Raw genomic sequence first — 57,671 nt, forward strand, 5'->3', positions numbered from 1 at the left:
TAGTATGAAAAACCGCGCGATATTAATCTTGGCGGTTATTTTATTATTGCTTGTGGGGCTTGTGGGGAAATTATGCTATTTGCAAATAGTTCGACATGGCCACTATGTTGAAGCAGCCTCAGATCAACATGATGTAACCTATAATCTAAGCCCAGAGCGGGGGAAAATATATATTCAAGAAAATTATTTAACTTCAACTGAGCTTTATCCAATTGCAATTAATAAAGATTTCTTTTCTGTTTTTGCTATTCCCGAGGACATTACAGAACCAGAAGTTAATGCTGAAAAAATCTATTTATTTTTTCATGAAGAAAAAGTTAAACATGAAGTTGAAAAACGTCTTGAACGTGAACGAAAAGATCGTTTAATTAAAGCTTTTGAAGAAGTTAAGAATTTGTCGGAGGTGGAGAGACCAGCTGCCGAAGCTAAAGCAAAATCAGATCATGAAGCCTTACTACGTGATCCTGTTTTTTTGGATTTTGAAAATCAAAAAAGAGAAGAGTTAATTAAAGAGCAACGTGAGATGTTAATTAAAAAGTTCACTGAAGATTTTAGTAAAAGTGATGACACCTATGAGCTAATAGAAAAGAAAATTGAAGAAGATGCCTTGAAGAAGTTTTATTTGTTTATGCTTGATAAAACTGATATTACTCCGAATGATTTAGAAGTAAAAAATGGATCAGTAATTCTATTAAGCGACAATTTAGAAATTAAAGTTCCTGGTTTTAGTTATGCCTTAACTAATTTTCGATTCTACCCTGAAAAAAATATTGGTGCTAATCTGTTGGGCTTTACGAGTTATGAAGATCAATATCAGCACGGGAAGTATGGCCTTGAGGGGTTTTTTGATCAAGATTTATTTGGAAGCGTTGGCTCAGTTCGGTCGGAACGTGGTGCCGGCGGTTTAGTTATTGTTAATAATCGGCAATCTAATGACAAGGTAAATGGTGACAGTTTAGTATTAACGATCGATCGGGCTGCTCAATTTACTGCCTGTAGCAAGCTTGAAGAGTCAGTGAAAAAACATGGGGCTGATGGTGGTAGTGTAATTATTGTTGATCCAAAGACTGGAGCCATTCTTGCTATGTGTTCAATGCCTGATTTTGATCCCAATAATTATAATTTAGTTGATGATATTAGTGTTTATAATAATCCAGCAATTTTTGATCAATATGAACCAGGCTCGGTTTTCAAAGCTATTACCATGGCGGCCGCTTTGGATCAAGGCAAAGTAACTCCAGAAACAACCTATGTTGATAAAGGCCAAGTAATGATTAAAGGTTGGCCAAAACCAATTCGAAATTCTGACTTTGAATCATTTGGAGGTCACGGGACAACTAATATGGTTCAAGTATTAGAAAATTCTTTAAATACAGGGGCAATTTTTGCTATGGAATCGATTGGAGTCAAGAAATTTAGTGAATATGTTAGAGCTTTTGGTTTTGGTGAAAAAACGGGCATTGAATTGGAGGGTGAGGCTGCTGGAAATATTTCTAATATTGTTGGGGGTAATGTTAAAGAAGTGGAAGCAGCTACTGCTTCTTTTGGCCAAGGAATTACCACCACGCCATTGCAAATGGTAATGTCATATGCTGCTATTGCTAATGGGGGAGAACTGTTGAAACCATACATTGTTAAAGAAATAATAAAACCAAATGGTGAACGATCTGTAACCACACCTGCGCCAGCCCGACGAGTTATTTCCGAGCGAACCGCCTCTTTACTAACTGGTATGTTGATTAATGTTGTTGAAAAGGGACATTCTAAGCTTATGCAAGCCCCTGGCTATTATGTTGCTGGAAAGACAGGAACGGCCCAGGTTGCTTCTTCTGTCTCAAAAGGGTATAGTGGGGCCTATATTCATACTTTTATAGGTTATGCACCGGCACAGAGTTCAAGTTTTGTTATTTTAACTAAAATTAATAACCCAAAAGGAGCAAAGTATGCAGAATCAACAGCTGTGCCTTTGGCACGAGATATTTCTCAATTTTTATTAAATCATTGGCAGATCAAAAAAGATCGAACTGATAATATAAAAAAGTAATTCAATATTTAGAATAATACAGATCAGATGCTCAAAAAAATACTACAGAAAAAATTAAAGACACTTTCTTCTCAAATAATCAGGGCTCATAAGCCTGAAATTATTGGTATTACTGGCAGTGTGGGAAAAACAACAACCAAAGAAGCAGTGGCTAAAGTTTTGCAATCACGATTTACAACTCGCGCTTCATATAAAAATTATAATAATGAAATAGGTTTACCATTAACTATAATCGGTGCCGAGTCTCCAGGCCGGTCATTGAAAGGATGGATGTCAGTTTTTAAACAAGCAGAAAAAATAATTTCTGATCCAAAAGTAGCCTATCCAGAAATGTTAGTGTTAGAAATGGGAGTGGACCATCCAGGTGACATGGATTATTTAATTTCTATAGCTAAACCTTCTCGTGCTATTATCACGCGTCTTGGTCGTGCTCACGTAGAGTTTTTTTCTTCAGTTAATGAGTTGCATCAAGAAAAACTGAAATTAGCAAAAGCCTTATCTCTTGATGGTATTTTAATTTATAATTATGATGATGAAAATGTCCGTTCAGCTTGTTCAGATTTTAAAGTCAAGACTATTAGTTATGGATTAACCATTGGAGCTGATGTTAGAGCAACTAATGTCTCCTTACATATTTCTAAAGATAAAGCAGAAGTTGGTATGACGTTTAAACTTGAATATGATGGATCAGTTGTTCCCGTTTTTATTCCTGGGCTCATAAGTCGTCCTAGTTTGTTAGCCGGATTGGCGGCAGCAGCGGTTGGTTTTTCCTATGGTTTTAATGGTATTGAAGTTTCAGATGCTTTACATAATTTTCAGATTCCGCCCGGCAGAATGAATTTAATTGCTGGTATACAAAATACTTTGATTATTGATGATTCCTATAATTCATCACCTGAAGCTGCGAGTGAAAGCATTATGACTGTTTTAGATTTACCTCAAGATCAGTATAACCATTCCTGGGCCATTCTTGGGGATATGAGAGAGTTAGGAAAAGAAAGCCAATCGGCTCATAAACAAATTGGTATTCTTTGTGCAGAAAAGAAAATTGATTATTTAGTAACAGTTGGCGAAGAAGCAGGCTATATTAGTAAAAGTGCTCGGGAGGCAGGAATGAAAGTTAAACATATCCATCATTTTACTGATTCTATGACAGCTGCAGAATTTCTAGTGAATAATATTTCTGATAGAGATCTTATATTAATTAAGGGATCTCAGGCAGTACGTATGGAAAAAATTGTTAAAAAGCTTATGCAAAATCCCAATCAAGCTTCTGAATTATTAGTTAGGCAAGGTATTGAATGGAATTAATAAATAGTTTTGAAATTTTTATAATTTGTAATTTTTAATTTACTCTCATATGTGGAAAGAAGAAAATAATAAACTAGTGCGTGAGTTTACCTTCAAAGATTTCAAAGAGGCCTTTGCTTTTATGACAGCTGTGGCTGAAGTTGTTAATGAGATGGATCATCATCCAGAATGGTCAAATGTATACAATAAAGTGAGTATTTCATTATGTACTCATGACGCAGGGGATATTGTTACTGAGAAAGATCGTGAATTAGCTGCAAGGATTGATAAGATATATTTGAAATGAAAATATAATTTTAAAATCAATAAAGGAAAAAAATATATTGTTTTAATTTATGGTAGTCCCAAGGGGAATCGAACCCCTATTACCAGGATGAGAACCTGGCGTCCTAACCGTTAGACGATGGGACCAAAAAATGAGAAAAAAGTTTAAAAGTTCTTAAAGTTTTAAAGCTTCTTTTCAGGAAAGCTGTAATCTGAAATATAAAGTTATAAAGTTTGTCTGGTGTCACTATTCATAATTACCCCAAAACACTCCCAATAAATTCTTTATGTCCACGAATGAATTCTTCACTAGTCATTGGTTTTTTACCCTCAAGTTGCAATCGACGAACAAGCAGTGAATCTGTGCCACACTGAACAGCTAAACAACTATTATATAAAAAAGTTTTTCCTGGTTTTTGGCTATTTATTTCCACAACTTGTGCGTCAACTTCTAATATTTTTAGTTGTTTGCCTTGGATCCATGTCCAGGCCGAAGGCCAAGAAGTCATGGCTCTAATAAATCGTTCAATATTTTTTGCCGAAGATAGCCAATCAATTATACCATCTTTTTTTTCAAGACGACCAACATAATTTGCCAGGGTGTTGTCTTGCACTTGGGGAGTAATTGCTCCAGCGAGATAATCAGCGAGTGTATCTGGAAGGGTGCGTGCCCCAAGATCAGATAAAGCCACAGCTAAAGAGTCTGCTGTTTCTTCAGGTTTAATTCGATATTCTGCTTGACGGAGCATTGGACCAGTATCCAAGGTTTTATCCATAAGCATTATTGTTACTCCAGTTGTTGAATCACCATTAATCAAGGGAGCTTGTAAAACTGAAGCGCCCCGATATTTTGGTAATAACGATCCATGAACATTTACACAACCAAAGGCGGGGAGACTTAGAATTGATTCTGGAATAATTTGGGCATAGGCAACTACTACCATAACATCTGGTGCCAGCTCGCGAAGATCATCAATAATATGAGAAATTTTTGGTGGTTGAAAAATTTTTAGTCCATAACTACTAGCCACAACTTTAACTGGTGGTGGAGTTAATTCCATTGAGCGTCCAGAGGGCATATCTGGTTGTGATATAACGGCTACAACCTCAAAACGAGCATCTTCGATCAGTGCTTTAAGAGAGGGGACAGAAAATTTTGGTGTCCCAACAAATATGAGGCGTTGTTTTTTCATAATTTATTCTTGACGTATATCTTTAGCTTTATCAATGAATAATATTCCATCTAAATGATCAATCTCATGTTGAATTACTCGAGCCAATAGACCCTCAGCCTCTGCAACTTGTCTTTGCCCTTTTGTATCAAAAAATGAGCATTCAACAGTGCGATATCGTTTTACATTTCCAAACACACCGGGGATTGATAAACAACCCTCTTCACCCCATTCCTGGCGGATAGATTTTTTTACTATTTTTGGGTTAAACATCACTTGTGGTCCGGATTTTGTGCTAACTATAATTAATCTAATATTTTGACCAATTTGTGGAGCAGCCAGACCAATTCCTTTATCAACAATCATAGTTTCGGACATATCAGAAGCTAAGCTGACCAAGTCAGGAATGTTGTTTTGATCAATTTCTACTGAGAGTTCTCGGAGACGTTGATCAGGATGAAAAACTAAGGGTAGAATTTTAGACATAAACATCCTTAATATAGCCGAAAAATTAAGATAAATCAATGGGTGTAACTATTGCGCTCTTGCAAACTTTAGCACAATATACCACTATGAATAGCATATACTCTTTATTGTATAATCACTATGACAGACCAAGCCATTGCCTCATTTAAAGAGATTCTAGAAAATAAAAAAAAGACTCCTAAGCCACCTGCCTATGAATGGCAGGATTTAGCTTTGCGAGTCATACAAGAATTAGGAATTCCTGGCTTTAAAAGAAATTCAGTCTTCAAAGTTTGCCGAGACTTACCTAAGGAAAAAATTCTCCGTGCTTTATCAGATACCAAAGAACTTACCTCAGGAAGTGATCAATGGCGTTATTTTTTTAAAGTAATTGACGCGCAAAAGAAAAGTTAAAAGTTATATCCAATCACAGCATGGCCAACCCCAAACGGACTTTCATATGATAATAATCTTGCTGGCCAGTCAAAATCTTTAACTATTCCTAGTAGAACAGCGATCTGACCAAGATCTTCAACAGCTGCTTCTTCTAGAGTGCTCGCTGGGAGACTAAGCAGTTCTTTGGTCTTACCAGAAATTAAACTAGTAATAATTTTTTGATCTAATTTTTTTGCTTTGGCCAGGTACCCAATTGGAGATTTTTTGCTTAAACGATGTGAGAGATCAGCTGAAATAATTACGGCAATTTTTTTTTCTGAATCTAAAATACATTTTTGTAAATGGTGACCAAGTATGAAGTGGGATTTTAAATTTGAATTAGTAGTTATTAGTGGCAATATTGGTGTAGTCTCTGTCACCCCAGCCAAAGATAAAGAAATTGAAGCTGTATAATGTAGCTCATCATTGGATATAAGCTTGATTGTTTCTTCACTCTCGAGTTTTTCTCGAAATTGAGCAGCTAATTGTAGTTCACCTTTAAATTGCCAACGAGTAACTAAATCTCCAAAAGCACTTAAATCAGAATTAAATTTAGGGGATACATTGATTGCAAATGTATGTATCGGCTTTGTCTCGTCATTACTAATAATCATGACCACATCAGGTTGTGATGTTTGAAGTTGTGAAGCTATAGTTTTACAAGCTTCAAGAGTAGCAGGAAAAAGATCTTGGTTTTTTTTGCCAATATTTGGAACCAGAAGAGGGCTATGAGGAACAATGGCAGCAAAAACTAATGACATAGAAATTTATAGACTTACTGATACTATTGGACCATTATTATGTAGATCTAACATTTTTTGAGAAAAAGTCATTACGTTTTGCCATTTATAGCCAAGTTTTATAAAAGTTTCACCTGAATCAAAAGGTCGCTTAATTCCATTTTCAATAACATAGACTGCTGGTGAGGTTGTTGATTTAACTAAATCTCCATCGTTAAATCGGATTGGATCAACAGTTGGATATTTCTCTAACTCACTTTGAATAACAGGAGTAATTTTTTTATTTTTAAATCTTGTTTTTAAAAACATACTGTCCCAGATTGGTGCTTTAACTCCGGCATTAAGCCAATAAACACCACCTGTTTTTTTGTCTTGAAGTAGAGCACCGGTGGGGTAGGCAGAGGTTACAGAAATTACTTCACCCTCCTGATAACCATCAACGTCTGTTTGACCAGCAGTAATGATTTCTTCAGGGTTAAAGCCAAGTTTTCTAAATGCTTCCATATTAGAAAAACGTCGCTTAGTATTATCAACTAATAAATAGATTTGCCCGGTTGGAATGCGAACAATTGAGTATTGTGAAAAACGAATTGGTTGACCAACTGGATATTTATCAAGATCAGCTTTTGAAACAATTTGGACACGAGAGATGTCGTAACGTGAAGTTAGAGCTCCGCGGGTTAAAAAGGCTCTTTTCATTCCGTTTTCAATTAGCCAAACTCCTGTTTCTCCGCCTACTTGAAGGAGGGAACCATTCAGATAGTTTCTGGTAAAGTATCGTTGCCAAATTTTCCAAAAATTATAATTTCCATTATAAACATGAGGAGTGTAATTATAGAGAGCAGCTGTGGCTTGATTCATTAAAGTAACGGTAATGTCGCCTTTAAAAGTTGTTGAGTATGGGTTAGTAAACGTATAGGTTTGACCAGCTTTAAATCTATATAAATGGGGGTTGTCCATGTAATCACGGAATTGCAAAGAAGCACTATTAATTTGTTTCCAAAAACCACGCCAGCGATCATTACACCCACCACCATCTGGACAACCATAGCCTGTAGCCCAATCTAATCGTCCTTGGCTTGGTGAAGCATCTTCAATTAAGCCCTGTTCTTTCTGTAATAAAACAATAATAAACTTTGGATTTACGCGATTATTTATTGCTCTTTCATAAATAGCTTGCGCAGCTGACATGCTATTACCTGTGGCATCAACAACCTGGTAGGTAGCCAGAAAACTATTCTTTGCTTGAAGTAAAGCCTGTATATCCGCTAACGTCATTCCACTTGAGTCAAGAATCTCTTGATCACTAATAATATAGGCAGGATTAAAATTGCTATCTTGGGCAAGACTAGGGAAAGCAATCACTAGGCCGATAATTACGCTAATACTTGCAGTTATTATTTGTTTTATTTTCATGGTAATTATTTTGTATCTTAAAAGCTTAATTATACTATAATTTTACGCGTTGAACAAACTAATATTTTATCATTTCTTTGGGTTGACAATGGCAAGAAATTGTGGTAGCATTTTGGGTTATTTCTTTAACAATTTGTTTAATTAAAAACCCTTTAAATAAGGGAGAAAGGAGCAATAAAGTAATGAAGAAAGTAGTATTTTTTATAGTTTGGTTTTTGATTCTGATAGTTAGTAAAGAAATTCATGCTAGTTGGGGGACTATTCCAAGCCCAGTTAGTAAAAACTTGAAATCAATAAATTTTATCAACGCAATTGTGCCCTCTTTATATACTGTAGGTGACTCGGGCACAATAATGAAGAGTGATCATCCTCTTGGATTTAACTGGAGGTCATTGCCGTCGCCAACAAATCAAAATCTTATTGGCTTGGGTTCTTTTCAAAATACTCTCCCGATATTCGCTTTATCAAGCAAAGGAGTGGTTTTGAAATCAACTAATGGCGAAAACTGGTCTGTACTCTCAGAGATACAGATGAGCGATAGTCTGAATTTGGTTGGTATCTTCACAACCTCAGCCAAGCTTTATATTTACGGGAACGTAAATAGCCAATTTCATGGCTTTGAGCAATCTACTGTTCATCTATACATTATGAACAATGTAGATGGTTCATATACTGAGACTGTTATCCCTAATCAAACAGCAACATCAATGTTTGATTGGAATGGAGAAATAATAATAGCCGGCAGGGACATGAGCAATCCATTTACGAATGGAAGAGGGTTTCTTATGAATGTAGAAACAAGTGTTAGATACTCTCTCGAAAACTCTTGGCAAGACTATGAGATCGTTTCTGCGCCAAAGCAAGGAAGTGATCAGTACTTGGTGCTAAATTTGAGAACACCTTGTGGTGAATCTCAAAGAGTAGTGAGGTTAAACGGATTAGATAGCATAATCATTCTTTCCGATTTTTCAAAAGAGTATTACCATCGTGGGATGTGCGGTTACGCATACACGGAAGGTGTTAAGTGCTACTTAACACAAATTGGTAAAATTCAAAATTTCATTGGTATAGGAAATAGCCAAAATATAATAAGGTTTAGTCCGGACTCGGGATATAGTTCCATTGAGTATCAGGGGCTTGCTCCTTTGAGGAGTATGGTCCAGATATCCAACCACCATATTGTAATGGTTGGGGATAATGGATTAATAGTAGGAAAAATTGACATTCCGCTGCCCGTTGAACTCTCTTCTTTCACCTCAATGGTGAATGGAAATAATGTTCAACTAAACTGGACAACGTCTTCGGAGATCAATAATTCAGGCTTTAACATTGAGAGATCATCAGCTCCCGGACAATGGTTAAAGATAGGAAATGTAACAGGGAAGGGTACCATCAATTTATCGGTTGAGTATTCATACACTGATAAGAATCTTGCTACCGGGAAATATTCATACAGACTCAAACAAATTGACTACAATGGTAACTACGAATACTTCGATCTCAGCAATGAAGTAATCATCGGAGTTCCGGATAAGTTTATTCTCTCTCAAAACTATCCGAATCCTTTCAATCCCTCAACTACCATTAGCTACTCAATTCCAAGCCCCGGAATAGTCAAGATAAAAATCTTTGACCTATCAGGTAAAGAAGTGATGACGGCTGTTAATGAATACAAGCTAGCCGGCCATCATTCAGCAGTATTGAATGCAAGTAATCTTCCGAGTGGAGTGTATTACTACACACTCAATTCGCAGGGATTCACTGATACAAAAAAAATGGTGCTTATCAAATAAGACCATAAGTTCTTTTAGATTCTAGCTTTGCTCAAACCCCCTCGCAATTCATCGTGAGGCGGGTTTTTTATTTTATTTTTGTGATTTCTAATTTAGTCTGTCATTTTAATTATTTTTGTATGTTATCCCTGAATCTTCTCTGTCATCCCCGCTTGCCTGCCGGCAGGCAGGTGTATGCGGGGATCTGGCTAAAATTATTATCTTATATCATTCACGAGATCCCCGACCAAGTCGGGGATGACAGTGGAGAGTCGAGGATTTCAGAGGGTACTTGTATTGTATGTAACAAGCCTTAGAAAATGTACGTAACAGGTGAGTGAATTCAAGAATGTGGCCGAGCTTACTGTTTGACGAGTCCTCATTATAGTGAGGACGAGGAGTTTAAGCGAGGCTTCTTGAATGAACGATACCTGTAGTACATTTTCTCTAGGCTTGTTATTTTGGTGCCACCTTTTTTTAAAAGGTGGCATAGTTATATTAGAGAGGAATAATATTGATGAGGGTAGGAATAAACTTTATTGAGTAATCAGGGCTAGATCCCTGCCGAAGTTTATCCCGGGCTTGACCCGGGACCGGGATGACGTAGAAAAATAACAGGGATGACAGAGGAAGGTCGGGGATGATATAACCAATAAAAAAAACCGCCCAATCAAGGGCGATTTTTTTTATGAAAGAATATTACTTCACCTTCATCAATATTTCATTCTTTAAATCAAGCGTAATAGAAACCTTGTCACCAGTCTTAATTTTTCCAGCCACAATCTCAGAAGCTAACTCATTAAGAATAATTGTTTGAATGACTCGTTTCAAAGGACGGGCACCAAACGTTTTATCAAAACTTTTCTCTGCCAAAAGATGTTTAACCTCTTTACCAATCTTGAGTCTAATATCTTTATTACGCAAGCGCTCTTCAACTTTTGCCAATTCAAGATCAATAATTTTAACTAAGTCTTCTTTGCTCAAGCTCTTAAAGATAACAATTTCATCAATACGATTTAAAAATTCAAGTTTAAAATGCTGACGCAAAATTTTATCTATTTTTTCTTTCATTTCTTCTTGTTGAATTTTGTTGGCACTGGTTTCATCTGAGCTATCGGAAAATCCAATTGAATATTCACGAATAACTTCGTTACCTAAGTTTGAAGTCATTATGACGATGGTATTTTTGAAATTAACTGTTCGTCCTTTGGCATCTGTTAGTCGACCATCATCAAGAATTTGTAACAGTATATTAAATACTTCTGGGTGGGCTTTTTCAATTTCATCAAAGAGAATAACACTATATGGTTTTCGACGTACACGGTCAGTTAATTGACCACCTTCTTCATAGCCAACATAGCCAGGAGGGGAGCCAATCATTTTAGAAATACTGTGTTTTTCCATATATTCACTCATATCCAAACGAATAAGTGAGTTTTCGTCATTAAACATAAACTCAGCTAAACTTTTAGCTAGTTCGGTTTTTCCAACACCAGTTGGACCAACAAATAAGAAGGATCCCATTGGTTTTTTTTCTTCACTAATACCAACGCGTGAACGTCTAATTGCATTAGCAACGCTTGCGATAGCATCATCTTGACCAACAACCCGATTTGATAGTTCTGCTTCGGCTCGTGATAATTTTTTAACTTCTGATTCAAGCATCTTAGAAATTTGGATTCCAGTCCAGCGGGCGACAACCCGAGCAATATCTTCGGCATCAATCTCTTCTTTTAGAATTTTTTGACCAGAAGTTTCAAGACGAAGTAATTCAGCTTCTTCTTTTTTAATCTTCTTTTCTAACTCAGGTATTTCTGAATAGCGAATTTGAGCAACTTTTGTTAAGTCATCCCCCCGACGTTGAATTGTATCAGCTTCGGCTTTTAAATCATCAATTTGTTTTTTATAGGTTCTAATATTTCCAATAATATTTTTCTCATTATGCCAGCGAGTTTCTATTTGACGGGCTTTTTCTTGTAAATCTGACAATTCTTTATTAATATCTTTTAATTTAGTTTCCGCTTTTCTGTTTTTAGCGCCACCTGCCTTTGTGATTTCTAGTCTACGAATTTCTTTTTTTAACATATCTAACTCTTCTGGAGAAGAATCAATTTCCATGCGCAAAGAAGAGGTTGCTTCATCCATTAAATCAATAGCTTTGTCAGGTAGAAATCGATCGCTGATATAACGTGAAGATAATTTTACAGCCGCTACAACAGCCTCGTCTGTTATACGAACACCATGATGTAATTCATATTTATCTTTAATCCCTCTAAGAATACTGATTGCATCATCTTCGGTTGGTTCACTGACATATACTGGTTGAAAGCGACGTTCTAAGGCAGTGTCTTTTTCAATATACTTTTGGTATTCCTTAATTGTTGTAGCGCCAATAGCTCTCATTGAACCTCGGGCCAGTGCTGGTTTTAACATATTGGCAGCATCAGCCGAGCCATCAGCTGCGCCCATGCCAACAATGGTATGAAGTTCATCAATAAATAAAATTATTCGTCCTTCGTTAGATTCAATTTCTCTGATCAAGGCTTTGAGTCTATCTTCAAATTCACCTCGAAATTTTGCACCAGCAATTAATGATCCAAGATCAAGAGTAATTAATTCTTTATTCTTTAAACTTTCCGGAACATCTCCGGCAACAATGCGCTGGGCAAGGCCTTCAATAATTGCTGTTTTTCCAGTACCAGCTTCGCCAATTAAAACAGGGTTGTTTTTTAGACGACGAGATAAAATTTGCATAACTCGCTTAATTTCATCATCACGTCCAATCACAGGGTCAATTTTATTTTGTCTGACCAAGTCGGTTAAATTATTTGTGTATTTTTCTAAAACTCGAAAACGAGTTTCAGGCTCCGGGCTATCAATTTTTTTTCCACCACGGAGTTCTTTTATTGAAGAAACTAATTTATCTTGAGTTAGTCCAGCAGTGTGGAGAAGTCGCTGAGCATCTGATTTGATTTCAAGGACTGCTAAAAATAAATGTTCAGTGGAAACATATTCATCTTCCATTTTATTTGCTTCTCGTGAGGCTGTTTCAACAATCATGGCCATCTCCGTTGTTCCTTGGACCATGCCAACTGTGGCATGTACTTCAACTTTAGGGATTTTTTCAAGTTCAGTTTCAACTTTTTCTCTAAGTCGTTCGGAATTAATTTTAAGGGTATCGAGGATTGGGCGAACTAAGCCTTCATTTTGCTCTAGGAGAGCCAGTAGCATATGAAGGGCGTTTATATATTGTTGTCCATATTCTTGGGCAACAACTTGAGCATTGATAATTGCTTCTTGAGCTTTGTTTGTAAATTTATCTAACATATAAGATTAGTTAAAAGTTGGATGTTAAATGTTATAAAGTAATTTAGTAGTTATTGGCCAAAAATATTATAATTATTGACCACCTATTAGCACTCATTGACTGAGACTGCTAATTGAACTATAATATAGTATATATATAGTGTCAAGCGTTGCGAAGTGATTATACCTAGCATATACTAATAGTATATAGGCAAACACGTATGTTTGTCTTATCTTTCATATGGTCAGAAACCGACTTTCAATTTTAGGTGTGCCAGTAGATATTATTTCAAGAACCCAGCTAAAGCAACGGTTACTTGATATATTGTCATATCGACATGGGCAACAAATTATAACACCAAACCCAGAGTTCTTATTAGAAGCTCAGCGTAATAGTGAATTTTTATCTGTTTTACGTAGCGCTTCTTTAGCTGTTCCTGATGGTATTGGATTAAAATTTGCCGGATGGCTCAAAGGTGTTAATTTACATCGTTTTACAGGTGCTAGTATTGTTACTGGTTTACTTGGGTATGCAGAAACAAAAAATTTACGTATTGCTATTTTAAATTGGAGCCAGGGACTTTCCAGTAATGATGATATTAAAGAGGCACTTCACAAAAAATATCCAAGACTATTATTTATAGTTGATTCTTTGGAAAAGGATCACATTAATTATAATACAGGGTTAATTAAAAATTTTCGTCCCGATATATTGTTTGTCGGTTTAGGAGCACCGGAGCAAGATATTTTTATAGCTCGTCGAATGCGAGAGCTTCGAACGGTTCGGTTAGCTATGGGTGTTGGTGGTAGCTTTGATTATATTACAAAAAAAATGCCACGAGCGCCTCGCTTGTTTCAAGTCTTGGGCTTTGAATGGCTTTGGCGCTTGATATTAAAACCAAGTACTCGTTGGCGCCGAATTTGGAGGGCTGTAGTTGCCTTTCCGTTATTAGTAATTCGCTGGGAATTACGCCGTTTTCGTTTTCGTCCAAACGTGGTAGCATTTATTGTTAACCAATTTGGGGAAGTTTTAATTCTTAATGCGCGTGGAAAAGGGGATTATTGGGGACTACCACAAGGTGGCACTGAACGAGGAGAGAGTATTGAAACAGCTGTTTCTCGTGAGGTTGCTGAAGAGACAAGCTTAACTGATATTTCAGTTAAGGCCATATACAAAGATATTTATAAGTATTCATGGAGCAAACCCTATACCCATAGTGGTTACAAAGGCCAACGACAAACATTATGTATTATTTCCTATAATGGGCCAACCAGAGCTGTTCGTACTAATCCATATGAGCATAAAGCTTATCGCTGGGTAAAGGTAAGTGAGTTATTGCGACAGAGCAGTCGTGTGCACAAAAAACAGTATGAACTCTTTTTAAAAAAATATTATGAGTTTAATGGAAATAATTCCTAGAATATGAAGTCAAAAAAAATTATTTTAACCGGAGGCGGAACGGGTGGATCGGTAACGCCTTTATTAGCACTTGTACCTTATTTTCAGACGGAAGGTTGGGAAGTGATATGGATTGGTACTCGTACGGGAGTTGAAAAAAAAATTGTCAGTGATGCAAAATTACCTTTTTATGCGATAGCTTCTGGAAAGTTTCGTCGTTATTTTTCCATAAAAAACTTTACAGATCCAATTCTTATAATAATTGGTTTTTTTCAATCTTTATTTTTATTATTAAAATTACGTGCTGATGTAGTAATGAGTGCTGGTGGCTTTGTCTCTGTTCCCGTTGTTTGGGCAGCCTGGTGTTTACGAATTCCAATTACAATTCATCAACAAGATATTAGACCAGGATTGGCTAATCGATTAATGTCAGTTTGTGCATCAGTTATCACAGTAACTTTTGAAAAAAGCTTACAAGATTATAAACAAAAAGCAGTCTGGGTCGGAAACCCTGTTCGCCCAGAATTTATTAAAGCTTTGGAGAGTGGATTAAGAAAACAAACAGCTTTGCCATGGCTATTAATTCTTGGTGGAGGAACAGGATCAGAGGCTCTTAATGAATTGGTTTTAGCTAGTTTACCGACACTAACAAAACAATTTTATGTTATTCATATAACTGGTAACAAGATTTCCGAAAAAGATTTTTCAAGTATATATAACTATGAACCCCATTCTTTTTTACCAGCCGAGAAGATAGCAGAAACAATGAGACAATCAACATTAGTTATTACCCGAGCTGGGTTAGGTACTTTAACCGAATTATCATTTTTGTCTAAGCCAACAATTATTATGCCACTACCTCACTCACATCAGGTTGATAATGCAGCATATTTTCAAAAAAATGAGGCAGCTATTGTTTTATCCCAAACTGATTGTAGTGTTGAAAAATTTATTCAAACAATCATTTCTATGACAGAAGATGCTGCGCTTTTGGAGAAATTATCTCTATCAATTAATAGATTAATAAAACCCGAAGCCGAAAAACAAATTTTTACTATTGTCCATGATTTAATTAGACGTTAGTATGGATTTTTCTAAAATAAAAACAATTTACATGATTGGGATCAAGGGAGTTGGTATGACCATGCTCGCAGAATTTTTAGCTCAGCAAAAATATAGTATTTCTGGTAGTGATACGGGTGAAGTGTTTATGACTGATGCTGTCTTAGCTAAAGCCGGTATCACAGTGTATTCTGGATTCTCAGGTGAGCATCTACAATCAAAACCTGATCTTGTTATTTATTCAACTGCCTATAATGAGCAGACCAATGTCGAAGTTAAAGAGGCTATAGAAAAAAATTATAAGATAGTAACTTTTGCTCAAGCCTTAGGAGACATCTTTAATACTCATTTTGGTGTGGCTGTTTGTGGTTCTCATGGGAAAACAACTACTACCGCTTGGCTTGGGTTTGTCTTAGCCAAAGCGGGACTACAACCTAATGTTATGGTTGGAGCACGTGTTCCTCAATTTAATGGTGCGGGATTAACAGGGAATTCTAATATACTTGTTGTGGAGGCTGATGAATATCAAAATAAATTACAATATTTTAATCCAAAAATGATTTTGTTAAATAATATTGACTATGATCACCCAGATTTTTTTCCATCTAAAGAAAGTTACGAACAAGTGTTTACTGATTTTATACAAAAGCTACCTAAATCTGGCTGTCTGATTGCAAATAGTGATGATGAAATTGTAAAAAAAATAATTTCACAAAACTTAAACTGTAAAGTTATTACCTATGGTTTGAATGATGATGCTGACTACAAAGCTACTTCTATACACTACCAAAATGGTAAACAATATTTTAATGTTTCTTTAAAAAAATCTGAGGAGGTAGAAGAAGATGAAACAAATGAGTTGGGTATTTTTTCAATATCATTAGTTGGACAACATAATATTTATAATGCTCTAGCAATAATAGTCGCATCTCTTGAGCTAGGAGCAGACCTTCTTTTGGTTCGTCGTTATCTTTCTGAGTTTTCGGGTACTGCTCGTCGTTTAGAATTATTAGGTGAATATAAGGGAGCTACTATTATTGATGACTATGCACATCATCCAACGGAAATACAGGCCACCCTGCAAGCACTTCAACAACGGTATGCTGGTAAAAAAATTAGAGTAATTTTTCATCCTCATACTTTTACTCGAACAAAAGCCTTTTTAACTGACTTTGGAAAAAGTTTTTCAGGTGCCAATGAAGTTGTGGTTTTGGGAATTTATGGTTCAGCTCGAGAAGTTCAGGGAGGAATAAACAGTCAAGAAGTTGCGGAGGAAATTAAAAAGAACGGTCTTGATAATGTACATAACATTAATTCACTATCTGAAGTAGAAGCATATTTACGAGAAACTATTTCTGAAGGTGATGTTATTGTTTTAATGGGGGCAGGAGATGTGTTTAGAGTTGGTGAAAACTTACTTAAAGAATCTCAATAACTTTATGATAATTGAAGAATTAATACAAAAAGACTATCCTTTAGCTCCTTTGAGTACATATAAGATTGGAGGGCCAGCCGAATTTTTTATGGCTGTTTCTTCACAGGAAGAGCTTAAAGGAGCGATTGCTTGGGCCAAAGAACACTCACAGCCAATAACTATTTTAGGCGGTGGTAGTAATATTTTAATTCATGACCAGGGGATTAAAGGTTTGGTTATAAAACTAGATAATAATACGATTATAACGAGTGACACAACTATGATAGTCGGTGCTAGTTCTAATGTCTGGACAGTTGCAGAAACTGCTTGGGAAAAAAAATTATCTGGAATTGAATGGTCAATTGGAATTCCTGGGTCAATGGGTGGCGCAATTCGTGGTAATGCCGGGGCTCATGGTGGATCATTTGATACCGTGGTCTCTGATGTTGTTGCGTTTGATATACAGAAATTAGAATTTTTTAAAGTAAAACCAACGGACTGCCATTTTGCCTATCGTCACAGTATTTTTAAAGAAAAATCTGATTGGGTTGTTTGGGAAGTGACACTTCAATTATCAGCAGGGGATCCAGAAATTATGAAACAGCAGATTCAAGAATATAAAAATTATCGTCTTCAATCTCAACCCAAAGAGCCTAGTGCAGGTTGTGTTTTTAAAAATTTATTAGTAAGTGAGATTGAGAAAAGTAGTCCCGCAGTTATAGAAATGGCAAGTCAGGAAGGAAGGATTAAAGGAGGAAAAATTGGTGTTGGATATTTGATTCAGAAATTGGGATTAATGGGGTATAGTGTTGGTGGTGCCAAGATCAGTGAGATTCATGCTAATTTTGTTGTAAATAATAATCAGGCACAAGCCAAAGATGTGGCTGAAATTATGGAATATGTCAGAGCACAAATTAAAAAGAATTATAATATAGAATTAGAAAATGAAATTCAATATTTAGGATTTTAATTATAGATTATATGAAACCATTTATTCCTTCAGACATTATAGATCAGTTAAAAAAAATTAAGAATTGCCAAGCAATTTTACTTATGGGATCTCGAGCGCAAGGAAAGGAAAATAAAAATTCTGATTGGGACTTTTATATAATTTTAAAAGATGGGTCCAAGTCATGGCGAAAAGCCTGGAAATATAAAAATACCTGGATAGAAATATTTTGTGTTGATAGCAAGACAATGAAAAATGATTTTGCAAAAGATCTAATTGAAGGCAGGGGACTAATAACGTCTATGCTCGCGACTGGTTTCATAGTTTTAGACTCGCCTCGAAAGACGCTGTTTAATTTAACCCAAATAGCGAAAAAAAATTGGAACAAGGGTCCTAATAAACTTACACAATCAGAATTGAATTGGATTAACTTTGATATCAGCACCTATCTACAGAATATTGAAGATTGTATATCAAAAAATAATCCCGCTCATACAGTATTCAATCAAGCCTATAACGATTTTATCCGATATTATTATCGTTTGAATAATGCATGGATTCCAAGGCCAAAAAAGTGTTTATACGATTTAAAGGTTAACCATAAGAAAATGTATCAGTATATAGAAGCTATTAATAAACAGAATAATTGGCAGAAAAAGGCTCATTTACTTATAAAACTTGGTCAATATATTGGAAAAAAACATAAGCTTTCTCTTAATGGTGAGTTGCCAATTATGCGAGAAAAGCCCTAGTTTTATTGAAATTTTACTCATTAGGTGTGCCTTGCATTTATAGACAAAAAATGCTATAATTTTTTTATACAGATGGCTCTGCGTGCCATTTATTTTGCATTTCGGAAGGCAATTTTAAACGTAAGTTATTAAATTTTAATATATATTTCTTATGACGAAAAAAAGAAGAAATTGGTTGATTGTAATTGCACTATTAGTTATATTGATTGGTGGTGGTATTTTTGTATCATCTAAAAATAAGTCTAAAATTGAATATACGACAGTAGCAGTTACAAAAGGTAAACTCGTGCAGACTGTTAATGAAACAGGAACAATCACTCCGGCTAAAGAAATTGAATTAAACTTTTTAAACTCCGGGCAATTATCACAGATAAACGTTAAGGTTGGTGATCAAGTTATGCCTGACCAGGCCTTGGGTCAAATAGATTCATCAAATTTAGCTATTAGAGAAAGAGAAGCTTTGGCAAGTCTGAATGTAACTTTGGCAAATGTCGCTCAATCACAATCAAATCTTGATTCTGCTCGTCGTGATTATGATAGACAAAAAGCTAGTTTACAAGAAGCCCTTAATCAAGCTGAAAAAAGTCAGCGTGATCTTGAAGATACGTCAAGTGGAACGATAACAACTTATGAACAAGCTGTAACAACGGCAGAGTCAGGACTTGTCTCAACTAAAGCAACTCTTCAACGTGGAATTAATAATAAAGCTGATGCTCTTGGATTAAATATAGAAAATAAACTTGCTGCAGGAACCACGTCATTAGATGCTATTGATCGAATCTTGAATGATTCTGATGCTCGACCAACTCTTAGTATTCAGAATTCTTCATATCTTACTTTAGCAACTTCAAGCCATGCCAATGCAGATGGCTTGCTATCTCAAGCAGCGAGTGTTCTTGCAGCTTATAAAACTAACAAGAATTTTCTAGACAGTTCATACACTTCTACACAGACAGCTTTAAGTAAAGTTTTTGAAGCCTTGTCACATATGTATAATGCTCTAACGAGTAGTATTTCTTCATCTGCCTTTACTCAAGCTGAACTTGATGCGTATAAAACCAGTATTGATAGCCAAATTTCTATAACTTCTGCTTCTATCTCATCTTTGCAAGCAGCTAAGCAAGCTCTTGAGGATGCAAAATTACAATACGAAACAAGTGTGTTGTCGGCTGAACAGAGTATTAGTCAGGCCCGTGCCAGTTATGATAATGCTTTGCGAACCGCACGAAATTCTGTAGCCACTGCTCGAACAAATCGTGATCAACAATTAGCTTCAGCTCAAGCGCGAGTTGATAGTGCGGAGGCTAGCCTTTCGGTGATAACAGCTCAGATTGCTCAAGCTCAATCAAGTGTTGATTTAGCGAGAAATCAATTAAACGACACAATCCTAAAATCACCAATTAAGGGAATTGTTACAAAAGTTAATTACCAGGTTGGTGAACAGGTTAGTCCACAAAAATCATTTTTATCAGTTCTCACGGAAAATAATTTTCAGCTGGAAATTGATATAGCTGAAACTGATATTAATAAAGTTAAACAAAATAACCAAGCTTTAATTACGCTTGATTCATTTGGTGAAGCTAACACCTTTTCTGGAACCGTCTATTTTATTGAACCGGCAGCCACTATTATTCAAGGTGTGACGTATTATAAAGTAAAGATTAGTTTTGACCCAGGCACACAACCTGTCAAACCTGGCATGACAGCAAGTGCAGTTATTACTACAGCTGAATTAGATAATGTTTTAATGATGCCATCACGAGCTATTGTTGAAAAAGATAATCAAAAATTTGTAAGAATTCTGGAAAATGAAACACCACGCGAAGTTGCTGTTACCATTGGATTAAGTGGTGATGATGGAATGGTAGAAGTTACAAGTGGTGTTAAGGTAGGTGATAATGTTGTGACCTTTGTTAAAGATCCAAGTAAGAAATAACTTGTCAAAGAAAATAACCTTGAGATAAATGATTCTATGTTAATGAATATTAAGGATCTCAAAAAAGAATATACTACCGGTGAGGTCGTGACCAAAGTGCTTCACGGCCTTTCCTTTACTATTGCTAAAGGCGAGTTTGTTTCAATCATGGGTCCTTCTGGTTCTGGAAAATCAACCTTGATGCATATTTTGGGATTTCTTGATCGAGCGACTTCAGGTGTTTTTGAATTTGAGGGTCAGGATGTAACGTCACTATCAGATGATGATTTGGCTCGTTTTAGAAATGAAAAAATTGGCTTTGTCTTTCAATCATTTAATTTATTACCCCGAACCTCGGTTTTGGAAAATGTTAAATTACCTTTGCTTTATGCTAAGGATAAAAGTATTAATGTTACCAAACGAGCAACTGAAGTATTGGAAATGGTGGGTTTAGGTCATCGTCTTAACTACTTCACCAACCAAATTTCTGGTGGAGAAAAACAGCGAGTTGCGATTGCTCGAGCTTTAATTAATAAGCCTTCAGTTATTTTTGCTGATGAGCCAACTGGTAACCTTGATTCAAAGTCAGGAACTCAGGTTATGAAAATTTTACAAGATTTAAATGAAGCTGGAAATACAATTATTTTAGTGACTCATGAAACCTATACCTCAGAACATGCCAAGCGCATTATTAGTGTCCGAGATGGAGAAATTGTTAAAGATGAACCAGTCCATAACCGTCGTTTTGCTAAAGAAGGTGAGATTTTGAAATAACGTTGAATATTGATTTATTATTTCATGCAATTTTTTTCTAACCACAATAAACAAATTGTAACCTATTCTTCGTTTCAACTTGTTAAAGATATATTGAAATTACTCAAGCCATATAAATGGCGATTCTTTTTTGCATCATTACTTAGGCTCTTGGGAGATTTAGCTTGGTTGTACCCGGCCTATGCCCTTGCTTTTATTATTACTTTTTTAACAGAGTATAAAGCTGGCGACCCACTTAACAAATTGTGGTTAGTAGTTGCTTTATTCTTTGTTGCAATCGTTATTAGAACAGTAGGTCTTTTTCTATCTAAACATTTTGGCTATGCGGTTGGAGAAAGAATAGCCATTGACTCAACTTTGAATACTGTTAAACACATGTTTCGACTGGATATGTCTTGGCATGAGCGTGAGAATTCAGGTAATAAAATTAAAAGAATTCAAAATGCTGGAGACGGACTAAATAAGATAGTTAGAATGTGGTTTAACAATATTATTGAAATTTCTGTAAATTTAATTGCAATTAATATTATAATTGCACAGTTTGATAAAACAGTATTGTTAATGATTATAGTCTTTTTGGTTTCATATTTTATTATCTCAGGGATAATGACAAGAAAAGCCAGCCAAGCTTCATATAAAGTGAACATTGAAGAGGAAAATGTGCATGGACTATTATTTGAAGCAGTTAATAATATTAGAACCGTAAAAGTAATGTCAATGATTGGTACATTATATAAAATGCTTACCTCCCGAACTGATATTCTATTCCGTAAGCTTAAAGAAAGAATTTTTTTATACCAATCACGTAACGCTTTTTTATCTTTTTGGGGAGGAGCTTTTAAAATAGCGATAATGATTTTGATAATAAAGGGTATCTTGGATGGCCAGTATGCAATTGGTTTCTTAATTTTGTTCAATATGTACTATGGAAACTTAAGCCATTCAATTGATGAGTTAGCTTTTGTGAGTGTAGATTTTGTTGCTGCAAAATTAAGTGTCTCTAGAATGAAAGCAATTTTAGATCAACCAATTACTATTGATGATGAAAAAGGAAAAAAATTATTATCTCGAGACTGGAAAAAAATCACCGTACAGAATGTATCCTTTTCTTATGGAGATAATAAAGTCCTTGACAATGTTTCGTTTGAAGTGCGACGGGGTGAAAAAATAGGTATTGTTGGGCTTTCAGGAGCAGGGAAGTCAACCCTTTTTAAATTATTATTAAAAGAACGAGAAGAGTTTGCTGGAGATATTCTTTTTGACTCCACGTCTATTAAAAAAATTAAAAGTAATGATTACTTTAAAGTCGCTTCAGTCGTTCTCCAGGATACAGAGGTGTTTAATTTTTCTTTGAAAGATAATATTACTATTACTAATGTTGAAGAAGAAAAAAATGAAAAGTTACTAAAGAAAGCCCTATCAACAGCGCATATTACTGATTTAGTGGCTAAGCTTCCTGATGGTTTGAATACATTGATCGGAGAAAAGGGTGTAAAGTTATCTGGAGGTGAAAGACAAAGATTGGGAATCGCTCGAGCTATTTTTAAAGAACCTCAAATTTTGTTGCTTGATGAAGCTACTTCTCATCTAGACCTTGAATCAGAAGAAAAAATTCGCGATTCATTAAATAAGTTTTTTGAAACCGTTACCGCTATTGTTATTGCACATAGGTTAACAACCATTAAACAAATGGATAAAATTTTAGTTATTGAAGATGGTAAAATTATTGAATCTGGGAATTTTGAAAAGTTGTATGCAGATCATGGAAGATTTTATGAATTATGGGAAAAGCAGAAACTATAAATATTACACATGACCTTTAATTATTTTGCACAATTAATTAAGAGTGCTTTTCGAGCTCTAAATGCGGCACGTCGTCGTAGTCTTTTAACGATGCTTGGAATTATTATTGGTGTGGCTGCCGTTATTATTATTATCGCTATTGGTGCCGGTGCTCAATCATTAATTTTGTCTCAAGTATCAACCTTTGGTGCAAATTTAGTTGGAGTCTTGCCTGGTAAATCAGAAAAAAATGGGCCCCCTGCTTCAGTGATGGGTGTTACAATTACCACCTTAACTTTGGATGATGCAAAAGCCTTGGCTGATAAAAGTAATGCTTCCTCATATTTCAGCAGTAGCACCGTTTACTCGTGGTGTTGGAACACTTACGTGGAAGGATCAAAAATATGATACCAGCTTAAGTGGAACGAGTGCAGAATATTTAAACGTTGAAGGTGGAGAGGTTGCAGAAGGTAGATTTTTTGGGGTTGAAGAAGAAGCTGGGGTGGCACGAGTCTTAGTGCTTGGTAGTACTGTTAAAGAAGAGTTGTTTGGTCAAAGTGAAGCCATTGGTCAAACTGTACGTTTAAAAAATTCTGGGTATACGGTGATTGGCGTGATGGCAGAACGTGGTACTGTCGCTTTTCAAAATTATGATGACCAAGTTTTTCTTCCAATCACAACTATGCAACGAGAAGTTGCCGGTGTTCGTCATCTTGGATTATTACGTGCTAAAGTTGATTCGGAAGAATATGTTGATCAGACAGTTGCGGATATTGAAGCTACTTTACGAGAACGACATAATATTACCGATAAGTCAGGGGACAGTGATGACTTTTCTGTTCGTAGTGCTCGTGATGCTTTGAATATTTTAACTTCAATTACTGATGGTCTTCGTTTCTTTCTTGCTGCGATGGCTGCTTTATCATTGTTGGTTGGTGGTATTGGTATTATGAATATTATGTTAATTCGGGTGGTTGAGCGAACTCGTGAAATTGGATTACGTCAAGCAGTTGGCGCCAGACGTTTTGATATTATGGCACAATTTTTAGTGGAGTCAGTGGCTATTACATTTTCTGGTGGATTGATTGGAATTGTTGTTGGCGAGGTTTTGTCGTTTGTTATTGCTTTTGTGGCACGTCAGTTAGGTTATGATTGGCCGTTTAGTTTTTCACTTTCAGCTATATTGCTTGCTGTGTCTGTATCAGTGGCCGTTGGTTTAATTTTCGGTTTATATCCAGCCGCTAAGGCGAGTAAATTAGATCCGATTGAAGCTTTGCGATATGAATAAGAGTAATAAAGTAAGTAATAAGGTTTATAAAAAATTCAAATTTAAACTTTATAACATCACAACTTTATAAACTTTATAACAGTTTCCCGTTATGACAATTATTTCTTCCATAAAAAATTCACTAAAATTAATGCGCGCTAATAAAGCACGCACGTCATTGACGTTGCTTGGTTTAGTGATTGGTATCATGACGGTCATTATTGTTTTTGCTGCTGGAGAAGGAATTCGTGGTTTAGTCTTAGGTCAAATTGAATCATTCGGGACGGATACAATTATCACTGAAATAAAAGTTCCAAGCACAAAATCAGGCTCCGCCGGTGAAAGTGAATCGGGAAATGCTCAAGCCTCTGGGGTCCAGGTTACAACCTTAACAGTTGAAGACATGGAAGCAGTTGAGAAATTACCAAATATTAATAAAGGCTATGCGGCTGTTTTATCACAAGAGCAAGTAAGTTTCGGCAATGAATTACGACGTGCTTCTATAATGGGAGTAAATGCTAACTATATTGAAATTGATGCTGGATCAACCGTTAAATTTGGAAGATTTTTTACTGAAGCTGATGATAAGAGTTTAGCGACTGTCGCGGTTATCGGGCAGGGGATGAAAGAAAAATTATTTGGTGAAAGTGACGCGATCGGCAAAACAATTAAATTACGTAATGAACGATTTACAGTAATTGGCATCATGGCGCCACGAGGAGCAGTGATGTTTATGAATTTTGATGACTATGTTTATGTTCCACTTCGTACCTTACAAAAAAAGTTAATGGGCACTGATTATGCTTCCTACATGGTTCATCAACTTGAGGATGTGCGTGCTAGCGAGGCAACGGCTGAGGATATTCGTTACACGATGCGACAACGTCATGATATTACAGATCCAGTAAAGGATGATTTTCGAGTTTCAACAATGGTTGAATCACTTGAAACCCTTGATACAATTACGAGCGCTTTAACCTTTTTATTATTAGCCATTGTCGCAATCTCTCTTGTTGTTGGTGGAGTTGGGATTATGAATATTATGTATGTGTCGGTTACAGAACGCACCATGGAAATTGGTTTGCGTAAGGCAGTTGGTGCTTCCTACAAAGATATATTGCAGCAGTTCTTAGTTGAAGCAATTTTAATTACTTTAACCGGTGGTGTGGTGGGCAGTATCCTGGGAACAATTATTTCTTTTCTCATATCACTAATAGCTAATGGCTTAGGTTTTGATTGGCGTTTTGCTATTCCTGTTCAGGCTTATCTTATTGCCATTAGTTTTAGTTTAGTTTTTGGAATTATTTTTGGAGTTACACCTGCTCGTTCGGCCGCCAAGCTTGATCCGATTGAGGCGTTAAGGACGGAGTAGGTTTTCTGTCATCCCTGTTATTTTTTATACGTCAATCCTGCTTATATACTGTCATCCCCGACTTGGTCGGGGATCTGGTCTTGATTCTATAATGTATATGTCATCCCCGCGAAGGCGGGGATCTAGTCTTAATTCTATAATGTATATGTCATCCCCGACTTGGTCGGGGATCTCGTGAATACTATGTGTAATAGATTTTACACAGATCCCAGCTTACGCCTGCCTGCCGGCAGGCGGGGATGACATGTAAAAATATAGGTATGACAGGGGAAAGTTGGGTCGTTATATATATTTTAAAAATAAAGAAGCCACTGCGATATCCTGCAGTGGCTTGTTTGTTTTTGAAACTTTATCTTGCTCTTCCGGCAACTACTATCCGGCTTAGGAGGTTTACGGGAATCCCGTCGTTTAAAACCATTCGGTTCCAGCTAGAATACCCGTATTCATCAGAAGATTTGTAAAGCAAGTATGGAAAATATGAAACATTTTCGTTCATTATGAGAAATAATCTTGATCCAAATTCTTCGACAAGAAATCCCTCAACTGTTTCTTGAACATAATTAGGCATTACATATACACCCTTTAATGCCAAGGTTCTTTTGAACTCTTCTATAGTAACTAGTGTATCATTTTTTTGCTTCCATTCTTTGATCTTCTTTGATCCGATTATTTCTTTCAGATCATCGGCATACAAATACCCACCGTCAGTGAATCGCATAGTTTCTTGCGCATACGCTGATGAATAAATAAAACAAATGAATAAAGCAATAGCAATGATTAAGTTTTTCATTTTAATTCTCCTTCTGCCTTTTAGGCGTTTAAGTTATGTTTTTTGATTAAGAATCTACTGACCTTTAGGTCCTCTATTACCAGAAGACCAGTATATTCTTAATCAAAATAACTAAGTAGGAGATATGAGTACTTGATTGTCAATGAACTCTTATGAGCCTATTATATCATATTATCATATATTTGTCAAGTCCTCTTCAAAATAGCCCTTAAAATAGGGGGTTTATTTGTAAAAACGGGTAATGGCTGGTATACTGGACTATATGCTTAATGACTCAAATAGCACTCCTAATCTCTTGAACCAATACCAGAAATATCAGGAGGATGTAGCTCAAAAGCCCCCTCTGACAGGTGGTTTTCGTGAACAACCAAAGAAAAAACGTTCAATTATATTATTTATTGTTAAGACAATTTTCTTTACCGTCTTAACGGTTTTATGTTTAATCATTCTCTCAATTGCCATTAACTTACGTAGTATTTCTACAATCTATCGTGGAGTTTTTGAAGGTAAGAGCAATCTAGAAGAATCATTAGTTTTTGCTCAAAAAAGAGATTTTGTGATTGCTGATAGTAAAGCTGATTCTGCGGTTCAAAATTTTAAATCTGCTGCTACGGAATTAGAAAAAATAAATCTAGGACCATTAACCTTAATTCCTGAAGTTAAGGCATATAAAACAGACGCCAAAAATTTGGCAAGTGGTGGCATGCACTTAGCAGAGGCAATGAGCAAGGGGGTTAAATATGCCTATAGCTTGGAAGGAATTTTAGGGAAAAATAGTAGTCTAGGTTTTTCTAAGTTACCAACCGAAGAGAAACGTCGTATTCTTTCAACAATCTATACTGCAGGTCCGACTCTGGCTGAAATTGAACAACTTTTGGAAATAAGTTTAGTGGAAATTCAAAGTGTCAAATCATTTACTTGGATTGGCCCTTTGACAGTACGTATTAAAGAGCTAACAGAAAAAGTAACTGTTGGACAAAAAACAATGGCCTCGGCTTCACCCTTAACTCGGCTTTTGCCTTCAATACTTGGTTACCCAAAGCCAGCTAACTATTTATTTATTCTTCAAAATAGTGATGAGTTGCGTCCAACCGGTGGATTTATTGGCACCTATGGAATCATTCAAACCAAAGATGGAGACATTACACGTTTTGATACTCATGATGTCTATCATCTTGATATGCCAGTTAAAGATAAAGTTAACGTCACCCCGCCTGAACCAATCAAAAAATATTTAGTTGATAAATGGTATTTCCGAGATGCTAATTGGGCACCGGACTGGCCAACCGCGGCCGAGAAAATTCTTTGGTTCTATAATTTGGAAAATCAAGCTCAGCCTAAACCAGACCCGATTAAAGATTTTGATGGTGTAGTTGGAATAACGCCGGAGGTAATTATTGAGTTAATGAAATTGACGGGACCAATAACTGTTGATGGAGAAATCTATACGCCTGATAATTTTGTTGATTTACTGCAGTATAAAGTTGAAAAAGATTTTGTTAGATTAGGTGTGCCTTCTTGGCATCGCAAAGAAACCGTTGGACAGATTGCGACTATTCTTAAGCAACGATTACTAGATTTGCCATTAGATCGTTGGCCAGAATTAATTAGATTAGTAGGTGATAATATGGCTCGAAAAAATGTCTTGCTGTACTCAAAAAATCCAGAAGTAAAAGCAGTTGTAGAAAGTGAAGGCTGGAATGGTGAAGTAAAAAAATATTGGGGGGATTATTTAATGGTAGTTGATGCCAACATGGCAGCTTTAAAAACTGACTCAGTAATGAAAAGACAGATTGACTATAATCTTACTCAAGATAAGAATGGAGATTTGATGGCAAACGTGACACTCAGTTATTCTCATCAAGGCGCTCCAAGTTGGAAAATTAGTCGTTACCAAAGTTTTACAAGAATATATGTTCCTGAGGGGAGCACCTTGCTCAAAACTTCTGGCTTAGAATCTGGTTCAGTTGTTTCGGGTGATGAATTTGGACGTACTTATTTTGGTGGTTATTTCAAAGTTTCACCTCGTGAAAATGCTCAGCTAACTTTTCAATATAAATTACCACGTCGGATGGTTGAAAATATGAAGAAATATAATAACTATGGACTTCTAGTTCAAAAACAGCCAGGATCTGGCCTTGTTGGTTTGTCAGTTGACGCTACCTTCAATAATCAGATAAAATCCTATGAGCCAGTGAACCTCTTGTCAGACACTCCAGACGACCATTCATTTTTTAGTGATGGTGATTTAAACATTGATCGTAATTTTGTCTTTAATTTTTAATTATGTTTAGTAAAAGAATTGGTATTGACCTTGGCACAACCTATACTCTTGTTCATGTTCCTCGACGAGGAATTGTTATTAATGAGCCATCAGTGGTTGCTATCTCAATGAGTGATAAAAAAATCTTGGCTGTTGGTAATGAAGCTAAAGACATGCTTGGCAGAACGCCAGGAAATATTATGGCGATCAAACCACTTAAGGATGGAGTTATTGCGGACTATCATACCACCGAAGCTATGTTACGATATTTTATAAATAAAGCTTTGTCAGGTGTTCGTTTGTTTCGTCCGGAAGTTATGGTAGCTGTACCTGCCGGAATTACTTCAACTGAACGTCGAGCGGTTATTGATGCCACAATTGCTGCCGGTGCCAGAGCGGCCTATATTATTAAAGAACCAATTGCGGCGGCGATTGGAGCTGATATTCCAATCGGTTCTGCTTCAGGACATATGATTGTTGATATTGGTGGAGGAACTTCGGAAATGGCAGTTATTTCTTTGGGCGGTGTTGTAACATCAACATCTGTTCGGGTTGGTGGAAATCGTTTTGATAGTTCTATTACTGATTACATTCGTCGTAAATATAATTTAGTCATTGGTGAACGAACCGCTGAAGAAATAAAAATTACCATTGGCAGTGCTCTGTATCTCGAAGATAAATTAACTATGGAAATTCGTGGTCGAGATATTATTACTGGTTTACCACGTAATATTATTGTGACTTCAGATGACGTCACAGAAGCAATCCAAAATGAATTGGAAGCAATCATTGCAGCTGTAAAAAATGTCTTACGAGAAACTCCTCCAGAATTGTCTTCAGATATTATGGACAAAGGTATGGTCTTGTCTGGTGGTAGTTCACAACTTCGTAATCTTGATCAGTTATTATATCGAACAACTGATGTGCCCGCCTACGTCGCTGATGAAGCACAACTTTGTGTGGCCAAAGGAACCGGTATTGCTTTGGAGAATCTAGATTCATATAAGAGAAGTATCTTTGCCACCAAGTAAATTTTGGAGTTTTGCAGTTTTAGTTTTTTTATTTTTTTGTAATTTTGATTTCTATGCTTATTGGAATTGATGCTTCTCGCGCTAATCGACTTCATAAAAGTGGTACTGAATGGTATTCATATTATTTGATTAGGGCCTTGGCTCAGATTGACTCCAAAAATACCTATATTCTTTATACTGATGCTCCATTAACTGAAGGTTTGGCTGATTTAACTACAAATTCGCAACATAAAACTTTTGTTACTTCGGTTAGAGAAAATGGTATGCAGCCGGTTCGTAGTCCACATAATAATGTCAAAGCCAAAGTGCTACGCTGGCCATGGAAATTTTTCTGGACTCAAGGAAGGCTGTCTTTAGAAATGATTTTTCATCGTCCAGATATATTATTTGTTCCAGCTCATGCGTTGCCAATATTTCATCCAAAAAAATCAGTTGTGACTATTCATGATATTGGCTTTCGAAATAATGCTTCTCTATATGAGCATAATCAAATTGGGGCTGATAGTCGTCGACGTCGGAGTCTAATAAATTTTTGTATTCGTCTTATAACCTTTGGCAAATATGGTGCTACTAGTTTTGATTATCTTGAATGGTCAACTAAGTTTGCCTTACATCAAGCTGCCACTATTATTGCTATTTCACAGTTTACAAAATCGGAATTATTATCAGCTTATAAACCAAAGCCAGAAAAAATTTCCGTTGTCTATAATGGATATTCAGAAGATTTATATCATCCTCTCCCAGATGACAGAACAAGTGACGAAGTTTTGCAACGATATGGAATTAGCCGACCTTATTTTTTTTATGTTGGTCGTCTTGAAAAAAAGAAAAATACTGCTACCTTGATTGAAGCTTTTGCTTTACTTAAAAGTAAACAAGGAGAAAATTTTAAACATAAACTCTGCCTAGTAGGGGACGCCAGTTATGGTTTTGATGAAATCAAATATACAATTCATGAATATGGTTTGGTAAATGATGTTATTGTTACTGGCTGGATTGCTGAAAAAGATTTACCATATATTTTTGCTCGAGCCGAGGCTTTTGTATTTCCATCAAATTATGAAGGGTTTGGAATTCCTTTGCTTCAGGCGATGGCTACGGGTACTCCGATTGCTGCTTCGAATATTGCTTCCATTCCAGAAATTGTCCAAGAGGCTGCCATTTTGTTTGATCCAAAAGATAGCCAAGATATTGCCGAAGCTCTGGCTCGAGTTCTGTTTGATGAGACGCTTCGTAAAAAATTAATTGAGCACGGCAAGCAAAGAGTTAAACAATTTAGTTGGCAAAATACAGCTCATGAAACATTAGAAATTTTTAATAAACTCAAAACAAAATGATTTTTTAATCTGAATTGATGCTATGTCTATACGAAAAAAAATAGTTTTAGTTATGTTACTTTTTTTGTGCGGGACGCAAACCCAAGCTTTGGTTTTTGGTGCGCAGCCAGAAAAGAGTTTACACGAAACAAAAAGAACAGACTCAATTATAGTAAAATATAAAGGAGAAATTTCTGCTCGTAAAATTATTTTAACCTCTACTGATACTGTAGAAAAAGCCATTGCGCGATTTAATAAAAACCCTCGGGTTGAATATGCTGAGCCAAATTATATTTTTCAAGCAAGTTTAGTGCCAGATGATACTCATTATACAAACCAATGGTATTTACGTCGGATTAAAGCTCCTGATGCATGGAGTTATGCATCAACAAGTCCAGCCGTAGTAATTGCTATTATTGATTCAGGTGTACAAATTGATCATCCAGATATTTCGCCAAATCTTTGGATAAATGCTTCTGAAATAAATAATAATAAAAAAGATGATGACGGTAATGGTTTAGTGGATGATTATTATGGATGGGATTTTATAAATAATCTTGCTGATCCAAGGCCAAAATTTAAACAAGGTTTTACAGAAGCTGGTGTTCTGCATGGGACAATTGTGGCCGGCATTGCGGCGGCTTCAGGAAATAATAAGGAAGGTGTAACGGGTGTGACTTGGAAGGCAAAAATAATGAGCTTAAAAGCTTTAGATGATGCTGGTAATGGTGATACGGCTAGTGTTGCCAAAGCTGTAGATTATGCCGTTGCTAAAGGAGCAAATATTATAAATTTAAGTTTTGTTGGATTCTCATATAGTCGCAGTTTAAAAGAAGCCATTGAACGAGCTGTAAAAGCTGATGTTATTGTGGTAGCACCAGCCGGAAATGAAGAGTCAGTTGGACATGGAGTAAATTTAAATACTAAACCAATTTACCCCGCTTGTTATAAAGACGATGCCAAAAAACCATTAGTAGTTGGTGTGGCTGCCACAGATGCTATTGATCAAAAAGCAGTTTTTTCTGGTTATGGAAATGACTGTGTGGCTTTAGCAGCTCCAGGTATTAGTTTTTATTCAACTTCTGTTTTCGCACCCACTCAAAATCTTCCAGGAAAACCTTTTAATCAATATTATGATGGGTATTGGTCGGGGACGTCTGTTGCGGTCCCGTTAGTGAGCGGTGCTTTGGCTTTAATTCAAGGTGCAAATCCACAATTATCATCTTCTCAAAGTTTGAAAATATTATTAGATACAACCGATAATATCAATGCGATTAATCCTGACTATTCAGGGCAGCTTGGTAAAGGAAGATTAAATCTCTATACGGCTATATCTTCGGCTACTGCATCTTTAAAAACTCGTGAAGTTCGGTTGGTAATTGCCCCAGCCTTAAAGGTTGAACCTTTTGTAAAAATTACTGATCGTACCGGGTTTGTGATAGATGAATTTTTAGCCTATGATCGATCTTTCAAAGGTGGTGTAGTGTTAGCCAGTGGTGATATTAATAATGATGGTGAAGATGAAATTATTACCGGTCCGGCTAGCGGATTAGAGAGTGATATTAAAATTTTTGATAAGGAGGGAAATTTTATACGACATTTTCTAGCTTATCCAGCTTTTTTTAAGGGAGGTGTGAATATAGCTACTGCTGATTTGAATAGTGACGGAAAATATGAGATTATTACCGCACCAGCCAGTGGGTATAAATCTGAAATAAAAGTCTTCACTGGGGAGGGTAAACTGGTTCGATCATTTTTGGCTTATCCAGCATCATTCAAGGGCGGAGCCAGTATTGCCGTTGGAGATGTTATGGGTAATTCAAGTCAGGAAATTGTGGTTGGAACCGGCAAAACCGGAATTCCACAAGTTAAAATATTTTCTGATACGGGAAAAGTATTAAGTAGCTTTTTGGCGGATAAGCGATCGGCTGCCACTGGCCTACGAATTGCCTTACTAGATATTGACGGAAATGCTCGTCGTCGACAATCGGAAATTGTCATTACTAGACAAAGTAATTCTGCTCTTGCGGTAGTTACAGATTACAAAGGCAATGTGCGACGTCAATGGCCGGTATATGGATCTTCATTTCGCGGTGATGTCAAAGTTTTAACGGCTGATATTAATGCCGATGGATTAAAGGAAATTATTGCTTCACCTGGTTCTGGTGGCGGTCCACATCTTAGATTTTTTAATCATTTAGGAAATTTAATAAATTCATTTTATGCCTACTCACCTGATTTTAATGGTGGAGTTAATATGGCGGTTTTTTATATAAAGCGTTAACAATATGAACAACAAAACTATTTTTGATAAGAAAAATGTGCTAGTCATTGGTGGAGCTGGTTTTATTGGCTCTCACTTATGTGATGAATTAATCAAGGATGCAAAAGTAATTTGTATTGATAATTTTTCTTCAGGCGATGAAAAAAATATCGATCATTTATTAGCTGATCCAAATTTCCGATTTATTCGTCATGACATGTGTGAACCAATCAACTTCAAAGAATTTTTTGAACTTGATAGTTTTAAAATTGAGTTTCAAGGTATTCAAGAAATTTACAATTTAGCTTGTCCAACCACGCCAATCCATTTTCAGAAAAATCGTGTGGCTAACTTATTATCAAATTCCTATGCTGTGAAAAATGCTTTGGATTTGGCCATTAAATATCAAGCAAAATTCCTTCATTTTTCTTCATCTGTTGTCTATGGTTCTCGTGATTCTGACAATTCTTTAGTTAACGAAGACTATTTAGGAACCGTTGATATGTTATCTGAACGTTGTTCCTATGATGAGGGCAAGCGTTTTGCTGAAAGTATGGTTAAAACCTATAAAGATGTGTATGGTGTTGATACCAAGATAGTTCGTGTCTTTAGAATCTATGGTCCTCGTATGGCCCTTGATCGAGGAAATATGTTACCAGATTTTATCAGTCAAGCTCTAGATAATTCTGATCTATTAATTTATGGTACAAAAGAATTTTCTTCATCTTTTTGTTATATTACTGACTGTATAGATGGCGTTTTAAAGTTAATGAACTCTGATTTGTTTGGTCCAGTGAATATTGGTTCTGACCAAGACATAAATATTACAGAAATAGCAGAAAAAATTGTTTCTATGTTGGATTCAAAATCAAAAATTACCTATGCCGAGAATTTATTGTTTATGACTCCTCTCCGATTACCTGATATTTCTCGAGCTCGTGATTTATTAGGTTGGATGCCTTTGGTTAAGATTGATGCTGGGCTTGAAAAAACAATCAGCAACTTACGAGCTGATAAAAATGTGAAGCGTATTGGGTATAGTCCAGAATAAGTAATTCATAATATGAGCAAGCTCATATTACTATATATATGAAAGTTGCTTGCGTCATTCCAGCATATAATGTTAAAGAACATCTACCAACAGTTGTGGCCGAGCTGCAAAATTTGGTAGATGAGATTGTTGTTGTTAATGATTGTTCTACTGATGGCACAGGTGAATTAGCGACGACATTGCCAGTTAACCTCTTACACCATTCAATCAATCGAGGCCAAGGTGCAGCCTTAAAAACCGGAACGCAGTACGCATTAGAGAAAGGAGCGGATGTAATTATTCACTTTGATGGTGATGGACAATTTCGCTCAGAAGATATTCCGATTGTTCTTTCACCGTTGCGTAGTGATGAAGCTGACATAGTGTTTGGTTCTCGTTTTTTGAATAAAACCACTGATTTACCTTTTTTAAAACGATATATTATAATGCCTTTGGCCCGTTTTATTAATTGGCTTTTTTTTAATATTACATTAACCGACCCTCAAAGTGGTTTTCGAGCTATGAATAAAAAGGCTGCTTTGTTAATAAATTGGCAGCAGGATCGAATGGCTCATTGTAATGAAATATTAATCTTGGCCCACAAGAAACCATTACGAATTGTTGAGGTTCCAATTACTGTATTATACAAACATTTTGGTCAACGTTTTTCTGGGGGTATAAAAATTTTACGTGATCTATTTTTTGCCCATCTTAATAAATAACTAATTTCTATGATTCAAGAATTATTAGCCTTAATTGTCATCTTTCTTTTTTTGGGTCGGCTTGGCTGGCAATTGTATAAACAACAAATTCCTCGTGGTCAGTTTATTTTTTGGTTAATTTTTTGGTTAACTGGGGGAGTGCTGATTATTTATATAAAGGAGATTGATACCTTTGTCGCTCAACTAGGTTTTTCCAGTTCAGGAATTCAAATTTTATTCTATATTGCCGTGGCTATAATTTTTTATTTTATTTTTCGGATGAGATTAAAAATGGAAAAAATTGAAAGTGATCTAACAATTATTACACGATTATTAGCTCTGCAATCACCTCAGCAGAATAAACATTTTGATACTTCAAAACTTGATTCTGATTCAGACACGATAAATAAATAAATTATTATGAAGATTGCTCACATCATTTCAACCTTTCCTCCTTACAAGGGTGGAATGGGTAATGTTGTGTATTACTCGGCAAGAGAAATGGCACGACTTGGACATCAAAATGTTATTTTTACACCAGCCTATGATAAAAAACTTTCTGGTCATGAAAAGCTGGAGGATAATTTAGAGGTGCATAGATTAAGTTCTTTTTTTAGTTTAGGTAATGCTGCCGTTTTGCCATCATTAATTTGGAAATTAAGAGATTTTGATATTATCCATTTACATTATCCATTTTACGGTAGTGGTGAAATGGTTTTAATTGGACTGTTGTTTTCAAAAGCTAAATTTATGATCCATTATCATATGGATACAGTTGGTAAAGGTTTAAAGGGTTTAATTTTTAGAATGTATGCTTTTTTTGTATTGCCTATTATTGTGCGATTTGCCAAGATTATTACTTGCGCTTCTTTAGACTATGTTAAACATTCAGAAATAAAAGATTATTATAACTCTCATTCCTCAAGATTTGTCCAGATTCCTTTTGGAGTAGATACGAATCAATTTACACCAGGAGAAAAATCAGCCACACCAATTATCTTATTTGTTGGAGGTCTTGATCGGCAACATAATTTTAAAGGAGTTGAACAACTAATTGATGCCTTTGCCCTAATTTCTAAAAATTATCCATCAGCCTGTTTGTGTATTGTTGGTCGTGGTGATTTAGAAGATTATTATCGAGGTAGAATTGCCTCTCACCAACTTGGAGAAAAGGCAAAAATTTTGAATTCGGTTTCTGATACAGAGTTAGCAGTCCTGTTTAATTCGGCCTGGGTAACAGTTTTGCCATCAACTAATCGGGCTGAGGCTTTTGGTTTAGTATTACTTGAATCTCTGGCTTCCGGCACGGCGGTTATTGCTTCAAACTTAGCCGGAGTCCGTAATGTATTTAGAAACAATGAACAAGGATATTTAGTCCGACCTGGTGATGTTAGTGATTTAGCTCAAAAATTAGAAAAAATTGTTAGTAGTAAAGAGAGGACAGTAACCTTGGGAAATGCTGGACGAAAATGGGTTGAAAAACAGTATAACTGGAAAGAATTTAGCCAGCGTCTTGAAGCTGCCTATTGTCGAGTTTTGTATGTACCAAGAAAATTATCAAAGGGATCTTTGGTACCTGAGGAGGATGATTAGAATATGAAAATTTGTATAATTCATAATCTATGGGGTCGTGATGCACGTGGTGGAGCTGAATCGGTACTCAAAATACTAGTACAGCATCTACAATCAATCGGACATCAGGTGGTTATTATTACCACCCAGGCAACATCAAAAAAAACTATTTTTTCAAATAGCGATGGTTTAAAGGTCTATGCATTATCAAGCAACTATCTATCGCTCACAAAATTAAGCCAATGGAGAAGGTTAGTCTTCCATATCATTGGTAGTTTTAATATAAAAGCCTATTTTAAAGTTCAACATATTATTAAATCTGAAAATCCAGAAATTGTTTGGACACATAATTTAGTTGGTATTGGGACAATAATTTTACGTCTTTTTTATAAAAAAAATATTCGACATCTTCATAATCTCCATGATATTCAATTGCTTCATCCATCGGGCTTACTAATGCGTGGTCAAGAGAAATTAATTGATAGTTTCATAGCCTCTTTGTATCAAGCGATCCAAAGAGCCTATCTCTCATCATTTTCAGAAATCATTTCGCCCTCAAAGTGGTTATTAGACATTCATAAGCAAAAAGGTTTTTTTAAAAACAATCAATGCCAAATTTTACCAAACCCGTTTTCTTATAACAGTAATGCTCGGCAAGCACAATTTGATAATACCAAGCTATCTTTTACTTTTTTATATGTGGGGCAAATTGAACAACATAAAGGAATCAAACTTTTAATTGATGCGTTTATAAAAATTACTAACCAAGACTTACGCTTGACTGTTGTTGGTACCGGAAGTTTATTACAATATGTACAAGTTAAAAATTCTGATAACCGAATTACATTTACAGGTCAACAAACTCCCCAAGCTGTTGCTGAAATTATGGAAAGGGCTGATTGCTTAGTTGTGCCTTCTCTATGCTATGAAAATTTTCCAACGGTTATCGTAGAAGCTATTAGTGCCCGCCTTCCTGTAGTTGGATCAAACTTTGGGGGTATCAGAGAATTAATTTTTAATAGGGATTTTTTGTGCGAGCCAACAGTTGAAGAATTAACTGAGAAACTTATCTGGGCATTTAACCTCAGAGAAAAATTAGCCGATTTATTTTTTTCTACTAATACTAATATTCAAAAAATCTCCCTTTCAAAGTATTGTCAAAAGCTGAAACTTTAGGACGATTTTTTACTTAAGGTTATATTCAAAAATCATTATTTGCCCGTTACCGAGAGTGATGCTTTCGTCAGCAATAGCAGCTGCTTCCGGACCTAATTTATCAGCTGCCCACCAGTAGTCATTTAAGACAAAATAGGCCTTTGTAACGCCTGTAAGCTTCATAGCTGCTTCAATAGTGGCTAGTTCAGGTTTTCCTACCATTTGTAAATAATATTGATACAGGGGGCCTCCAGTGGGGATTGGGTAGTAGAAAAGATCTTTGTAGTATTTGCTAAAGCCAAATTCACGTAGGGCGGCAGCACTAACTTGCTGATTTGCTAAGACAATATAATCTTGGTTTAGAGCGTCATTATTAATCCAATGGACAGCTTCAATATCAGCTCCTGATGTGGCAAAGCCATGACTATTATAATAGTGGTCAAATCGAGGATAAGAAAAATAAAAAGAAGTAGTTATTAGTATTGAAATAAGTATTAACCAGGTAAGTTGAATATAAACTGTTTTTTGCTGTAAATGTTTAATAAAGTTATCTAAAGTTAAAAGTATAAAAGGTAAAGAAAATAAACCTGCAACAAATAATATTCTTCCTGCATAATCGGAACGTTCATAATCAATGAGAAAATGGAAATTAAATGAAGTAGAAATTATGGCTGACAATAATAATCCAATCATTGGAAGACCAAAATATTTAAAGTAAGTCCATAACTTTTTTTTCCAAGCTACTATAATACCTGATGCTACGACTAGTAGATACATTATTCCTTGAAGGCTTTGGAGAAAATATATACTGTTTAGCCACCAGACTTCTTTAATTGGATTTTTTAAGATTAGAAATGAAAATATATCTTTTAAATGTGGCCACTGCCATTGAACAATCGTTCCGGAGTTTGTTTGACTAAAAATATAAAAAGCTAAAGGTAAAATAAAAATATAGCCAATGCTTGTGATGATAGTAAAGATTTTTTTAATTAATATGTTGGTACTAAATGTTGAGGTTATTGAAAGAGTAAAAATAATAGCTGGGATTCCTGCTACAGGCTGGGTAATAAAAGCCGCTAGGGCCATAAGCCAGATTAAAATTAGTTCTTTGGGGTTTTCTAATTTTATAGACCACAGTATAGTTGCAATCAAGAAGATATAAGCTAAGTTTTGGGGGGTAGTGACAATACAGATAGAAAAAGAAAAAATCAATAAGAGTAGAGCTGATCCATAGTATGTTAGAGTATTATTTTGTTTTAGTTTAAGGAAGCTAAGAGCAAGGATTATAGAACCAAGAAGCGGTACCAAAATTTTATCCCAAAAATGAATACTGCCACCAAAAATACTATGTCCAATACTAACTAAACTATATTGACCCAAATAGTAAAAAGTAATGGGAAAAATTTGTCCTAATTGTTTGATGGATTGAACAGCTGCTTGGTGGATAAATGGGTCATAGCCATAACCAATACTAAAGACAATCAATACTACGGAGAATGACCATAGAAAGTGAAAACCAAGAAGTAAAGTAGCTAGCCATTGTTTAATACGAAAAGTTAAAACTAGTAAACAGGCGGTCCCAATGCCATAGAATAAAAACATAATTGGTGGGACAACTTGCCAAGGCGTAATGAGGGGCAAATTACTTCGATTATTATAAAGAAAATATATTCCAGCTAAAAAACAAATACAGTAAGCTATTGTAAGTAAAATGGTATATCGACTCCAAGAAAATTCTTGCGATGATAAATGCTTAAAATCAATTTTATAATAATTATGATTAAGTAATAAGCAGAAGAGCAGTGATACTACAAAAACAATAAAAGTTGATACGGGTGTTAAGCCAACTGTTATGTAGGTGATTGAGCCAATAATAGCTAGTAAGGAGATGAAGCTCAAAAAAAGGTGGGAGAGTGAATAGCGGGAATGTGTCATATATGTTAGGATGTCTTTAATCATAGCAAAAATAGTCTAAAAAATGCTAGACAATGAAAAGAATTTCATCACACAAAATTAAACAATATTTACATCGCCCTGATGGTGAAATAGATTTACACGGATTATTTAGGGAAGAGGCAATTAAAGAATTAGAGGAATTCTTAGTGCGAGCTGAAAGATTGCATTGGCAGAGTGTAAAAGTTATCACTGGTAGGGGATTAAATTCTCCGGGTGGGAAGGCGATTATTAAAGAAAATGTGCAGATTTGGCTACGATCGCATAATTATTCATTTAAATCAGCAAAGAGTAGTGAGGGTGGGCCTGGAAGCTTGATTGTTAGTCTTGCTTGATTTTTATTGAATAAACTATATACTAGTAGATAATAATTTCAAAAAAATCTTTAACAAAAAGGAGTAAATAAAAAATGGTAAAAATACCAGAAGATTTTCTAATTGTTGTAGTTGCATCTGATGAGCTAGTAGCAGATAAAACAAAAGCTTATCTAAATCTTCAGTCAGGAATAACTCATTCATTAATTTTGCCATTGGATGAGCTGAAAGATGATGCAGATAACAAGATTGGTCTTATAATCTATATTGAAAGCTCATCAGAGCCTGAGAAGTTTGGAAAGCTATCAGATTTTCTACCAGATTTTGAGAAGTGGAAAAGAAAAATTAAAAAAATTCCAGCTTTAAAAATTGGAAAGTCTGGAGAGTCAAACAAAATAAGAATCCGGAATATTCCAGACAAAAAGGAAATAAAAGAGTTAGTTGACTTTGTTAGGGGTCAATTGTCTAAGTTATTCAAAATTTCCAGTGAATCACTTTAAAATTTAGTGATTGACACAAAATAGGCTGCGAACACAGCCTATTTTTTATTTGAAAAAAAAGTCACTACCTGTTACTTTAAAGATATGAAAATTCATATGATTTCCAAAGCGATTAGAGAGCATATTTCTCTAATAGTAGTTATTGTGGCTGCTATTGGTTTTTTCTTTTTTTCCTCAACCTTTAACTATCTAAGCCAAGATGATTCATTTCGTAAATGGATGTCTCCTGATGAAACTGCCAATTATACAATTGCAAAATTATTCGCAGAAACTGGAACACTTCAATTTTTTGAAAGTTATAATTTAATCTCAAAAGAGATTATCCACCCTCGTAGTTTTCGCTCGGACTTTGGATGGATAAAACCTGTTAGTTTTCTTGGGCTACCAATTTTGTTTGGGACACTTGCCAAATTTTTTGGCACAGGAGTACTGCCATACCTTACCCCATTATTTGGAGCCCTTGGAATAATTTTTTTCTATCTTCTTATCAAGGAATTATTTGGAAGATCAGTTGCCGTTTGGTCAGCGATTATTCTGGCGGTTTTTCCCGTATACATATATTTTTCGGCTCGTAGTTTTTTTCATAACATTCTTTTTATTGTTTGTATTATTGTTGGAAGTTATTTTGCCGTTGTAATGACAAAAAAACCAGAATTTGTTAGTGGCTCATATATACAGAAAAATAAATTTCAAATACTTGCAGCCCTTGTTTCGGGACTTTTTTTCGGATGGGGGATTATGACCAGAACTTCAGAACTGATTTGGGTAGGTCCATTATTACTCTGCCTCTATATTTTTAATATTCGTCAAGTTGGTATTGTAAAATTATTTTTATTTTTACTTGGACTAGGTATTAGTTGCTTACCTACATTCTACTGGAATCAACTTTTATACGGTTCTTGGTATGCCAGTGGTTATCCTGCCCTTAATAGTTCTCTTGGAACCTTAACTGAAAATAGTCTTGCCTTGGCACAAACTACAGCCTCTGGTCATTTTTGGGAAATTAGACCCTTGTTAGCAAAAATTAAAATGACTATTTTCCATTTTGGTTATAAGCCAGATCAAAGTCTGACAATGTTTAATCGCTATGTTGTATCAATGTTTCCTTGGTTATTCTGGTCAAGTGTTATCGGATTCGTCTTGTACTTAATTCAGTTTAAAAAATATACAAAAAAACGTTGGCTTTTCATTTCAGCTTGGCTTTGTTGTTCTCTTATAGTTATTTTATATTATGGAAGTTGGTTATTTTACGATAATCCAGATCCAAAAAGTTTTACGATTGGAAATTCCTATACACGATATTGGTTACCATTCTACCTCGGTGCTATATTGCTTGGAAGCTTGGCTTTAGTAACAATAACGTCATGGCTACGAAAACCTTGGCTAATTGTTAGCATCCGTTGTATTGTGGTGGCCATTATTGCCGTTATATCAATTCGTTTTGTTTGGTTAGATCCAGCTGAGGGAATACAGGTATCTATCTTGAAACAAGCTGCGGCTAAAGTTGAATGGCAAGAAGTCCTCAGCAAGACAGAATCGAACTCAATTATTATTACCAGATACCATGACAAAGTTTTTTTTCCTGAGCGCAAAGTAGTAGTAGGTTTATTTGATGACCCAAATATAATCCGTGAGTATGGTAATTTAGCAGAACGTTTACCAGTATATTATTATAATTTTACTTTTCCAGAAAAAGATCTTACGTATTTAAATTCAGGTCCGCTATTTGATGTTGGTTTACGTTTAACACCTCTTGAGAAAATTACGGATTCTTTCACTTTATATTCACTAAAAAAAGTTTATAGTGGGCCAATTCTAAGCTTATAATTGGTTCAGGTATTCTTTTGATCAGTGCTGGAAGTGATGTGGTATAATGGCTCTATGGAAACAAAGAAATCAAAAACGTATAGAATTGGCATTGATGCCCGTTTTTATGGCCCTTTAGGTAAAGGCCTTGGTCGCTATACCCAAGAAATTGTGGATCAGGTCACTTCCCTTGATACAGAAAATGAATACGTAATTTTTCTAAGTAAAAATAATTTTGATGAATTTAATCCGTCTAACAATCGTATAACTAAAGTTTTAGCAGATATTCCTTGGTATGGATTAGCTGAGCAATTGCAAATGCCGCGTATTATTTCCAAACAGAATCTTGACCTAATACATTTCCCACATTTTAATGCCCCGGTTTTTTCACGAGTTCCGTTTGTTGTTACAATTCATGATTTAATTTTAACTAAATTTCCAACCATTAGAGCTACAACCCTTGGTCCAATTATTTATTTTTTAAAAAATATAGCCTATCAGTTAGTTATTAATATAGCTGCTATGCGTTCAAAAAGAGTAATCGCCGTATCTGAGTATACAAAAACCGATATTATTGAACAATTTGGAATTATGCCAGAAAAAGTTTGTGTAATTTATGAAGGCGTGGCTTCTCTTGATCAATCCGTTGATTCTAGATTTGCATCCAAACTTAAAGCTGATGAGGTACTTTTAAATAGTTGTATTTTGGGTCCATATTTGCTCTATGTTGGCAATGCCTATCCCCATAAAAATTTAGAAACATTAATTAAGGTCTTTCTTAAATTACATGTAAAGTACCCGTTGTTAAAATTAGTTTTAGTTGGTAGGGAAGATTATTTTTATCATCGTTTGAAATTATTTGCTCAAGAAGCAGGGGATAATAATCAGTCAATTATTTTTCCAGGGTATGTTCCGGATAAAGATTTGCAAACATTATATGAGAAGGCTTCCTTGTATGTTTTTCCATCAGAATACGAAGGTTTTGGACTTCCGCCTTTAGAAGCAATGTCACGGGGGTGTGCAGTGGTTAGTTCAACGGCTACTTGCTTGCCTGAAGTTCTTGGAGACGCTGCCTGCTATTTTGATCCAAGAAGCGAATATTCAATGTCTCAGGCTATTGAGTCAGTCTTAAGTAACCAAACCTATAAAGAACAATTGATTACTAAAGGTAGAGAACGGATCAAATTATATTCTTGGGTTAAAGCTGGTCAGGAAACATTAAAGGTTTACCAACAGGCACTCACAAAGGAGACTATTATTCCCTCAGATGTATAGTTATCAAAGAATTAATCGTTTTGAAATAGTTTTTCGGCGCTTAACAGTGGTTCGGATATTTTTTTGGTTTGGCCGAATTTTTCAAAGAGTTTTTTCTTTAATTGGTAAAGTTCTTTTTCGAGGCTTGCGTTTTCTTGGCCTCTTTGTGATTGAAGTTGGTTATGGCATAAAATTAAAATTGGTTGATTGGCGATATGCTAGAAAAAAGGAAAAAATTCAACTGCGTTCTTTTTTCTATTTCTTTTTTTCAGTTCTCTGGATGATCCCCAAAGATATTCTTAGATCCATTAAACGGATAGGTGAATCAAGTAAGCCTCCGGTTACAAAAATTCCGAAAGTAGTAGTTAAGGAAAGGCCATTAGAATTAAAACCAAGTAGTCCGGAAATGGTTCAATGGTCATTCAAATGGTCGATAGTAAATTTTGTTTTAACTTTGTTACTTATAATTTCGCCAATTATTATTTTTGCACAATGGCGTAAACTTGATGGAATTAAGCAAGCAGTTTTGTCATCGGGCGTTGCTGCCTATGAAAAACTTTTTCTAGCAAAAGATTTCTTGGAGAAACAAAATGTTCCACAGGCACAAACTGCCTTTAGTGATGCTAGTAAAAATTTCTTACAAGCTCAACAAGATTTATCGGCTGTTAATAGTTTTCTTTTTGAAGTAGCAGCTTATGTGCCAAATAAATCAGCTCGTCTGGCAGCTTCTGGACCGCACTTACTTAAAGCTGGTAAATTATCATCAGAACTAGGAACCGAGCTAAGCCAGGCCTTGGTGTTGCCACCTGGGCAAGAACCCAATGTTAATAATTTTTTACAAAATTTTTTACTACATGCCGAGCCTTCACTGGACATTGCTAAATCCCTGGAAAAAGAAATGGCAAAAATTGATAGCCAAACTCTGCCTGATACCTATAGACAGCAGTTTGTTGAACTCAGAGGTAAGATGCATTTTCTTTCACAAAGTCTTGGTGAGTCAATCACGTTAGCTAAAGAGTCTTTGATATTTTTGGGAGAAAAAGTTGATAAGCGGTATATGCTAGTTTTTCAAAATAATACTGAAAAAAGAGGTTCCGGTGGCTTTATTGGTAGTTTTGCATTAGTAGATATTAGACGAGGACAAATTACAAACCTAACCGTACCTAAAGGCGGAACCTATGATACCGAAGCTGGTTTATCTCGCCTGGTCGCGGCGCCAGAGCCACTGCGACTTCTAAATCCCCGCTGGCATTTTTGGGATGCTAATTGGTGGCCTGATTGGCCGACAAGTGCTAAAAAATTAATGTGGTTTTATGAAAATAGTAATGGACCAAGTGTTGATGGCGTTATTAGCTTAACACCAACTGTTATTGAACGCGCTTTAGAAGTTATTGGACCAATTGATATGACAGCTGATTATGGAGTGGTAATTGATAGTCAGAATTTTTGGACAACAACACAAACCTTTGCCGAACAAAAACCAGATATTACTAAAGAACCAAAAAAAATTATTGGTGATTTAATAAATCGTATTATGGAAGAACTACCAAAACGATTAACACCAGAAAAGACAATTGCTTTGATTGCTGTTATGGAAGAAAACCTAAATCAAAAGCAAATTATGGCATATTTTGAAGATCCAGTTCTTCAAGCTTCAACAAAACGTTTTGGTTGGGCAGGGAATATTCAAGAAACAACCGGTGACTATTTATTAGTTACTAATACAAATATTGGAGGACAGAAAACTGATAAAGTAATTAGTGAAACGCTTGATCACGAAAGTGAAATCTTGCCGGACGGTTCAATAATTGATACGCTTACAATACGACGTCAGCATAATGGGATAAGAGGCGACACTTTTGTTGGTGTTCGTAATAATGATTGGATGCGCATCTACGTTCCTAAAGATAGTCAACTGCTTTCAGCCACTGGTTTTAAGAGTCCGGATAAATCTTTGTTTGAAGTAGCTAATCCAAAATCAGAAAAAGATCCAGATTTACAAGCTGAAGCTAATGCTCAAATAGATGTATTATCAAATACAAAAATATATACAGAGAATAATAAAACAGTGTTTGCTAATTGGTCGATGGTTGATCCAGGTGAAACAACAGTAATTACAATTCAATATAAATTACCATTTAAAGTTATTTCTAAATCAGAAACTGGTTGGCGAAAATTAATTAATAAATTTATCCAAACTGAACCTTCTTTGAATCATACATTATTAGTTCAAAAACAGCCCGGGGCATTATCAACCGTTTTGCAGTCAAGGTTAAAAATTCAAGATAATAGAACTATTTATTGGCAGTATCCGGAAGGTAAAAAGACTAACGATGGGTGGAGTATTACCACCCCCCTGGATACAGATTTCTTTGCCGCTATTTTATATAAATAAAGTATGCCAAAACCCAATTCCAAAAAAACATCAGAATCCATATCAGGACGAAAAAAAATAAATCGTTCTGAACTTTCAGAATTTGTGGAACGATCACTTCCATCTGAATCAGAGGTAGATAGTTTTGATCAGTATCTTAAGGCACCTAGTAGCCGAGATATTGTTAACGCAAGTTTGTCAAAAATTTATGAAGGTGATAATGGCCAACGAGTTAATGTTACTGAGGTTAGTATTAAAAAACGTCGGAGTATTTGGGCGACAGCTGGTTTTTTACTGTTATATGTAGCAATAGCCGCTGGTTTGATTGCCGGCGCTTACTATCTATTTTTCGCAAATCAAAAATCAGCTTCTCCTCTTAGTATTACAATTACTGCAGATCAATCAATTAAAGTAAATCAAGAGTTTACTTATACTATTGATTATCGAAATCAAGAAAACATAGTTTTAACTAATGTTGAAGCAACAGTTGTGTATCCGGATAATTTTATTCTTACCGATAGTTTCCCCCAACCAACTTCGGGCAATAATAAATGGCGACTTGAAGACATTCAAAGTTTTTCAAGTGGACAAATTAAAATTCGCGGACGATTAATTGGCCTTTCCGGTGAATCAAATATTATTTTCTCAGATATTTCCTATCAACCCAAAGGTATTACCAGTACCTATAAAAAAACCTCCAGTTTAGATGTTGTTTTGGCTGGTTCTGGTTTTGATATAAGTAGTGATGATCCAGGAAGTGTTTTGGTTGGTGAAGAAAAAATAATTACCGTTTCTTGGTTAGCACAGGAAACAAACTTTATTAAAAATTTTTCGCTCCGTATAAATACCAGCGATAATGTAACGATTATTCCAAGCAAAGAAAAAGTTGAAGGGATTAGTTCGGATCAAGTTGGTGTCTGGAATATAGATCCAGAAAAAGCCACAGAACCTTTGCAATTTAAATTTAAAGTTATTGATAAGAAGAGTGATTCTGAAGAGCTAAAATTACTCTTTGAATATACTCCAGAAAATAGTACAAAAAGCTATATTTTTGAAGAAAAAACTTTAAAAGTTGATATTATAAAAAATAATCTTAACTTATCAATGGTGGCTAATGGTCAGTCTGGAGACCAAGGAGTAGATTTTGAACAAGTGATTAACTATTCTATCTCCTATACTAACAAAGGCGAAACTACCATGAATGATGTCATTATCACTGCTGTGCTTGATGGTGACGCTCTTGATTGGCGAAAATTGGAAGATGAAAATAATGGCAAAGTAACAAGTTCAACCATTCTTTGGACTTCGGCTGAAATTCCAGAGTTAAAATCATTGGCCAAAGATCAACAGGGGACAATTGATTTCTCAATTCCGGTTCGTTCAAGTACCGAGGCTCGTTTGTTTAGTCGTTTTGAAATAAAAAGCTATGCCCAATTTGCATTAAGTGGAAGTTCGCTTGAGCCAAGTTCAGATAATCAAGCTAATCGATCGAATGAATTAACCATAAAAGTAAATTCTGATATTTCACTAGATGAAGCTGTTAGGTATTTTGATGAAGATAATATAGCTGTTGGGACAGGTCCACTGCCACCAAAAGTTGGTGAAACAACTACCTTGAAAGTATATTGGAAAATAAAAAATAGTTTACATGAAATTGGTGGTTTAGCCGTGACAACAACTTTACCTTCTGGCGTAACCTGGGACGGTAAGAATCAAGCTAGTGTTGGAACTTTATCCTATGATGAAAATACAAATCAAGTGACCTGGACCGTTGGAAGATTACCATTATCAGTTTCTCAAATTTCTGCGGAGTTTAGTATTGCTTTGAAGCCGAGATTTTCTGATCAAAATAAATTAATGATTTTAGTTGCTGGAACAACGCTAACTGGCCAGGATAGTCAAACGAGTTATTCAATTAGCAAGGAATTAAAAGCTCAGACAACAAAACTTGAAAAAGATGATATTGCTAATACTGATGGTATAGTGCAGTAATTATGTTTAAACTTCTCTCTACTTCAAAATTTTCGCGAGCTCGTCGCGGAGTATTAGAAACGGCTCATGGCGCTTTGCCAACGCCGTTTTTTATGCCGGTGGCAACACAGGGAACAATTAAGCATGTCAGTACTGAAGATATGAGAAAACTTGGTTTCCCAATTCTTTTGTCAAACACCTATCATTTGATGTTACGACCAGGCGAGAAGGCGATAAAGAAAATGGGCGGCCTTCATTCATTTATGGATTGGAATGGCGCAATTCTAACTGACTCCGGTGGTTTTCAAGTTTTTTCTTTGGCAGCTGATCGAACCAAAACCGGAAAAAGTTTAGTTAAAATTGATGAACATGGAGTGCGGTTTCAATCCTATGTTGATGGCAGTACTCATTATTTAACACCAGAGCGAAGTCTTCAGATTCAAGCTGATCTTGGAGTTGATATTGCTGTTTGTCTTGATGAGTGTGTGGCTTTGCCAGCAACCAAAAAAAATCTAGAACGATCGGTTAGAATCACAACTGAATGGGCAGAACGCACAAAGCGTTCTATTAAAAATATAAAAGGGAATAAACCTTTGGTGTTTGCGGTAGTCCAGGGTGGAACTGATATGAAATTGCGTATTCAGAGTGCGACTGAATTATCAGCCTTAGAATTTGATGGTTATAATATTGGCGGTTTGGCTGTTGGGGAAACACATTCGGAAATGTATGATGTTTTGGATTACACTGTTCCACTATTACCACAAAAAAAACCACACTATTTAATGGGAGTAGGTTATCCGGAAAATATTATTGAAGCAGTTAAACGGGGGATAGATATGTTTGATTGCGTTATCCCGACGCGGGAAGGCAGACATGGCCGACTCTTTGGACAGAAAAAAAAATTGTCTGAAAATATTAAGAAACTTCTTCGGTCAAAAAAGCAAGCTACCTCGTCTTTTTATGAGACCATAACTATCACTAACCAACGTTTTAAGAATGATCGGCGGATGATTAATCCAGTCTCAGTTTTTCCAGAATTGCGGAATCTCTCAAGAGCTTATCTTCATTATCTCTTTAAAATTAATGAACCTCTTGGCCAACGCTTAGCCACCTTGAATAATCTTGAGTTTTACCACCATCTACTAACAATCATTAAAAAAAGCCTCTAAAGACCAGTTTTACTTGATTTTTGCCTAAAAGTGTGCTATACTGAACCTATATTAATCAAGTAATTAGCTTGATTCTACTAATTTAATGTTATTTTATGCCAAATTTTGAACAAATTCCAATAAATCAAGTTCCTGAGAATAGTGACGTTGAAAAAAAGGAAGATGAAATTAAAAATGAAGAAAAAGTTGAGACTGAATTAAATCAAGAATCAAAAAATATTGAAGCTGAAGATCAAGATGATGATATATTTGAAAAAACTGAAAGTGTGAATGATCAAAAAGAAGGTAAAAATAAGAAAAAGAGTTGGTTACGTAGGCAGTTTAATAATGCTGTGACTGCGACAGTGATCGCAGGTAGTATTGGTCATGTGGCTGACGCCTTTCCAAAGTCAGCTGAAGCGGAATTTACAAGTGGTGAAAAAAATAAGACTGAACAATTAGTTTCTGCTGAGTTGCAAAAGCAGAAGGAAAAAATTATTAACCCAAACGATGTTCTGAAAGAAAATCCTTGGCTCAAAAATAAACTAGTTGATTCTTTAGGTTATGTTTCTCTTTCCGATTTTGCTCACGAAATATTAGAGATTGTGTCACAGGCTTATTTTATTGATTATGAAGGTGAGGATGCTAAGGAAGCAGCTCGTGAAATGGTCGAAGAAGTTAAAAGACGTTTAATTCCTGGCATGACATACTTTTTTATGATTAGTGCTCCCGATGATGCTATTGATGATTTAAGAATTGGACAAATTTCACAGTATGAAGATAATACTGGAACTAGACGCAATGAAGTGACAAAGTCAAATAACACGCCTGATAAAATAGCAATTGTTGATATTGAAAATAACTTAGTGAGATTTGTTTTCGCAACAAAAACAAAATAATTTTATTTAATAATTCAAATAAGTTTTGTTTTATAAAGGTCCTATCTTTACTAGGACCTTTATTGTTTTTATATAATTATTGAATTTTTTACATTTTTTCCCTATACTAATACCTATTATGAACTCCTCTGAAATCCGCCAAAAATATCTTGATTTTTTTAAAGCACGAGAGCATGTAATTATCTCCAGTGCTTCATTGCTTCCCGAGAATGACTCTTCTTTATTATTTGTTAATTCCGGAATGTTTCCTTTGGTACCATATCTGCTTGGTCAAACACACCCAAGCGGACAGCGACTGGTTAATAGTCAGAAATCATTTCGTACTGAAGATATAGAAGAAGTTGGTGATAATCGTCACAATACTTTTTTTGAAATGCTTGGAAATTGGAGTTTGGGTGATTATTGGAAGTCAGAGCAGCTTCATTGGTGGTATGAGTTTTTGATTGATGAGTTGAAATTGGATCCACAAAGATTATATCAAAGTGTGTATATTGGAAGTGCTGACGGGCAAATTCCGCGTGATACTGACTCTGTGGAAATATTACTGCAGATTTTCGCCAAATATGGTATTGATGCCAATGAAGCTCCCGATATGATTGATGGGAAATATCCGACACAAGATTTAGAACTTGGAGTAAGTCGTTATCGAATTTTTGCTTATCGTGAAAAAAATTGGTGGCAAAGAGGGGATGCGGTGGGTGAGTTAGGTGGTCCTGACTCAGAAACGTTTTATGATACCGGAAAAGATCATGACAAAAAGTTTGGTGAGTTTTGTCATCCCAATTGTGATTGTGGACGGTTTATTGAAATTGGGAATTCAGTATTTATGCAGTATCAAAAAACAGAAACCGGTTGGCAGGAATTAGCTAACAAGAATGTTGATTTTGGGGGAGGCTTAGAAAGACTAACAATGGTCAAACAGGCAAAAAGCAATGTTTTCCAAACGGATTTATTTCTTGACGCAATTAACAAGATTGAGGAGTTATCGGGGAAAAAATATGAGGATGATAATCGTCCTTTTGAAATTATCGCTGATCACCTAAAAGCTGCCACGTTTATTATGGGTGATGAAAAGGGGATTGGTCCGTCTAATTCAGATCAAGGCTATATTGTTCGTCGTTTAATTCGTCGAGCCATCCGGTTTGGCAGACAACTTGGGATATCAAGAAAAGAATGGTGTGGTCAGGTAGCTCAATTATTTATTGATAATTATGGTGAGGTGTATCCCGAATTAGCAAAGAATAATATCTTTGTTATCTTTGAACTCATAAAAGAAGAATCTAAATTCAGTGAAACTTTGGAAAAAGGCGAAAAAGAGTTTGAAAAATTTTCAGGAAATATTTCTGGTGAGCAAGCATTTAATTTATATCAAACTTTTGGTTTTCCAATTGAAATGACTGTTGAATTAGCTCAGGAAAAAGGCGTAACCGTTGATGAAAATAGTTTTTATATAGAACTTGCTAAACACCAAGAGCTTTCCCGCACAGCCTCAGCCGGAAAATTTAAAGGTGGCTTGGCTGATCATAGTACTGAAACAACTAGACTTCACACAGCCACCCATCTTTTACTAGCGGCTTTGCGAAAAGTGTTAGGTGATCATGTCTATCAAAAGGGAAGTAATATCACTGCCGAAAGACTACGATTTGATTTTCCTCATCCTGAAAAAATGACAGCCGAGCAGATTGCGGAAGTTGAGAAAATAGTTAATGAAGCTATTGAAGCAAAGCTCCCTGTCCATTTTGAAGAAATGTCTTTAGACAAAGCCAGAGAGATTGGCGCAAGTGGTGTTTTTGATTCAAAATATCAAGAAACGGTTAAAGTTTATTGTGTGGGCAATGAAGGTGATTATTATAGTAAAGAAATTTGTGGGGGACCACATGTGGAGAATACTGGGGAGTTAGGCCATTTTAAAATCCTTAAAGAAGAAAGTTCATCGGCAGGTATCAGAAGAATCAAGGCGGTTTTGGAATAAATGGAGAGATGAAAAAAACTATATTATTTTAAGCTTACTTTAAATAGCCCCTTTGGATATTATTTTATTATGAGAGAACGGGAAAATTTTTTAAATGAAAATGTGAATCATGAAGGAGATGATGTTAGCCTGTCTTCTGAGATTTTTGAAAATGTTAAAGAAGATAAAATTGAAATTCTTCATAATGAAATTACAAATTTAATAAAAAATCTTAAACCAGATGGTGTTGAATCAGAAGACTATACTGAGACGGTTATGTCGGATCTTTTTGAAGACGTAAAAAAAATCCAGATAAATGAAGGAAGATTAATGGAAAGACCGCAACAAACTTATGAAGATGCAGTAAAACTACTTAAGTCACGCTTATACAGTATTCTTGATAAAGCTCGTCATTATAAAGAAAAAAATCCTCCTGAATCTGAAATAGTTAAGAAAGCAAAATTAGCCCTTCTTATTGATGATGATTTTTATCAAATAAATCTAGAAAACGAAAAGCATCCTCATAATTGGGATATTATGAGATTAAAGAATCATTTAGTAGGTTATGATAGAAAAGAACGTTTAGCCGCTTCAGATATCGATTCTTTGATGAATAGCAAATATAGTGATTCAATGATTAATTCTTCGGACTGGTATTTTATTCGTAAGTCTGAGGCTACCTGTGAGATTATTCCTAAATCTTTAATTATTGGCATAGCTCAATCTCAAGCCCATAGATTTGCCATAAAGGATGCTTTAGAGAGTGCTGAGACGGAAATGTATGATGATGAGACTTTGGAGCAATTACTAGCCTCAGGATATGCAAGAGATTGTTTTAAAAATTACACAAAATTTAAAAGTTTTCCAATAGAAAAAATTATAAAGTCTGGGCTTTTAGAAAGCTTTAATGACTTTGCAGAAAAATTACTTTCCCAGAATTTTGAACAGTCAGATATTGACTATTATCTTGCAATTTATCCAAAATTCAATAACCCGTCTGATGATTTTAGTTATAAAGAAGAATATAAAAGTAGTAAACAAGGGAAAGTACTCATCTTGCCTTATAAAAAAACTTCAGATGAAATTCGTGAAATTGATGATAATGATATAAGAAAAAACAATGAAGAATTAGTATTTAGAACAATTTCGCGACTACTTGAGGAAGGTAATGTAAGTTTTATCATGAATCGTATGTATACTGAACTTAAAAAATTCAGTGAAATAAATTACCAGAAATTTAAAATAAGTATTTTAAAAAACAATCAAGAGCATCTAGTGCTAGACCTCCTCTTAGATAAAGATAAAATTGAATATATAAACAAATTAGTTCTATTAAACAATGAGTATAGAATTCCTAATTATTTAAAAAAATTACCAATACATTCATTTGGATATGAAGTTTATACTGCTTTAAAAAAGAAGAATTTTATTCCTACCCTAAGAGGTGATTTAACGATTTTTAAAAATATACCAGAGTCAGAAGCTTTAGAATTTATTAATGAAGGTAAAGCCAAAACCTTTTTAAACAATTTTTCATCCTTTAATGTAAGTCCTGAATTTTTAAAATTAGAAAATGTACAGAATGCTTGTTTTAAAGAATTTGAAAGAAATTTAGAAGGATTTAATGAATACACTGCCAGACAAATTTCCGAAAATATTCATTTTTCTCAGTCTAGGATAGACGCTGCTTTAATACCAAACATAACTAAAAATTGGATACAGGAAAAGAGGATTGAGAGGGTTGGGAGTATAATTAAAAATTTTCCTCATATTAGACAAAGTTTTGAAACTAAAGATTTTCAGAAAAAAGCTTATAATGATTTGCTTACTGAGATTAATACAGGGTATTTTTCTGCTATACAAATTATATTACAATATTTTCCAATTTCCAAAGAACGCTTTCATGATCCTCAGCTGATTGCCTCATTAGAAAAGCTTATCTTAAAGAAATTTGATATTTATTCCTCAGAGGATAATATCTTTGAATCATATTATAAAAAACTTTCAGAAATTGAAAAAATTGCCTCTTTTGTTCCCTTGCCTGCGTATATTTTTCAGGCTAAAAAAGTTGTTGAGTTATTCCAAGGAATTTGTAACCCAAAGGATGAAAGTGAAATGAAAGAAAATATTCAGTTTCAAGATAAAGATTTGCAAGTTTTTTTTGTTAGAAATATTACTACTTCTCCGACTCCTCAAGCAACATATTTAAAGTTACTTAAACTGTATGGTGAGGTAAAAGAGGATTCAGTAATAACTTCAAGTGCTCTATTAATTATGCGATACATTGAGAAATTTGATAACTCAGGGACAGCAGAAGAAAAACATAGCTTTATACAAAAAATTAAATTTGATATAGCTTCTTTAAGTGATAATCAACCAGCAAGTTTTTCGGAAGATCGTGAATATTATAAATCACTGCTTCAGGTGGTTTATCCCAAGAGAAACTATGATTCTTATAAATATTTGGATCAATATGAAAATAGATCGCATGATCTGGATAAATATATTTATAATAAAGATGGCTATAAACTAACGCTTTCTGGAGTTTTAGGGTACAAAATAAAAGAAGACGAGAAACCCGATCCAGAAATAATCAAACAGTTTTCAGAGCATATAAGTCGTGTTAAAAATTTAGCTCAAGGAGATAATCTTCTGATCTTTTTAGACAATACAGTAGAAAATTCTGTGGCCGTGACGTTAGAAGGAAAAATATTAGAATATTTTAAACAAAAAGGTTATACGACTGAATCAATGAATATTTTACTGGCCTATCAATTAATTGGTAGTTATGAAGATTTTGTTGCGTCCAGTACTGACCGACTGTCTCTTGAAGAGAGTCAAGTTGCTAAAAATTATATTTTACTTGATGAATTAGTTAATCTTTACGGAGATACTATGAAGGAAACTATTAAAAAAGTTCAATCTCGGGTTGTAAACAGTATTGATGGTCAAAAATTCACAGACAATTTGTTAGAAAAGGAAAAAGAAAATTATTCTAAAATTGGTAAATCTATTCAAACTGATCTCTTGACAATTCCTCAAGATAAACTTACCGATTTAATTATTCAAAAAAAGATTTTAAAATCTATCAAGAATTCTTTTCAGACTTCAGATTCAATCAAGAGCCGTGCTGAGTATTTTGCTTCATTATTCAATTTAACAGTCATGGATAATTTTCTTGTGGCTTGGTCACGACATATTGATGAATTATTTATTTTGAATGAACACGAGGTAATTGATATGAAAAAAATTGAAAGTCTACAATCGTCTGTTTTTCTTAAACTTCAAAAAGAAATAGGTAAATATGAAGAAATTAAAGAAGTAGATATGTCAAGAAATGAACCAAAGCTTAAAAAAAGCCGAGACATTAAAGGATATTTTTCAAAAAATAAAGAAAATGCTCTTGCTCGGATGGTTGGTGATGTTTGTACGGCAAATGACCCTGATATGTTAAAAAATGAAAAATATTTTGAGTTTGTTCTTTTTGATGAGGAGCGAAAAAAATGTATGGGTACAACAATGCTTTTGGAAATGAATGAACCTAATAATAAAAAATATCTTTTATATTGTCCCAACCCCTCAGTTGGACTAGTTTCTGAGGTCTCGGCAAAAAAACTATATCATATGCTAACCAAACAGATAAGCCAATTTGCAGAAATTAATAATTTTGATGCTGTGTTGGTTAAGAAAGATCATGGATTGTCTACAAATCGTTCTGGGCTTTTTCAGCAATCATTAGAGCAATCTTGTCTAAGGGATAAAGATAAACAAGAAATTATTATTGATTTAAAAAACCCTCATTCTTTAAGTAATAGTTTTGTTTTCAAAGATAATCTTCAGGTTGTTTGGATGAAGTGATAGCTATATGAAATTATAAAAAATAGCTAATATTAAATAAAAATAAATGTTTGTACCTATAATCATCTAATCTCTTGACATTTCCGGCTCTCACCTATATAATAATTTCACACGTACGATATTCACAAATAGCGTATATTAAAGAGAATTTTCGTTACCAAGTATTTTGGTAAATTTTTTACCAAATTTTTTATTGTTTTTTAATGTCTGATACCAGTAATTCAAAAGATTTTATAGAAATGGAAGGTGAAGTTCTTGAACTGATGCCTTCGGCTTCTTTCAAAGTCAAGCTGGATAACGGCCATGAGATTTTGGCGCACTTGTCAGGAAAAATGAGAATGTTCCGCATTCGTATTGCTCCTGGTGATCGTGTAAAAATTGAAATGAGTCCGTATGATTTAAGTAAAGGTCGGATAACCTACCGCCTGTAATTTTTTTTATGAAAGTAAGAGCTTCTGTAAAGAAAATCTGTAAAGATTGCAAGACGATCCGCCGTAATGGGCGGGTTATGGTTATCTGTAAAACACCTAAACATAAACAACGTCAAGGCTAAACAGTTTTAAAGTTATAAGGTTATAAAGTTTATAAAGTAAAATACAACTATTTATAAACCTTATAACATTATAACTTTACAACCTTATAACATTATAACTATTCTATGGCAGTACGTATCGCCGGTGTAACAATTCCAAATGAAAAACGCGTTGAAATTGCTTTAACGTATATTTATGGTATTGGCCGAGAAACTGCTAGTAAGATTTTAGCTTCTGCAAAAGTTAATCCTGATACACGAGTAAAAGATCTAGGTGAAGAAGAAGCTAACCGTTTACGTGTCTTGATTGAAAAGGATATGAAGGTTGAAGGAGACTTACGTCGTGATGTTAGTGCAAATATTAAGCGTTTGCGTGATATTAACTCATACCGTGGAAGTCGCCATAGCAAACATTTGCCTGTTCGTGGTCAACGAACTAAAACAAATAATCGAACTGTTCGTGGAAACGTCCGCCGAACTGCAACATCTGGTAAAAAGGGTGCTGCTCAAAAGACCTAATCATTAATTTTTCTATGACTGACGAAAAGCAAACAACTGAAGAAGAAATTAAGGACGAAATCATTCTTGACGATGAAGAAGTGATGCCTGTGCCTGAAGCTAAAACTGAAGGTGAAGTTTTAGAAGAATTGCCTGAAGAAATTAAGAAAAAACTAGAAAAGCAAAAAGCCAATCGTCAAACTATGAAAGGCAAGAAAAAGAAGAAAACGACTGAAAAGCGAGTTACTTCTGGTAAAGCTTTCATTAACTCAACCTATAACAACACTATTGTTACCTTAACTGATACAGTCGGAAATGTTTTGTCTTGGGCAAACGCAGGTTTAGCTGGTTTTAAAGGACCAAAAAAGTCTACTCCATATGCTGCTCAAATAATTACTCGTATTGCTGTTGAAAAAGCAAAGGAATATGGCTTAGCTGAGGTTAAAGTTTTTGTTAAAGGTGTTGGTACTGGTCGTGAATCAGCTGTTCGTGCTTTAAACGCCAATGGTTTGAATATTACTTACATTAAGGATATTACACCTTTACCACACAATGGTTGCCGTAGCCGTAAGCCACGACGTGTTTAATTTTTTAATACTACCATCATGCCTCCAGTAAACATGCAACAAACTAAACGACCTAAAAAGCAAAGTACCTATGGTATTCAGCTTCAGGAAAAGCAAAAGGCCAAGAAAATGTACGGTCTTCGTGAAAAGCAATTTTTCTTGACCTTCTTACGAGCCAAGAAAAAAGGTGATGCAGGTGAAAACCTCTTACGATTATTAGAAATGCGTTTAGATAATGTAGTTTATCGTTTTGGTTTAGCTATTACTCGTGCCCAGGCTAGACAAATGGTTGGCCATGCTCAGTTTGACGTTAAT

The 57,671-nt window shown here is 35.2% G+C and carries 47 protein-coding genes and 1 tRNA gene (2 of these 48 only partly in view); 40 read left to right on the top strand and 8 right to left on the bottom strand.

Features of this window, described 5'->3' with window-relative positions; all coding sequences use genetic code 11:
- The 3 genes in view from IPN41_02060 to IPN41_02070 are tightly spaced (at most 49 nt apart) and all read left to right on the top strand, a layout consistent with a single transcriptional unit that may run on beyond the window.
- Positions 1–2,044 carry the 3' portion of a penicillin-binding protein 2 gene (locus IPN41_02060; protein ID QQS60737.1) on the top strand. The gene continues 50 nt to the left of window position 1, outside the view, so 2,044 of the gene's 2,094 nt are visible here — the last part of the coding sequence; its start codon lies beyond the left edge, outside the window; its stop codon occupies positions 2,042–2,044.
- Positions 2,045–2,071: 27 nt separating this feature from the next.
- Positions 2,072–3,355, top strand: a complete 1,284-nt coding sequence (locus tag IPN41_02065) for a UDP-N-acetylmuramoyl-tripeptide--D-alanyl-D-alanine ligase (GenBank protein ID QQS60738.1) — start codon at positions 2,072–2,074, stop codon at positions 3,353–3,355.
- A 49-nt stretch (positions 3,356–3,404) separates the two neighbouring features.
- Positions 3,405–3,641 (top strand): 4a-hydroxytetrahydrobiopterin dehydratase, encoded by a 237-nt coding sequence (locus IPN41_02070; protein QQS60739.1) that lies wholly within the window; start codon positions 3,405–3,407, stop codon positions 3,639–3,641.
- A gap of 50 nt (positions 3,642–3,691) precedes the next feature.
- On the opposite strand, the gene IPN41_02075 is transcribed toward IPN41_02070, so the two are convergent.
- The 3 genes from IPN41_02075 to def all read right to left on the bottom strand — a co-directional run bounded on the left by IPN41_02075 (position 3,692) and on the right by def (position 5,277).
- Positions 3,692–3,766, bottom strand: a tRNA-Glu gene (locus IPN41_02075).
- A gap of 110 nt (positions 3,767–3,876) precedes the next feature.
- Entirely contained in the window at positions 3,877–4,812 is a 936-nt protein-coding gene (locus tag IPN41_02080; GenBank protein ID QQS60740.1) for a methionyl-tRNA formyltransferase, read from the bottom strand.
- Positions 4,813–4,815: 3 nt separating this feature from the next.
- Positions 4,816–5,277: a peptide deformylase gene (gene def, locus IPN41_02085; GenBank protein QQS60741.1), complete on the bottom strand. Its 462-nt coding sequence runs from the start codon at positions 5,275–5,277 to the stop codon at positions 4,816–4,818.
- Between the two features lie 120 nt (positions 5,278–5,397).
- Between def and IPN41_02090 the strand changes: the two genes are divergently transcribed.
- Complete coding sequence (locus IPN41_02090; GenBank protein QQS60742.1) at positions 5,398–5,670, top strand: hypothetical protein; 273 nt, start codon at positions 5,398–5,400, stop codon at positions 5,668–5,670.
- On the opposite strand, the gene amrB is transcribed toward IPN41_02090, so the two are convergent.
- A complete protein-coding gene (gene amrB, locus IPN41_02095) occupies positions 5,667–6,452 on the bottom strand; it encodes an AmmeMemoRadiSam system protein B (GenBank protein QQS60743.1) in 786 nt (261 codons plus the stop codon). The genes IPN41_02090 and amrB overlap by 4 nt on opposite strands.
- Before the next feature lie 6 nt (positions 6,453–6,458).
- Positions 6,459–7,847, bottom strand: a complete 1,389-nt coding sequence (locus tag IPN41_02100) for a hypothetical protein (GenBank protein ID QQS60744.1) — start codon at positions 7,845–7,847, stop codon at positions 6,459–6,461.
- 182 nt (positions 7,848–8,029) lie between these two features.
- On the opposite strand from IPN41_02100, the gene IPN41_02105 reads away from it, so the two are divergent.
- Positions 8,030–9,640: a T9SS type A sorting domain-containing protein gene (locus IPN41_02105; GenBank protein QQS60745.1), complete on the top strand. Its 1,611-nt coding sequence runs from the start codon at positions 8,030–8,032 to the stop codon at positions 9,638–9,640.
- Between the two features lie 678 nt (positions 9,641–10,318).
- Here IPN41_02105 and IPN41_02110 read toward each other — a convergent pair.
- Entirely contained in the window at positions 10,319–12,946 is a 2,628-nt protein-coding gene (locus IPN41_02110; GenBank protein ID QQS60746.1) for an AAA family ATPase, read from the bottom strand.
- A gap of 220 nt (positions 12,947–13,166) precedes the next feature.
- Between IPN41_02110 and IPN41_02115 the strand changes: the two genes are divergently transcribed.
- From IPN41_02115 to IPN41_02165, 11 genes are all read left to right on the top strand, one after another.
- The gene (locus IPN41_02115; protein ID QQS60747.1) at positions 13,167–14,345 is read left to right on the top strand and encodes a WecB/TagA/CpsF family glycosyltransferase; all 1,179 of its coding nucleotides are present in this window, start codon (positions 13,167–13,169) and stop codon (positions 14,343–14,345) included.
- A 3-nt stretch (positions 14,346–14,348) separates the two neighbouring features.
- Positions 14,349–15,407, top strand: coding sequence for an undecaprenyldiphospho-muramoylpentapeptide beta-N-acetylglucosaminyltransferase (murG, locus tag IPN41_02120; protein ID QQS60748.1), 1,059 nt, complete (start codon positions 14,349–14,351; stop codon positions 15,405–15,407).
- Between the two features lies 1 nt (position 15,408).
- Complete coding sequence (gene murC, locus IPN41_02125) at positions 15,409–16,821, top strand: UDP-N-acetylmuramate--L-alanine ligase (protein ID QQS60749.1); 1,413 nt, start codon at positions 15,409–15,411, stop codon at positions 16,819–16,821.
- Positions 16,822–16,825: 4 nt separating this feature from the next.
- Positions 16,826–17,770, top strand: coding sequence for a UDP-N-acetylmuramate dehydrogenase (gene murB / locus IPN41_02130; protein QQS60750.1), 945 nt, complete (start codon positions 16,826–16,828; stop codon positions 17,768–17,770).
- 2 nt (positions 17,771–17,772) lie between these two features.
- The gene (locus tag IPN41_02135; protein QQS60799.1) at positions 17,773–18,501 is read left to right on the top strand and encodes a nucleotidyltransferase domain-containing protein; all 729 of its coding nucleotides are present in this window, start codon (positions 17,773–17,775) and stop codon (positions 18,499–18,501) included.
- Positions 18,502–18,652: 151 nt separating this feature from the next.
- A complete protein-coding gene (locus IPN41_02140) occupies positions 18,653–20,437 on the top strand; it encodes an efflux RND transporter periplasmic adaptor subunit (GenBank protein QQS60751.1) in 1,785 nt (594 codons plus the stop codon).
- A 36-nt stretch (positions 20,438–20,473) separates the two neighbouring features.
- A complete protein-coding gene (locus IPN41_02145; GenBank protein QQS60752.1) occupies positions 20,474–21,190 on the top strand; it encodes an ABC transporter ATP-binding protein in 717 nt (238 codons plus the stop codon).
- 24 nt (positions 21,191–21,214) lie between these two features.
- Positions 21,215–22,993, top strand: a complete 1,779-nt coding sequence (locus IPN41_02150) for an ABC transporter ATP-binding protein (protein ID QQS60753.1) — start codon at positions 21,215–21,217, stop codon at positions 22,991–22,993.
- 9 nt (positions 22,994–23,002) lie between these two features.
- The gene (locus IPN41_02155; protein QQS60754.1) at positions 23,003–23,380 is read left to right on the top strand and encodes an ABC transporter permease; all 378 of its coding nucleotides are present in this window, start codon (positions 23,003–23,005) and stop codon (positions 23,378–23,380) included.
- A complete protein-coding gene (locus IPN41_02160; GenBank protein QQS60755.1) occupies positions 23,304–24,260 on the top strand; it encodes an ABC transporter permease in 957 nt (318 codons plus the stop codon). Before IPN41_02155 ends, IPN41_02160 begins: the two co-directional genes overlap by 77 nt.
- A gap of 91 nt (positions 24,261–24,351) precedes the next feature.
- Entirely contained in the window at positions 24,352–25,611 is a 1,260-nt protein-coding gene (locus IPN41_02165; protein ID QQS60756.1) for an ABC transporter permease, read from the top strand.
- Positions 25,612–25,960: 349 nt separating this feature from the next.
- Here IPN41_02165 and IPN41_02170 read toward each other — a convergent pair whose 3' ends face one another.
- Positions 25,961–26,401, bottom strand: coding sequence for a hypothetical protein (locus IPN41_02170; protein QQS60757.1), 441 nt, complete (start codon positions 26,399–26,401; stop codon positions 25,961–25,963).
- Between the two features lie 262 nt (positions 26,402–26,663).
- Between IPN41_02170 and IPN41_02175 the strand changes: the two genes are divergently transcribed.
- Genes IPN41_02175 through IPN41_02215 form a run of 9 tightly spaced genes read left to right on the top strand, consistent with a single transcriptional unit; the run spans position 26,664 to position 37,753 of the window.
- Positions 26,664–28,685: a DUF4012 domain-containing protein gene (locus tag IPN41_02175; protein ID QQS60758.1), complete on the top strand. Its 2,022-nt coding sequence runs from the start codon at positions 26,664–26,666 to the stop codon at positions 28,683–28,685.
- A gap of 2 nt (positions 28,686–28,687) precedes the next feature.
- Positions 28,688–29,695 (top strand): rod shape-determining protein, encoded by a 1,008-nt coding sequence (locus tag IPN41_02180; protein QQS60759.1) that lies wholly within the window; start codon positions 28,688–28,690, stop codon positions 29,693–29,695.
- 53 nt (positions 29,696–29,748) lie between these two features.
- The gene (locus IPN41_02185) at positions 29,749–31,032 is read left to right on the top strand and encodes a glycosyltransferase family 4 protein (protein QQS60760.1); all 1,284 of its coding nucleotides are present in this window, start codon (positions 29,749–29,751) and stop codon (positions 31,030–31,032) included.
- A 22-nt stretch (positions 31,033–31,054) separates the two neighbouring features.
- Complete coding sequence (locus IPN41_02190) at positions 31,055–33,295, top strand: S8 family serine peptidase (protein ID QQS60761.1); 2,241 nt, start codon at positions 31,055–31,057, stop codon at positions 33,293–33,295.
- A 4-nt stretch (positions 33,296–33,299) separates the two neighbouring features.
- Positions 33,300–34,325 carry an NAD-dependent epimerase/dehydratase family protein gene (locus IPN41_02195; protein ID QQS60762.1) on the top strand — a complete coding sequence of 342 codons (1,026 nt, stop codon included), beginning with the start codon at positions 33,300–33,302 and terminating at the stop codon, positions 34,323–34,325.
- 38 nt (positions 34,326–34,363) lie between these two features.
- Positions 34,364–35,026, top strand: coding sequence for a glycosyltransferase family 2 protein (locus IPN41_02200; protein ID QQS60763.1), 663 nt, complete (start codon positions 34,364–34,366; stop codon positions 35,024–35,026).
- Positions 35,027–35,035: 9 nt separating this feature from the next.
- On the top strand, positions 35,036–35,419 hold the full coding sequence (locus IPN41_02205) for a DUF2304 family protein (GenBank protein ID QQS60764.1): 384 nt from the start codon (positions 35,036–35,038) through the stop codon (positions 35,417–35,419).
- A 6-nt stretch (positions 35,420–35,425) separates the two neighbouring features.
- Entirely contained in the window at positions 35,426–36,598 is a 1,173-nt protein-coding gene (locus IPN41_02210) for a glycosyltransferase family 4 protein (protein QQS60765.1), read from the top strand.
- Between the two features lie 3 nt (positions 36,599–36,601).
- The gene (locus tag IPN41_02215; GenBank protein ID QQS60766.1) at positions 36,602–37,753 is read left to right on the top strand and encodes a glycosyltransferase; all 1,152 of its coding nucleotides are present in this window, start codon (positions 36,602–36,604) and stop codon (positions 37,751–37,753) included.
- 9 nt (positions 37,754–37,762) lie between these two features.
- Here IPN41_02215 and IPN41_02220 read toward each other — a convergent pair whose 3' ends face one another.
- The gene (locus IPN41_02220; GenBank protein QQS60767.1) at positions 37,763–39,667 is read right to left on the bottom strand and encodes a hypothetical protein; all 1,905 of its coding nucleotides are present in this window, start codon (positions 39,665–39,667) and stop codon (positions 37,763–37,765) included.
- 53 nt (positions 39,668–39,720) lie between these two features.
- Here IPN41_02220 and IPN41_02225 point away from each other — a divergent pair, with 53 nt between their 5' ends.
- The 15 genes from IPN41_02225 to rpsD all read left to right on the top strand — a co-directional run.
- Positions 39,721–40,020, top strand: a complete 300-nt coding sequence (locus IPN41_02225; GenBank protein ID QQS60768.1) for a Smr/MutS family protein — start codon at positions 39,721–39,723, stop codon at positions 40,018–40,020.
- A 74-nt stretch (positions 40,021–40,094) separates the two neighbouring features.
- Entirely contained in the window at positions 40,095–40,499 is a 405-nt protein-coding gene (locus IPN41_02230) for a hypothetical protein (protein ID QQS60769.1), read from the top strand.
- A gap of 84 nt (positions 40,500–40,583) precedes the next feature.
- Positions 40,584–42,326 carry a glycosyltransferase family 39 protein gene (locus IPN41_02235; protein ID QQS60770.1) on the top strand — a complete coding sequence of 581 codons (1,743 nt, stop codon included), beginning with the start codon at positions 40,584–40,586 and terminating at the stop codon, positions 42,324–42,326.
- Positions 42,327–42,380: 54 nt separating this feature from the next.
- Positions 42,381–43,580 (top strand): glycosyltransferase family 4 protein, encoded by a 1,200-nt coding sequence (locus IPN41_02240; GenBank protein QQS60771.1) that lies wholly within the window; start codon positions 42,381–42,383, stop codon positions 43,578–43,580.
- On the top strand, positions 43,573–45,954 hold the full coding sequence (locus tag IPN41_02245; protein ID QQS60772.1) for a DUF4012 domain-containing protein: 2,382 nt from the start codon (positions 43,573–43,575) through the stop codon (positions 45,952–45,954). The genes IPN41_02240 and IPN41_02245 overlap by 8 nt, the downstream gene beginning before the upstream one ends.
- Before the next feature lie 3 nt (positions 45,955–45,957).
- A complete protein-coding gene (locus IPN41_02250; GenBank protein QQS60773.1) occupies positions 45,958–47,925 on the top strand; it encodes a hypothetical protein in 1,968 nt (655 codons plus the stop codon).
- 2 nt (positions 47,926–47,927) lie between these two features.
- Positions 47,928–49,073: a tRNA guanosine(34) transglycosylase Tgt gene (gene tgt, locus IPN41_02255; protein ID QQS60774.1), complete on the top strand. Its 1,146-nt coding sequence runs from the start codon at positions 47,928–47,930 to the stop codon at positions 49,071–49,073.
- A gap of 95 nt (positions 49,074–49,168) precedes the next feature.
- The gene (locus tag IPN41_02260) at positions 49,169–49,951 is read left to right on the top strand and encodes a hypothetical protein (protein QQS60775.1); all 783 of its coding nucleotides are present in this window, start codon (positions 49,169–49,171) and stop codon (positions 49,949–49,951) included.
- A 118-nt stretch (positions 49,952–50,069) separates the two neighbouring features.
- A complete protein-coding gene (locus IPN41_02265) occupies positions 50,070–51,923 on the top strand; it encodes an alanine--tRNA ligase (protein QQS60776.1) in 1,854 nt (617 codons plus the stop codon).
- Between the two features lie 69 nt (positions 51,924–51,992).
- Positions 51,993–55,760, top strand: a complete 3,768-nt coding sequence (locus tag IPN41_02270) for a hypothetical protein (protein QQS60777.1) — start codon at positions 51,993–51,995, stop codon at positions 55,758–55,760.
- A 203-nt stretch (positions 55,761–55,963) separates the two neighbouring features.
- Positions 55,964–56,191, top strand: a complete 228-nt coding sequence (infA, locus tag IPN41_02275; GenBank protein QQS60778.1) for a translation initiation factor IF-1 — start codon at positions 55,964–55,966, stop codon at positions 56,189–56,191.
- Positions 56,192–56,199: 8 nt separating this feature from the next.
- Positions 56,200–56,313, top strand: coding sequence for a 50S ribosomal protein L36 (gene rpmJ / locus IPN41_02280; GenBank protein QQS60779.1), 114 nt, complete (start codon positions 56,200–56,202; stop codon positions 56,311–56,313).
- A gap of 105 nt (positions 56,314–56,418) precedes the next feature.
- Positions 56,419–56,811 carry a 30S ribosomal protein S13 gene (gene rpsM / locus IPN41_02285; protein ID QQS60780.1) on the top strand — a complete coding sequence of 131 codons (393 nt, stop codon included), beginning with the start codon at positions 56,419–56,421 and terminating at the stop codon, positions 56,809–56,811.
- 182 nt (positions 56,812–56,993) lie between these two features.
- Positions 56,994–57,377, top strand: a complete 384-nt coding sequence (rpsK, locus tag IPN41_02290; GenBank protein QQS60800.1) for a 30S ribosomal protein S11 — start codon at positions 56,994–56,996, stop codon at positions 57,375–57,377.
- Positions 57,378–57,395: 18 nt separating this feature from the next.
- Positions 57,396–57,671, top strand: partial view of a 30S ribosomal protein S4 gene (gene rpsD / locus IPN41_02295; protein QQS60781.1) — the 5' portion only. It continues 243 nt past the right edge of the window; only the first 276 of its 519 coding nucleotides appear in the window; the start codon lies at positions 57,396–57,398; its stop codon lies off the right edge, out of view.

It is taken from the genome of Candidatus Falkowbacteria bacterium (genome assembly GCA_016699775.1).
Classification (GTDB): domain Bacteria; phylum Patescibacteriota; class Patescibacteriia; order Patescibacteriales; family Patescibacteriaceae; genus Patescibacterium; species Patescibacterium danicum.

Bases quoted from the DNA above. Each gene is read 5' to 3' on its own strand.
- IPN41_02180 (QQS60759.1), top strand. From the start codon at position 28,688: ATGTTTAGTAAAAGAATTGGTATTGACCTTGGCACAACCTATACTCTT.
- IPN41_02190 (QQS60761.1), top strand. From the start codon at position 31,055: ATGTCTATACGAAAAAAAATAGTTTTAGTTATGTTACTTTTTTTGTGC.
- IPN41_02235 (QQS60770.1), top strand. From the start codon at position 40,584: ATGAAAATTCATATGATTTCCAAAGCGATTAGAGAGCATATTTCTCTA.
- IPN41_02210 (QQS60765.1), top strand. From the start codon at position 35,426: ATGAAGATTGCTCACATCATTTCAACCTTTCCTCCTTACAAGGGTGGA.
- IPN41_02065 (QQS60738.1), top strand. From the start codon at position 2,072: ATGCTCAAAAAAATACTACAGAAAAAATTAAAGACACTTTCTTCTCAA.
- murC (QQS60749.1), top strand. From the start codon at position 15,409: ATGGATTTTTCTAAAATAAAAACAATTTACATGATTGGGATCAAGGGA.
- tgt (QQS60774.1), top strand. From the start codon at position 47,928: ATGTTTAAACTTCTCTCTACTTCAAAATTTTCGCGAGCTCGTCGCGGA.
- amrB (QQS60743.1), bottom strand. From the start codon at position 6,452: ATGTCATTAGTTTTTGCTGCCATTGTTCCTCATAGCCCTCTTCTGGTT.
- IPN41_02215 (QQS60766.1), top strand. From the start codon at position 36,602: ATGAAAATTTGTATAATTCATAATCTATGGGGTCGTGATGCACGTGGT.
- rpsM (QQS60780.1), top strand. From the start codon at position 56,419: ATGGCAGTACGTATCGCCGGTGTAACAATTCCAAATGAAAAACGCGTT.
- IPN41_02150 (QQS60753.1), top strand. From the start codon at position 21,215: ATGCAATTTTTTTCTAACCACAATAAACAAATTGTAACCTATTCTTCG.
- IPN41_02170 (QQS60757.1), bottom strand. From the start codon at position 26,401: ATGAAAAACTTAATCATTGCTATTGCTTTATTCATTTGTTTTATTTAT.
- murB (QQS60750.1), top strand. From the start codon at position 16,826: ATGATAATTGAAGAATTAATACAAAAAGACTATCCTTTAGCTCCTTTG.
- IPN41_02105 (QQS60745.1), top strand. From the start codon at position 8,030: ATGAAGAAAGTAGTATTTTTTATAGTTTGGTTTTTGATTCTGATAGTT.
- murG (QQS60748.1), top strand. From the start codon at position 14,349: ATGAAGTCAAAAAAAATTATTTTAACCGGAGGCGGAACGGGTGGATCG.
- IPN41_02225 (QQS60768.1), top strand. From the start codon at position 39,721: ATGAAAAGAATTTCATCACACAAAATTAAACAATATTTACATCGCCCT.
- IPN41_02205 (QQS60764.1), top strand. From the start codon at position 35,036: ATGATTCAAGAATTATTAGCCTTAATTGTCATCTTTCTTTTTTTGGGT.
- IPN41_02240 (QQS60771.1), top strand. From the start codon at position 42,381: ATGGAAACAAAGAAATCAAAAACGTATAGAATTGGCATTGATGCCCGT.
- IPN41_02265 (QQS60776.1), top strand. From the start codon at position 50,070: ATGAACTCCTCTGAAATCCGCCAAAAATATCTTGATTTTTTTAAAGCA.
- IPN41_02175 (QQS60758.1), top strand. From the start codon at position 26,664: ATGCTTAATGACTCAAATAGCACTCCTAATCTCTTGAACCAATACCAG.
- IPN41_02200 (QQS60763.1), top strand. From the start codon at position 34,364: ATGAAAGTTGCTTGCGTCATTCCAGCATATAATGTTAAAGAACATCTA.
- IPN41_02160 (QQS60755.1), top strand. From the start codon at position 23,304: ATGCTTCCTCATATTTCAGCAGTAGCACCGTTTACTCGTGGTGTTGGA.
- IPN41_02115 (QQS60747.1), top strand. From the start codon at position 13,167: ATGGTCAGAAACCGACTTTCAATTTTAGGTGTGCCAGTAGATATTATT.
- IPN41_02080 (QQS60740.1), bottom strand. From the start codon at position 4,812: ATGAAAAAACAACGCCTCATATTTGTTGGGACACCAAAATTTTCTGTC.
- def (QQS60741.1), bottom strand. From the start codon at position 5,277: ATGTCTAAAATTCTACCCTTAGTTTTTCATCCTGATCAACGTCTCCGA.
- IPN41_02270 (QQS60777.1), top strand. From the start codon at position 51,993: ATGAGAGAACGGGAAAATTTTTTAAATGAAAATGTGAATCATGAAGGA.
- IPN41_02090 (QQS60742.1), top strand. From the start codon at position 5,398: ATGACAGACCAAGCCATTGCCTCATTTAAAGAGATTCTAGAAAATAAA.
- infA (QQS60778.1), top strand. From the start codon at position 55,964: ATGTCTGATACCAGTAATTCAAAAGATTTTATAGAAATGGAAGGTGAA.
- IPN41_02070 (QQS60739.1), top strand. From the start codon at position 3,405: ATGTGGAAAGAAGAAAATAATAAACTAGTGCGTGAGTTTACCTTCAAA.
- IPN41_02140 (QQS60751.1), top strand. From the start codon at position 18,653: ATGACGAAAAAAAGAAGAAATTGGTTGATTGTAATTGCACTATTAGTT.
- rpmJ (QQS60779.1), top strand. From the start codon at position 56,200: ATGAAAGTAAGAGCTTCTGTAAAGAAAATCTGTAAAGATTGCAAGACG.
- IPN41_02220 (QQS60767.1), bottom strand. From the start codon at position 39,667: ATGACACATTCCCGCTATTCACTCTCCCACCTTTTTTTGAGCTTCATC.
- IPN41_02155 (QQS60754.1), top strand. From the start codon at position 23,003: ATGACCTTTAATTATTTTGCACAATTAATTAAGAGTGCTTTTCGAGCT.
- IPN41_02195 (QQS60762.1), top strand. From the start codon at position 33,300: ATGAACAACAAAACTATTTTTGATAAGAAAAATGTGCTAGTCATTGGT.
- IPN41_02145 (QQS60752.1), top strand. From the start codon at position 20,474: ATGTTAATGAATATTAAGGATCTCAAAAAAGAATATACTACCGGTGAG.
- rpsK (QQS60800.1), top strand. From the start codon at position 56,994: ATGAAAGGCAAGAAAAAGAAGAAAACGACTGAAAAGCGAGTTACTTCT.
- IPN41_02110 (QQS60746.1), bottom strand. From the start codon at position 12,946: ATGTTAGATAAATTTACAAACAAAGCTCAAGAAGCAATTATCAATGCT.
- IPN41_02165 (QQS60756.1), top strand. From the start codon at position 24,352: ATGACAATTATTTCTTCCATAAAAAATTCACTAAAATTAATGCGCGCT.
- IPN41_02230 (QQS60769.1), top strand. From the start codon at position 40,095: ATGGTAAAAATACCAGAAGATTTTCTAATTGTTGTAGTTGCATCTGAT.
- IPN41_02100 (QQS60744.1), bottom strand. From the start codon at position 7,847: ATGAAAATAAAACAAATAATAACTGCAAGTATTAGCGTAATTATCGGC.
- IPN41_02260 (QQS60775.1), top strand. From the start codon at position 49,169: ATGCCAAATTTTGAACAAATTCCAATAAATCAAGTTCCTGAGAATAGT.
- IPN41_02185 (QQS60760.1), top strand. From the start codon at position 29,749: ATGCTTATTGGAATTGATGCTTCTCGCGCTAATCGACTTCATAAAAGT.
- IPN41_02250 (QQS60773.1), top strand. From the start codon at position 45,958: ATGCCAAAACCCAATTCCAAAAAAACATCAGAATCCATATCAGGACGA.
- IPN41_02245 (QQS60772.1), top strand. From the start codon at position 43,573: ATGTATAGTTATCAAAGAATTAATCGTTTTGAAATAGTTTTTCGGCGC.